48 protein-coding genes and 2 pseudogenes (2 of these 50 cut by a window edge) are annotated in these 57,671 nt (G+C 41.3%); 13 read left to right on the top strand and 37 right to left on the bottom strand.

Annotation, left to right across the window (positions count from 1 at the left end; translation table 11 throughout):
- Together AC1D7X_RS08845 and AC1D7X_RS08850 are read left to right on the top strand one after the other, a co-directional pair.
- Positions 1-381, top strand: the final stretch of a protein-coding gene (locus AC1D7X_RS08845; RefSeq protein WP_495456433.1) for a DHHW family protein. Its footprint begins 906 nt before the window's first position; the window shows 381 of its 1,287 coding nt (coding positions 907-1,287); the start codon falls outside the window, past its left edge; its stop codon occupies positions 379-381.
- 480 nt (positions 382-861) lie between these two features.
- On the top strand, positions 862-1,068 hold the full coding sequence (locus tag AC1D7X_RS08850; RefSeq protein WP_495456434.1) for a hypothetical protein: 207 nt from the start codon (positions 862-864) through the stop codon (positions 1,066-1,068).
- A 172-nt stretch (positions 1,069-1,240) separates the two neighbouring features.
- Here AC1D7X_RS08850 and AC1D7X_RS08855 read toward each other — a convergent pair whose 3' ends face one another.
- Positions 1,241-1,801: a guanylate kinase gene (locus tag AC1D7X_RS08855; RefSeq protein WP_495456435.1), complete on the bottom strand. Its 561-nt coding sequence runs from the start codon at positions 1,799-1,801 to the stop codon at positions 1,241-1,243.
- A 220-nt stretch (positions 1,802-2,021) separates the two neighbouring features.
- Here AC1D7X_RS08855 and AC1D7X_RS08860 point away from each other — a divergent pair, with 220 nt between their 5' ends.
- Positions 2,022-5,138 carry a GNAT family N-acetyltransferase gene (locus AC1D7X_RS08860; protein WP_495475043.1) on the top strand — a complete coding sequence of 1,039 codons (3,117 nt, stop codon included), beginning with the start codon at positions 2,022-2,024 and terminating at the stop codon, positions 5,136-5,138.
- Between the two features lie 13 nt (positions 5,139-5,151).
- Positions 5,152-6,027, top strand: a complete 876-nt coding sequence (locus AC1D7X_RS08865) for an amidohydrolase family protein (protein ID WP_495456437.1) — start codon at positions 5,152-5,154, stop codon at positions 6,025-6,027.
- Positions 6,028-6,092: 65 nt separating this feature from the next.
- Here AC1D7X_RS08865 and greA read toward each other — a convergent pair whose 3' ends face one another.
- The 6 genes and pseudogenes from greA to AC1D7X_RS08895 all read right to left on the bottom strand — a co-directional run bounded on the left by greA (position 6,093) and on the right by AC1D7X_RS08895 (position 10,918).
- Complete coding sequence (gene greA / locus AC1D7X_RS08870) at positions 6,093-6,572, bottom strand: transcription elongation factor GreA (RefSeq protein WP_495456438.1); 480 nt, start codon at positions 6,570-6,572, stop codon at positions 6,093-6,095.
- 507 nt (positions 6,573-7,079) lie between these two features.
- Positions 7,080-8,258 carry an NAD(P)/FAD-dependent oxidoreductase gene (locus AC1D7X_RS08875; protein ID WP_495456439.1) on the bottom strand — a complete coding sequence of 393 codons (1,179 nt, stop codon included), beginning with the start codon at positions 8,256-8,258 and terminating at the stop codon, positions 7,080-7,082.
- A gap of 38 nt (positions 8,259-8,296) precedes the next feature.
- On the bottom strand, positions 8,297-8,734 hold the full coding sequence (locus tag AC1D7X_RS08880; protein WP_495456440.1) for a helical membrane plugin domain-containing protein: 438 nt from the start codon (positions 8,732-8,734) through the stop codon (positions 8,297-8,299).
- A gap of 433 nt (positions 8,735-9,167) precedes the next feature.
- The gene (locus tag AC1D7X_RS08885) at positions 9,168-9,920 is read right to left on the bottom strand and encodes an SDR family NAD(P)-dependent oxidoreductase (RefSeq protein ID WP_495456441.1); all 753 of its coding nucleotides are present in this window, start codon (positions 9,918-9,920) and stop codon (positions 9,168-9,170) included.
- Positions 9,921-10,119: 199 nt separating this feature from the next.
- Positions 10,120-10,335 (bottom strand): annotated as a pseudogene (locus AC1D7X_RS08890) (carbohydrate ABC transporter permease); the annotation flags it as partial.
- Positions 10,325-10,918: an ABC transporter substrate-binding protein gene (locus tag AC1D7X_RS08895; RefSeq protein WP_495475044.1), complete on the bottom strand. Its 594-nt coding sequence runs from the start codon at positions 10,916-10,918 to the stop codon at positions 10,325-10,327. The pseudogene AC1D7X_RS08890 and the gene AC1D7X_RS08895, both read right to left, overlap by 11 nt.
- 383 nt (positions 10,919-11,301) lie before the next feature.
- Here AC1D7X_RS08895 and AC1D7X_RS08900 point away from each other — a divergent pair, with 383 nt between their 5' ends.
- Positions 11,302-12,798 carry a peptide MFS transporter gene (locus AC1D7X_RS08900; protein ID WP_495475045.1) on the top strand — a complete coding sequence of 499 codons (1,497 nt, stop codon included), beginning with the start codon at positions 11,302-11,304 and terminating at the stop codon, positions 12,796-12,798.
- A 245-nt stretch (positions 12,799-13,043) separates the two neighbouring features.
- Here the strand turns inward: AC1D7X_RS08900 and rlmN are convergent, their stop codons facing one another.
- From rlmN to AC1D7X_RS08960, 12 genes and pseudogenes are all read right to left on the bottom strand, one after another.
- A complete protein-coding gene (gene rlmN / locus AC1D7X_RS08905) occupies positions 13,044-14,141 on the bottom strand; it encodes a dual-specificity RNA methyltransferase RlmN (protein ID WP_495475046.1) in 1,098 nt (365 codons plus the stop codon).
- Between the two features lie 219 nt (positions 14,142-14,360).
- Positions 14,361-15,713 carry a GGDEF domain-containing protein gene (locus AC1D7X_RS08910; RefSeq protein ID WP_495456444.1) on the bottom strand — a complete coding sequence of 451 codons (1,353 nt, stop codon included), beginning with the start codon at positions 15,711-15,713 and terminating at the stop codon, positions 14,361-14,363.
- Positions 15,714-15,918: 205 nt separating this feature from the next.
- Complete coding sequence (locus AC1D7X_RS08915; RefSeq protein WP_495456645.1) at positions 15,919-16,992, bottom strand: dihydrodipicolinate synthase family protein; 1,074 nt, start codon at positions 16,990-16,992, stop codon at positions 15,919-15,921.
- Positions 16,992-18,008, bottom strand: a complete 1,017-nt coding sequence (locus AC1D7X_RS08920) for an NAD-dependent epimerase/dehydratase family protein (protein ID WP_495456646.1) — start codon at positions 18,006-18,008, stop codon at positions 16,992-16,994. The genes AC1D7X_RS08915 and AC1D7X_RS08920 overlap by 1 nt, the downstream gene beginning before the upstream one ends.
- A 111-nt stretch (positions 18,009-18,119) precedes the next feature.
- Positions 18,120-19,025, bottom strand: a complete 906-nt coding sequence (locus tag AC1D7X_RS08925; protein WP_495456445.1) for a Gfo/Idh/MocA family protein — start codon at positions 19,023-19,025, stop codon at positions 18,120-18,122.
- A 126-nt stretch (positions 19,026-19,151) separates the two neighbouring features.
- Entirely contained in the window at positions 19,152-20,162 is a 1,011-nt protein-coding gene (locus AC1D7X_RS08930; protein WP_495475047.1) for a zinc-dependent alcohol dehydrogenase, read from the bottom strand.
- 116 nt (positions 20,163-20,278) lie between these two features.
- Positions 20,279-20,503 (bottom strand): annotated as a pseudogene (locus AC1D7X_RS08935) (sugar phosphate isomerase/epimerase); the annotation flags it as partial.
- Positions 20,504-20,554: 51 nt separating this feature from the next.
- Positions 20,555-21,652 carry a hypothetical protein gene (locus AC1D7X_RS08940; protein ID WP_495456447.1) on the bottom strand — a complete coding sequence of 366 codons (1,098 nt, stop codon included), beginning with the start codon at positions 21,650-21,652 and terminating at the stop codon, positions 20,555-20,557.
- Positions 21,653-21,687: 35 nt separating this feature from the next.
- On the bottom strand, positions 21,688-22,572 hold the full coding sequence (locus AC1D7X_RS08945; RefSeq protein ID WP_495475048.1) for a carbohydrate ABC transporter permease: 885 nt from the start codon (positions 22,570-22,572) through the stop codon (positions 21,688-21,690).
- The gene (locus AC1D7X_RS08950) at positions 22,572-23,501 is read right to left on the bottom strand and encodes a carbohydrate ABC transporter permease (protein WP_495456449.1); all 930 of its coding nucleotides are present in this window, start codon (positions 23,499-23,501) and stop codon (positions 22,572-22,574) included. The genes AC1D7X_RS08945 and AC1D7X_RS08950 overlap by 1 nt, the downstream gene beginning before the upstream one ends.
- Before the next feature lie 61 nt (positions 23,502-23,562).
- Positions 23,563-24,885, bottom strand: coding sequence for an ABC transporter substrate-binding protein (locus AC1D7X_RS08955; RefSeq protein ID WP_495456450.1), 1,323 nt, complete (start codon positions 24,883-24,885; stop codon positions 23,563-23,565).
- Between the two features lie 100 nt (positions 24,886-24,985).
- Entirely contained in the window at positions 24,986-26,071 is a 1,086-nt protein-coding gene (locus AC1D7X_RS08960) for a mandelate racemase/muconate lactonizing enzyme family protein (RefSeq protein WP_495475049.1), read from the bottom strand.
- A gap of 386 nt (positions 26,072-26,457) precedes the next feature.
- On the opposite strand from AC1D7X_RS08960, the gene AC1D7X_RS08965 reads away from it, so the two are divergent.
- From AC1D7X_RS08965 to nagA, 3 genes are read left to right on the top strand one after another with little or no spacing between them, the layout of a single operon-like run.
- Complete coding sequence (locus AC1D7X_RS08965) at positions 26,458-27,330, top strand: MurR/RpiR family transcriptional regulator (RefSeq protein ID WP_495475050.1); 873 nt, start codon at positions 26,458-26,460, stop codon at positions 27,328-27,330.
- Positions 27,331-28,056 (top strand): glucosamine-6-phosphate deaminase, encoded by a 726-nt coding sequence (gene nagB, locus AC1D7X_RS08970; protein ID WP_495456453.1) that lies wholly within the window; start codon positions 27,331-27,333, stop codon positions 28,054-28,056.
- Positions 28,056-29,228, top strand: coding sequence for an N-acetylglucosamine-6-phosphate deacetylase (nagA, locus tag AC1D7X_RS08975; RefSeq protein WP_495475051.1), 1,173 nt, complete (start codon positions 28,056-28,058; stop codon positions 29,226-29,228). The genes nagB and nagA overlap by 1 nt, the downstream gene beginning before the upstream one ends.
- 154 nt (positions 29,229-29,382) lie before the next feature.
- Here the strand turns inward: nagA and AC1D7X_RS08980 are convergent, their stop codons facing one another.
- Complete coding sequence (locus tag AC1D7X_RS08980; protein ID WP_495475052.1) at positions 29,383-30,411, bottom strand: Gfo/Idh/MocA family protein; 1,029 nt, start codon at positions 30,409-30,411, stop codon at positions 29,383-29,385.
- Positions 30,412-30,438: 27 nt separating this feature from the next.
- Positions 30,439-31,326, bottom strand: coding sequence for a sugar phosphate isomerase/epimerase family protein (locus AC1D7X_RS08985; protein ID WP_495456456.1), 888 nt, complete (start codon positions 31,324-31,326; stop codon positions 30,439-30,441).
- Positions 31,327-31,450: 124 nt separating this feature from the next.
- Between AC1D7X_RS08985 and AC1D7X_RS08990 the strand changes: the two genes are divergently transcribed.
- The 3 genes from AC1D7X_RS08990 (at position 31,451) to AC1D7X_RS09000 (ending at position 35,108) form a co-directional block, all read left to right on the top strand.
- Positions 31,451-32,338: a helix-turn-helix transcriptional regulator gene (locus tag AC1D7X_RS08990; RefSeq protein ID WP_495456457.1), complete on the top strand. Its 888-nt coding sequence runs from the start codon at positions 31,451-31,453 to the stop codon at positions 32,336-32,338.
- A gap of 165 nt (positions 32,339-32,503) precedes the next feature.
- The gene (locus tag AC1D7X_RS08995) at positions 32,504-34,417 is read left to right on the top strand and encodes an FUSC family protein (protein ID WP_495456458.1); all 1,914 of its coding nucleotides are present in this window, start codon (positions 32,504-32,506) and stop codon (positions 34,415-34,417) included.
- A 76-nt stretch (positions 34,418-34,493) separates the two neighbouring features.
- Complete coding sequence (locus tag AC1D7X_RS09000; protein ID WP_495456459.1) at positions 34,494-35,108, top strand: NAD(P)-dependent oxidoreductase; 615 nt, start codon at positions 34,494-34,496, stop codon at positions 35,106-35,108.
- 62 nt (positions 35,109-35,170) lie between these two features.
- Here the strand turns inward: AC1D7X_RS09000 and AC1D7X_RS09005 are convergent, their stop codons facing one another.
- The 4 genes from AC1D7X_RS09005 to AC1D7X_RS09020 form a co-directional block, all read right to left on the bottom strand.
- The gene (locus AC1D7X_RS09005; RefSeq protein WP_495475053.1) at positions 35,171-36,568 is read right to left on the bottom strand and encodes a sugar phosphate nucleotidyltransferase; all 1,398 of its coding nucleotides are present in this window, start codon (positions 36,566-36,568) and stop codon (positions 35,171-35,173) included.
- Between the two features lie 43 nt (positions 36,569-36,611).
- Positions 36,612-37,742, bottom strand: coding sequence for a glycosyltransferase (locus AC1D7X_RS09010; RefSeq protein ID WP_495475054.1), 1,131 nt, complete (start codon positions 37,740-37,742; stop codon positions 36,612-36,614).
- Positions 37,739-38,563, bottom strand: a complete 825-nt coding sequence (locus AC1D7X_RS09015; protein WP_495456462.1) for a DUF6492 family protein — start codon at positions 38,561-38,563, stop codon at positions 37,739-37,741. Before AC1D7X_RS09015 ends, AC1D7X_RS09010 begins: the two co-directional genes overlap by 4 nt.
- 285 nt (positions 38,564-38,848) lie before the next feature.
- A complete protein-coding gene (locus AC1D7X_RS09020; RefSeq protein ID WP_495456463.1) occupies positions 38,849-39,523 on the bottom strand; it encodes a glycosyltransferase in 675 nt (224 codons plus the stop codon).
- 220 nt (positions 39,524-39,743) lie between these two features.
- On the opposite strand from AC1D7X_RS09020, the gene AC1D7X_RS09025 reads away from it, so the two are divergent.
- Positions 39,744-40,076 carry a heme oxygenase gene (locus tag AC1D7X_RS09025; protein WP_495456464.1) on the top strand — a complete coding sequence of 111 codons (333 nt, stop codon included), beginning with the start codon at positions 39,744-39,746 and terminating at the stop codon, positions 40,074-40,076.
- 692 nt (positions 40,077-40,768) lie between these two features.
- On the opposite strand, the gene AC1D7X_RS09030 is transcribed toward AC1D7X_RS09025, so the two are convergent.
- The 10 genes from AC1D7X_RS09030 to AC1D7X_RS09075 form a co-directional block, all read right to left on the bottom strand.
- Complete coding sequence (locus AC1D7X_RS09030; RefSeq protein WP_495456465.1) at positions 40,769-41,872, bottom strand: protein-glutamate methylesterase/protein-glutamine glutaminase; 1,104 nt, start codon at positions 41,870-41,872, stop codon at positions 40,769-40,771.
- 35 nt (positions 41,873-41,907) lie between these two features.
- Positions 41,908-43,506, bottom strand: coding sequence for a methyl-accepting chemotaxis protein (locus AC1D7X_RS09035; protein WP_495475055.1), 1,599 nt, complete (start codon positions 43,504-43,506; stop codon positions 41,908-41,910).
- Positions 43,507-43,954: 448 nt separating this feature from the next.
- On the bottom strand, positions 43,955-44,614 hold the full coding sequence (locus AC1D7X_RS09040; RefSeq protein WP_495475056.1) for a response regulator transcription factor: 660 nt from the start codon (positions 44,612-44,614) through the stop codon (positions 43,955-43,957).
- A gap of 47 nt (positions 44,615-44,661) precedes the next feature.
- Positions 44,662-48,336, bottom strand: coding sequence for a PAS domain S-box protein (locus AC1D7X_RS09045; RefSeq protein ID WP_495475057.1), 3,675 nt, complete (start codon positions 48,334-48,336; stop codon positions 44,662-44,664).
- Between the two features lie 112 nt (positions 48,337-48,448).
- Complete coding sequence (locus tag AC1D7X_RS09050) at positions 48,449-49,864, bottom strand: hypothetical protein (protein WP_495475126.1); 1,416 nt, start codon at positions 49,862-49,864, stop codon at positions 48,449-48,451.
- A gap of 136 nt (positions 49,865-50,000) precedes the next feature.
- Positions 50,001-50,702, bottom strand: a complete 702-nt coding sequence (locus tag AC1D7X_RS09055) for a histidine phosphatase family protein (RefSeq protein ID WP_495475058.1) — start codon at positions 50,700-50,702, stop codon at positions 50,001-50,003.
- Positions 50,703-50,825: 123 nt separating this feature from the next.
- Positions 50,826-52,280 carry a PTS transporter subunit EIIC gene (locus AC1D7X_RS09060; protein WP_495475059.1) on the bottom strand — a complete coding sequence of 485 codons (1,455 nt, stop codon included), beginning with the start codon at positions 52,278-52,280 and terminating at the stop codon, positions 50,826-50,828.
- A 150-nt stretch (positions 52,281-52,430) separates the two neighbouring features.
- Positions 52,431-53,306: a PRD domain-containing protein gene (locus tag AC1D7X_RS09065; RefSeq protein ID WP_495456471.1), complete on the bottom strand. Its 876-nt coding sequence runs from the start codon at positions 53,304-53,306 to the stop codon at positions 52,431-52,433.
- 260 nt (positions 53,307-53,566) lie between these two features.
- The gene (locus tag AC1D7X_RS09070) at positions 53,567-54,070 is read right to left on the bottom strand and encodes a PTS sugar transporter subunit IIA (RefSeq protein WP_495456472.1); all 504 of its coding nucleotides are present in this window, start codon (positions 54,068-54,070) and stop codon (positions 53,567-53,569) included.
- 303 nt (positions 54,071-54,373) lie between these two features.
- The gene (locus tag AC1D7X_RS09075) at positions 54,374-54,730 is read right to left on the bottom strand and encodes a nucleotide excision repair endonuclease (protein WP_495456473.1); all 357 of its coding nucleotides are present in this window, start codon (positions 54,728-54,730) and stop codon (positions 54,374-54,376) included.
- Positions 54,731-54,955: 225 nt separating this feature from the next.
- Between AC1D7X_RS09075 and AC1D7X_RS09080 the strand changes: the two genes are divergently transcribed.
- A complete protein-coding gene (locus AC1D7X_RS09080) occupies positions 54,956-56,158 on the top strand; it encodes an MFS transporter (protein WP_495456474.1) in 1,203 nt (400 codons plus the stop codon).
- Between the two features lie 78 nt (positions 56,159-56,236).
- Here the strand turns inward: AC1D7X_RS09080 and AC1D7X_RS09085 are convergent, their stop codons facing one another.
- Together AC1D7X_RS09085 and AC1D7X_RS09090 are read right to left on the bottom strand one after the other, a co-directional pair.
- Positions 56,237-57,217 carry a zinc-binding dehydrogenase gene (locus AC1D7X_RS09085; RefSeq protein ID WP_495456475.1) on the bottom strand — a complete coding sequence of 327 codons (981 nt, stop codon included), beginning with the start codon at positions 57,215-57,217 and terminating at the stop codon, positions 56,237-56,239.
- Positions 57,218-57,371: 154 nt separating this feature from the next.
- On the bottom strand, positions 57,372-57,671 hold the 3' portion of the coding sequence (locus AC1D7X_RS09090) for a GyrI-like domain-containing protein (protein WP_495456476.1). Its footprint extends 180 nt past the window's final position; only the last 300 of its 480 coding nucleotides appear in the window; its start codon lies off the right edge, out of view — the gene reads right to left on this strand; its stop codon occupies positions 57,372-57,374.

The following is a 57,671-nucleotide window of genomic DNA, read 5'->3' on the forward strand; positions in this document are numbered from 1 at the left end:
TTCGAAAAATTCGAAGTTATTGACAAGGATGGATCACAAATGATCAAAAAATTCAACGATTTCTATGGTTACAAAAAAGGGCGAAGCACTTATACTTATGGCACCATATATGGCGGCGATAGACGGAAAATCACCTATGAAAATATAAAAGCGAATAATACATTAAACGTCCTATTGCTTAAAGATTCCTTCATGAATCCCATTACACCGTATTTAGCTCAAAACTTTAACAAACTAACCGTTTACGATAATCGTTATTATTCGGAATTTAGCTTGAAAGAGATTTTAACGAGCGAGCATTATGATGTCCTAATCATCGCATTCCACGACGACAATCTTTTCAGTGGTAACTATGATTTTGAAAAAATAACGGAAAATTAAGTCTGTACTAATAAGCCACCATAGGCAAGCGGACAATGTTCTTACCTTAGATCAGGAATCGGATCAAGTTCTTGTCTTCCAACATTAGTGTCATACACCTTATAGCTATATCAATATACATACATAGTTTATAAGTTTGTCTGCCAATCACTTACTACAATTCTTGTTCTTGGACACATACCTTTTGTAGCTGCAAGAACGATAGCCCTTTATAAGACTTCATAAGCTTAATCTAATACTAATCCAATAAATGAAACAGCGGCGAACTAGGATGTAATGTCTTAGACCTGCCGCTGCTTTTTATTATGACCTACCGGTAGCAATAGGTAAGCCTTTGATGCGATCTCCAGCTTTTCCCCTGCTCCACACGGAGCGTGCTAGTGCAAACGGAAATTTAACTTGTCCAACATAGCAATGCCGTCTTAAACGTACTCCATCGTTTCTTAATTTACCATTTTTTGCAATCTATTAACTCATAGTATGGAAGTTGCACAAATTGCTAGAGGATTGGCTATGTATCTTATGCTTGATACCACATTTGTTGTTGAAGCGTGTTATCTCGCACATGATTTGGGGAATCCACCTATAGGCCATTATAACTTGTCCATGATATTGTTATCTATTCTAAGAAGTTGCATTTTACCTTGTAGTCTCCGAAAGGATGCTGACTATAGCACTCGTGCATAATCGCGGGAATAGTCCCCTCTTCCTCTCTCATCATCCCCCATAAGGGCTTAAATCTCACATTTAGGTCTCTATTAGGGGTTATGAAATATTTTAAAGAGTACAACAACGGAGCGAATAGGCTTTGAGGGGAATGCCCAAACACTTAGAATTTTAATGAAATTAGAGAAGATGATTATAAAAACTCACTGTTCTCCACCAACCCTCGCTTAAGATAACTTATCATTCTTTCAGCCTCTTCCCTGTTATCCTCTGAGTTGTATATCACGATGTCACACTGAGAAAGCGCGCTAATTTCCTCTTCAAAACTTGCAAGTCGATGTCTAATGTCCTTCTCGTCAGCATTTCTGGACAACAAGCGTAATTTACATTGCTCTTTATCAGCAGTAACCCCTATAGCTAGAACCTTATTGAGGAATCGCTCTTTAAGCAATTTTACACCTTTAGCATCCATAACAATTGAATATCTTTGCGTTCCATTCATGATTTGGTTAATGGATAACATGGACGTCCCATAATAATTCCCTTGGTACTCCGTCATTTCCAACATGTTTCCTTTTTCAAACATTTCGCACATCATTTCCTTAGTTACAAAATGATAGTCTACGCCTTCCTTTTCTCCTTCTCTAGGCTTGCGTGATGTCCATGTGACTACTTTAGGTAAGTCTAGTAGTGCTTGCAGTGTACTTTTCCCTGAGGCACTTGGTCCTTGAAATACAACGAGCATGATCGACATGTTAACCTCCACAATATATAAAGAATCATTAGTGCTATTTTAACCTTTAAATAAGTAAAGACACCATCTATTTAAAAGAAATACAATCGATCATTTCTCTCAGCATTAAATAATTATAATTAAACTTTCCGCTCGTATCATGAGATAAGTCCTAGGTTTCGCCTTCTTTTTGGCCTAATATTCAGTTAGAATTAAATTATCAAATATTAGGAGGACTGAAATGACACTACCTTACACGGATCATGTTACCATTGTTGAGTATGAACCAAAGTATGCAGCCTCCGTAGCTGATATGTGGAATCGTAGCCGGGAAAGCTGGGGAGGAGATGATTCTGTCCGCACAGAACAACTCATCATCGCCGAGCATGAACATAGTTCCCACCTTCATGTTTTTCTAGCCTTAGCAGGCAATGTGGTCATTGGTTATTGTAGCTTCTCCCACTATAAAGACGATGAGGGTGCTCTGTATATTCCATTATTAAACGTTCGACCCGATTACCATGGGCGTAAGGTGGGGAAAACGCTCGTTCTTCGCGCACTACAGGAGACGATGCATTTAGGTTGGAATAGACTCGATCTTCATACGTGGCCCGGCAATACAAAGGCGGTTCCGACATATAAGAAATGCGGCTTCTTCTGGGAGAAGCGCGATGACATGACGCATCTTATGAATTTCATCCCTTCCGTTCTGCAAACAGAGGCTGTTCGTGCTTATTTTGAAGACATTGACTGGTACACTGCTAGTACTCGTGTTCTGTCCGTTGAACCCGATGGACGTAAAGAGAATGGCTTCGATTACTTCACATATGAGTGGAATAAGGATGGACGATATTTAAGAATGGAGTATGAACGTTCAGGTCGTGGTCTTCGACTCATAGAGACGGATGATTACCTCATTAGCGCGACTGTAGTCGATCATAAACTCCCTTTTGGCAAAGACTACGAAATTGGTTATGACATCATTAGTAAAAATAACGCTCCTCTAACCGTTGAAGTCCATGGCATAAGCAACAAACAGATTCAATACAATCTTCATGAATCCCGAACCGTTATCGACAAAGATGTGATTAAAGGCCTCTTTCATGTCCATCCTATTGAAGAGGAACAGAGTCCTTGGCACACCCATCCGCATGTCGAAGCAGAACTGAGTATTAACGGTCTTAAAGCTGTGTTTAAGATCGGTATTGCTCCTACGTATCCAGTCACATTTACGCTAGAATCTACACAACATGAATTTTACGTTGGACAAGAAGCGGAGCTATTCCTAACTGTCGCGAATGGATTTAACGAAGAGACGACCTTTTCATTCGAGCTACCTTCGCTACCCATGATCACCTTCGGACAACGTAATATCGAGATAAGTATCCCGGCCAGAGGCCGCAGAACCGTACCCATTACGGCTCAACTGCATGAATATGGCGTCCTACATTGTTCTATTGAGCTACTAGCTATCATTGGCAACGAGAGAATCGTTGTTCACAGAGAGTTAAGTGCGCTCTTTCAAGGGCATACGGCTATGTTCGGGGGTGAAACAGATAAAGAATGGATCATTTGCAATGACGGTTACTCCGTACGTTTAAACAAATTAACCAATCGGACTTCTGTTGCTCAGGGAAACAACGTTATAAATACAACACTCTTGTTCCCTAAACTCGGTCTACCCTTTTCGAATGCATTCGTTAAGAATCGCCCCACCCTTGTGGAGCAATATTCCCAACAAAAACTCATGGTCATGGAGGCACACTATGTCATACCTCGGTATGAGGATGTGCTTCTTATAGGGGTTACGAAATTATATGGGAACGGCATCATCGAGCATTATTACCGTGTGCAAAATATATCGGATGTGGCTAGAATAGAGGATTTGGTGCTGCAGGAGGGCATAATACACGATCTACAGAATAGTATCATGCCCTACGATGGAGATTACATGGATTTACGTCAAGGCGTAGATGCTTCCAATCTTGATTACTGGGATACTAGCTTATTGATGGAGAATTGGTTATTTAAATATAGTGAGCTCTCAACCGTAGGTATCCATTGGCCCTCAAGCCGTAAATTGCGGAAAGAAGGATGGTATTTCTGCCTTGAGCATCCGCTAGATAAACTTCGGGCTGGGCAAGTAATCGAAACTGAACCTTTACAAATAATAGTGGGAACTTTCGCAGATTGGCGAGATTTCCGTGCTTTTGCTATGCAGAATCACAATAGTAAGGACTTGCAAACTTCTGAGCATCTCACTTGCTCTCTTAACGATGGTAATCCATTTGTAAACCATGAATTTCAAGTGACGCTTAAGGAGCATTCCACGGTTGTTCTAGATGGTGAAGTCGCCGTTACATCCGATGGGAATAGTATCCACCCGGCTAGTATCACTATCACAAGTGAGCAACAATTATCCCTTGTGTCGATCCCACTCACGATTCAGGGTAAGAATAAATTAGATATAGCCGATATAAGATTCGATTCTCAACCCTTTGAGGTTCAGCAAAGAAAGATAATATTCCCTATATCGCTTACAGATATCCAACTAGAGACTTCTATCCAACACGGCCTAGAGGTATTCACAGCAGACAATGGGACCCTTCGAATTCAAGCTAGTTCAGCATTTGCGCCTTCTCTATTCTCGATCACTCATCAAGGACGAGAATGGTTAGATTCCTCCTTCCCACAAGTTGGACCGAAGTCTTGGTGGAATCCATGGTTAGGTGGCATAGCAAGTAACCTAAGTGGGATCTCCTTTCTGAGTCTGATGGAAGAGCCACGTACCGTTTCCTTTGCTCAGTTAATTGATAATAAAGGAAACCAATGGTCGGGTATTCGGATGAGTATATCCATTACCCATAATGAGAAATACAAAGGACTCATTATCCATCAATATTTCATGTTATTGCCTGGCGTTCCCGTTGTGTGCCAAGTCATCATGTTCGAACAGCTAACCGGTGTGTATCTACCTCCTTTGCGTGTGATTACTTCAAGCTTCTATAGAGCTGGCGATGAGTTGAATAATAGCCGAGTACATCTGAACGACAAGCAGGGTGAACCGCTTGTATATAAAGCGGGTAGAGTCCAATATGGTATCAAGACGACCGGCATCATACGTTATGGATCCTCAGAACATACAGAACAACTGACGTTGGTCACACATCCTGAATTACCTTACTGTGAGGCGCTTGTAAATACACATGCCATGGCCTCAACCGTTATTGAAGAGCTACTAGTTAAAAGCGAAGAAATTGAATTTACTAAACCGCAGTTCTACGTTATAGGCAATCATACGGTCAGTGACTCGATTTACAACGATTTATTCACCATTCATTTCACAATGCAATCATGAGAGGAGTTTACCCATGAAAATCATCGATGCACATATCCATTATTCCAACATAGAGTCCTTCCATGACACCGCCCGAACGATGTCATTTATCGATTATTCTGCCGTTGGTTTACAGGAGGAATTCAAACGATCCGGTGTTATTGCAGGAGTTGGAATGGGCGTAACTGAGACGGTAGCAGGCGCCTTTCCTGATTCTGCTGCGACAAATCCGATGATGCTTGACCTGACGGAAGAACCATTACCCTCTAATCTATTTACATGTGTTGGTATTAACCCATTAACTCTGCAAGATAGTAATCAGTTAGAGGTATTAGAACACGTCCTTCAACAGGAACATGTGGTAGGCATCAAATTATATGCTGGTTATTATCACTTCAATGTTGGCGATCCAATTTATGACCCCATCTATAAACTGGCCTCAGCCTATAACTTACCTATCGTCATTCATGGAGGGCTTACTTATTCCGACAAGGGCTTACTGAAATACTCTCACCCACTCGCTATGGAAGAAACCCTCCTACAGCATCGAGACATCACTTTCATGATCTGTCATCTAGGTGATCCGTGGGTCATGGATGCAGCAGCCTTGCTGGAGAAGAATCCGAACCTATACACAGATTTATCCGGCTGGATTGTGGGAGATGATGATAAAGTAGAACGTTTGATGCAGGAGCAGACCTATACAGATCATTTCCGCCGTGCTCTCGTATTCGCTGAACGTTACGATCGACTGGTCTTTGGTACGGATTGGCCGCTCGCTCCCCTTGATTCTTACATTCGCTTCGTGAAGAATCTAATTCCCGAAGCGTATTGGGAGCAAGTGTTCTATGGAAATGCCCTTCGTGTATTTCCTAAGCTAGAGCAAGCTTTGAGTCGACTTAATACTTAACATTAAATAAACGTAGAACACAAAAAAGCCGCCCCTCAGGGACGGTTTTACATTGCCTTTTAAAGTTACATTGCCTTTATTTCAAGCAACTCATATTTAATAATGCCCATAGGTGCCGTTACGTTAATAACACTGCCTACTTTTTTACCTAAGAGTTCTTTACCTAAAGGACTCTCATACGATATTTTATTATCCAATACATCCGCCTCAGCTGGTCCTACAATTTGATACTTAATTTGCTCTTTGAATTCAATATCATTCAGAATGACAATGGAACCCACGCTAACAACGGAGAGATCTAAACTCACAGTATCGATAACCGTTGCTTTCGTGATCATCTTTTCCAATATCTTTATTCTAGTCTCCATGAAGGATTGATCATCCTTAGCTGAGTGGTATTCACTATTTTCTTTCAAATCGCCGTAACTAATAGCTAACTTAAGACGTTCTGCTAATTCTTTGCGTTTGACCGTCTTTAAATCTCTTAGTTCATCCTCTAACTTGGTCAACCCTTCTCTTGTTACAATCACTTCTTCTTTAGCCATGTTTACAACTCCTAATTTACTTTCTTATTCAATTCTAACCTAAATTCAATTAAAATGTTATTAAACTCAATGAAAAAGGTTTCAGGACACCGTAAAAGAGGGTGTTTTATCCAACGACAGACGATAAGTATGTATATTCTCACATTATCTTCTACATTTGCGTATCTTTCTATTCTGCTTTCTACACGTACCTCATTTTTATTATCTATTTACGAAAGTAGGTCTTCCTATCCATACAAATGCAATCAAGAAATGGATTGTTGCAGCTCTCGTTTTTTGGGGATCATTTAAAATTTTACTTTTCATAGTGAAGGATATTATTTTTCAATATACTTCCTTCCCAGATCCCTATGACAAAGCTTTACAATTAATTAGCTCTGGATTGATCATCCTATTGTCACTTATTTCTACATCACTTCTAATTCATGAAAAAAACAGTAAGCCAAATGATTAAACAAATAATCACTTCACTTACTGTTTTGCAAGTCAGTTTAAATATTTATCCTCTTAGTATGCCAAAGTGTACAATGCTTTAATATGAGACAAGTAACGAATATTACTTGCTTCCTTCATAAGAGAAGCTGGCAATCCTCTAAGTGGTGTTCCATTAGCTCCGACTGTTGCAACAGCGTCTTTACGACCCAAGCTTGCAAGTGTTCCGGAGTCAATTGGTGAGAAGGATTCCATCGCTTTATTATTCAACTTAGCGTATAGGTTGTAACCAACAAGTTCTCCCATTTGCCAAGCAATCTGTGCTGTTGGTGGATATGGGCGTCCTTCTGGACCGAAGAATACGGCACTATCTCCTACAACGAATACGTCAGGGTGTGAAATGGATTGAAGATGTTCATTAACGCTCGCACGTCCACGGTTCACTTCAAGTCCTGATTCACCAACTAGTGGACTTCCTTGTACTCCACCTGTCCATACAAATGTGTTAGCAATCACTTTCGAACCATCTTTAAGGTCTATTGTGTTTCCTTCAACATTCGTTACAGGAAGGCCTGTTAGGAATTGTACCCCACGAGATTCTAAACTCTTCGTTGCACGTTCGATCAAATGATCTGGCAATACAGGAAGAATCTTAGGACCTGCTTCAACAAGCATCAATTTAATGGTTTTAGGATCTACACCGTATTTTTTAGCAAGTGCAGGCATTCCATCAGCAATTTCGCCGACTAGCTCAACGCCTGATAGTCCGCCACCACCGATAACAATCGTACCGTCAGCTTCGTTATTTGTTTTACTAAATTCACGAATACAACCTTCAATATGCTTATGAATGTTGTTCGCATCCACTGCAGATTTCAAGACCATACTATTCTGTTCAAGTCCCGGAATACCGAAGAATGCCGTTTGGCTTCCCAAACCGACAACAAGAGCATCATAAGTTAATGTAGTACCATCTGAAAGTTTAACTTCTTTGTTATCTACGGAGAATGATTTAACCTTACTAATCTTAAGATCAATATCCTTCCCTTTGAATAGCTTCTGTAATGGCATAGCAATTGCCTCTTGAGCTACATTTCCAGCTGCAAGACGGTGTAATTCTGTAATGATTTGGTGTGTTGGAGTCTGGTTAATAACAGTGACTTTCGCTTCAGCTTTGCTCATGAATTTACGAAGACTCAACGCTGTTAGAAGTCCACCATAACCTGCACCTAATATAACAATATGTTTTGACATCGTGTATCCTCCGCTCTTACTAAGTTATTATTAATGAATTACTTCTTACTTTTTTCTTCACTAACTTGAAGATAAGCATTAACGAAACGGAATACCTTTTGAGCCTGTGGATCTTTTACCATCTTTAACAGACCAAATAGACCGATCACTTCGTTACTTTCCTCAGCGCGATCTTTTGCTTCGATAACCGTTGCCGCAATATTCTTCACGGAGTCTTTCACGGGTCCTACGATTTCAGTTATTGCTCCAACCGTATCGCTCTTCAATGTATCATCTGTAGCAACGGAATGAGCAAAATCATATGATTTTGTCATAGCATTAACAATTTCAGTCAATTTCGGTAATTGCTCAATTAAAGCAGATAGAGATTCCTGAACCTCAGGTTTTAATAGCTGATCCAACACATCATTATTTCTAGTTGCAGTCAATGATTGTGGTTCTTGTTCAGACGTAGTCTGAGTGATTGATTCTGACATATCTAATTCTCCTTTACGATAAGCAAATTCGCTTCAGCTTTATATTTGATGGATTGTCAATAGATTAGATCATTGATCATCCGTCATTTCACGGGAATTACATAAGAATGCGTCTTAATAACCATAATTTAGTTCTTTAATATAAGAATCACGATTTAAATTCCCTATTAATAATACGACTAACCTGCGATATTATCAAATAACTTTTTATTGTCATACTTATTCATACAGGCCTATCCGTACAAAATCAAGAGCTCCTGTTCCATTAACTTTCACGAGTGCAAGTGATATTATGCACCACAGTCGCAATTTAAATCCTCATAACCAAGTAACATTGACAAAGCTGCTGTCCTTTTTCAAAGATGACGTCTCTATTTAAAAATCTGGACGTACAAATGAATTTGTACGTCCAGATGAAATTCTGTCATTCACATTATTTTGCTGTAACGCCACCATCGACAGGAAGTTCAATGCCTGTAATGTAAGCAGAAGCATCGGAAGCAAGGAATAATACGGCACTAGCCACTTCAGATGCTTTCCCAACTCTTGGTAGTGCTGTTTGAGATAAGAACCATGCTAGCATTTTCTCATTATCAACCATATCTTGAGACATTGGAGTCTCAATAAATCCTGGGTGAACAGAGTTTACGCGAACATTGAATTTACCATAATCGACTGCCGCTGCTTTGGAAAGCATACGAACTGCACCTTTGGAAGCTGTATAAGCGCCCGCACCGCTACTACCCGTTAAACCAGCGATAGAAGAAATATTAACAACCGATCCACCGTTAATCTCTTTCATGTGAGGAATAACATACTTCATTCCTAAGAAAACACTAGTAACGTTGATATTCATAACACGGTTCCATTGATCCATAGTCGTATCAAGCATGTTAACTGCTAATGAAATACCTGCATTGTTAACTAATACGTCGATTTTGCTATATTTCTGAATCGTACCATCTACAACCTTGATCCATTCTTCTTCTGAAGCAACATTATGTGCAACAGCGGTAGCTTCTCCACCATTTGAAGTGATTTCTTGAGCAACCGCTTGTACTGCTGCTTCATTGATATCAGTTAATACAACGATAGCTCCCTCTTTAGCAAGCAAGATCGCTTCTTCACGTCCCATACCACTACCAGCACCTGTAACAATGGCTACTTTACCATTCATAACTCCCATTATATAGTCCTCCTCATATATATCTTACATTTCAATGATATAAATTTTGATGCCATAACATTTAATGCTAAACTATTTAACGCTATAACATTTAGCACTATAATAGCATATATTAAGACAGTTTATAAAGTAGTTGTTACAATATTGAAAAGTCAAGGAAATAGCACCCTGTTTTGGGTGCTGAATTCATGATTATTTCCTATTTTACAGCCCCTTGGGTTACCCCATCAATAATCCATTTCTGTGCAAATAAGTAAATAATAATCATTGGTAACATGGCCATCAAGTAAGATGCGAATGCTAGGTTGAAATCTGTATTAAATTGCCCCTGAAAAATATACTGAACCAGTGGCAAGGTATACATACTCTGATCACTGATAATGATGAGTGGAAGCAAGAAATCATTATACATTAAACGGCAAGCTTGTCTGCCAATCATCTTTATATGTAAAATAAAATGCTGTTTTCCCACTTTTCTTCAACTTCTCAGCCGTTGCGATTAGTTCATCCCATGTTTTTGGAATGGTGAGTCCCATCTCTTTAAAAATATCCTTGTTATAGATAATGCCGTTAGCATTAGTCGCATATGGAACGCCTGTTATCTTGGTCATACCCGTAATATCTTGGAGCATTGTAATATAACTCGTATCGATTGAATCTAACAATTCACTCTGAGACAGGTCTGTAAAAATATCACTCTGTGCAAGAACCGAATATGTATCTGTTGCACCAAGTCCAATGATATCTGGAATATCATTCTTCACGACTCGTGTCTTGAGTACAGTCTCCGCATCCGGTGGATTCACCTGTCTGACCTTCATGCCAGGATGAGATTCATTAAATTTGAGTATTAGCTTATCAAAAGATTCCTTTGCTTCAGGTTTATTTTGAAAAAATTCAAGTTGTACCTTACCTGCCTCTTTCTCACGTTGTCCTCCGCACCCAGACAGAAGAGATACCAATAGCAGACTTGCCACTAGACTCCTTCCAATCTTCATACCAAACCCTCCCTTATCAATCTCTTGCCGTTACATAGATTACCCATTATGGCTCCGTGAGAAACGGCTTACACCCCGTTCGCATGCTAGGTAAATTGTGGATATGATTAAAAGAACTCTACCCATCCGCACATTAGCGATGATTGAATCTCTGCGACGTGAAATGAATCGAATTTAAAAATGGACATACTTCAATAATTTTCAATTATATATATTTCTGTAATCGTCATATAATATTTAGAAAGAAATTTCGTCACGATTCGTCTTCATAGTGATTAAGATCTCTTCTTTTGACGTAAAGTAATGTTAGTATGGTTTTTTCGACTATTTTTACCAAGGAAATATTTAAGATTAGTAAGGTTACATAACAAGGAGGTCGTCCTATGACAGATTCAAACAGGCAAAAAATAGTGGACAGCGTCCCGCAAAAGGGATTTTTCGGTCATCCGAAGGGGTTATTTACTCTATTCTTCACAGAGTTTTGGGAGCGTTTTTCTTATTATGGAATGAGAGCCATACTTGTCTACTATATGTACTATGAGGTATCACAAGGTGGACTTGGTTTCGATGAGCCTACAGCGCTTGCCATCATGTCGATCTACGGATCTTTAGTGTATATGTCAGGTATTATTGGAGGATGGCTGGCCGACAGAATATTCGGAACTTCAAAGGCCATATTTTATGGCGGTATATTAATTATGTTGGGGCATATTATCTTATCTATCCCTGGAAGCACAGCCATGTTCTTTATTTCGATGGTACTCATCGTCCTAGGTACAGGGTTACTGAAACCAAACGTATCCAGTGTCGTAGGTGAGATCTACAGCCCCGATGATCTTCGTCGAGATTCCGGGTTCAGTATATTCTATATGGGAATTAACCTTGGTGGATTCATTTCTCCATTAATTGTAGGAACCATAGGTATGAAAAATAACAATTTCCACTTAGGATTCTCCTTTGCCGCTATTGGTATGTTTGTTGGATTAATTATGTTTGTCTTAACCAAGAAGAAAAATTTAGGTATTGCAGGCACCATTATAGCTAATCCACTTTCCCCATCTGAAAAGAAAAAAGTCTATACGATCATTGGGGTCAGTGTAGTTATCATCGCAATTTTGATTGCTATCAGCATCCCATTAGGTCTGTTAACATTTAGTAGCTTTATTGCTCTTATAGGGATATTAGGGATTCTTATACCTACTACATACTTCGTTGTGATGTACCGCAGTCCTAAAACAAGTATAGTTGAACGTTCCCGACTTATTGCCTACATTCCGCTGTTTATTGCTTCCGTTATGTTCTGGGCAATTCAAGAACAAGGATCAACGATCCTTGCCTCCTATGCGGACAAGCGTACGCAGTTGAATTTTGCAGGAATTGAACTTTCGCCAGCTTGGTTTCAATCGTTGAATCCAATGTTTATTATCATCTTGGCTCCCGTATTTGCATGGTTCTGGATGAAACTAGGCGTTCGTCAACCCTCAGTTCCTAAGAAATTCTCCTTAGGCTTATTATTTGCTGGGTTCTCCTTTCTAGTGATTCTCCTACCCGCTTACTTTGGCGGTAGCCAATCCCTAGTTAACCCATTATGGCTTGTTCTTAGTTATTTCCTTGTCGTTATCGGCGAATTATGTTTGTCACCTGTAGGACTATCCGTAACTACGAAACTAGCACCAGCTGCTTTCTCAGCACAAACCATGAGTTTATGGTTCTTATCCAGCGCTGCTGCCCAAGCTATTAACGCTCAGATTGTTAAGTTCTACACTCCTGCGACTGAGATGATCTACTTCGGTGTCATTGGAGGAGCAGCAATTGTACTTAGTATTATCCTCTTCGCCCTTTCCCCTAAAATTCAGGGATTTATGAAGGGTATACGGTAACCAATCACTGTTAAATATAAAACCTCCCCTTTAATCAAGGGGAGGTTTTGTGATATTTCTGTACAAAAGATGGATTGAAGTTACGGAGTATGACGCATAGAAGGTAGCAATAAATCAGATATTATTTGGACCCAACGCCTAAATGGGATGCTTGGTGTGTTTATACGTAGTATCCTAACCGCAGTATATCGAAATGAGAACCTCTAAGCAGGTAAATTACGGACTTAGAATCCGCTATTATAATTTCAACCCAATGCAAATCGATCTTGATCAGAGATATCATCTTCCGATTGTTTCATTTGTTTGCTTCTTAGCTGTCCACAAGCAGCATCAATATCTGCCCCGTGTTCAAGACGAACGGTACAGTTGATATCATGCTTTTTCAAAGTGTCATAGAAAGCTAGGATAGCTTCCTGATCACTTCTCTGGTATTGACTATGTTCATCTACCGGATTGTATGGAATAAGATTAACACTTGCAAGGTGTTTCTTGTCTTTAATGAGTTCCGCCAGCTCCAAGGCATGCTCTTTGCGATCATTTACATCCTTAAGAAGGATATATTCGAACATAATTCTCCGATTCGTTTTCTCCAAGTAATACTCCACAGCGTTCATTAACTTTGCTATTGGAAAAGCACGATTGATAACCATAATCTTCGTCCGTAGTTCGTCATTTGGCGCGTGTAGGGAAATTGCCAAATTCACTTGTAAATCTGCATCGGTAAACTTAATGATCTTATCAGGCAGACCACTGGTCGAGACGGTAATACGCTTAGCACCAATCGCTAGTCCCTTATGATCCTTAATCACTTGCAAGAAGTCCACCAGGTTATCGAAATTATCAAATGGCTCGCCAATTCCCATGACAACCACATGGCTTACTCTTTCCTCTTGCTCTCTTTGATCTAGATGATGCTGAACATTCATAATCTGTTCCACAATTTCGCCTGCGGTCAGGTCACGACTTTTCTTAATAAGACCACTCGCACAGAAACTACAGCCAATGTTACATCCCACTTGAGTAGTGACACATACGGCTATTCCGTATTTTTGTCTCATCATGACCGTTTCAATGAGATTACCATCCTGTAATTTGAACAGAAGTTTAATCGTTCCATCCGTCGATTCCTGCTTCACATGTTCCGTTAAGGTCTGAATAACAAAGTGATCGGAAAGTAATTGAATACAATCTTCATTCACATCAATCATGTCTGAGAAGTCCGTTACACGTTTGCGATATAACCAATCCCAGACCTGTGTTGCTCGAAATTTTTTATGACCGGATTCCAAAAGCCATGCTGTTAATTGTTCTAATGTTAATCCATAAATGGATTGTTTATTCATGTCGTTTCCTCTTTTCAAAGCTTTAAGGTTCAGTCATATGATTGTCTCAAATTTTTATTATTAACACAAGCGAGACAAACTGTCATTTCTATGAAATATTTTTATTATTCAGCATCGTCTGTAGCTATAACAAGACTACAATAATGAAAAGGAGATCATTCACAAATAAACGTAGCACTCCCCCATAAAAGGGAATGGCTACGTTACTATGTGTTCATATTAACGAATCAAGTCTTTCAAGAAGCTCATTCGGTATTGTTGTCTAGGTCGCCCGCGCGATGCCCCTTTTTCTTCACCTATGATCTCTATAAGTCCAGCATCCATCCAAGCTAGTAGGAACCGGTGCGCACTCCGAGTCGTTACACCTAATACTGCGGCCATATCCTGCGCATAATAGTCGAGTTTCCCAAAACGTGTCGTATGTGCGATTAACTTGCTTAAATAGACAGAGGTTAACCCGGCTGCTTCCGCCTTTTTCAATAAAGCGGCATCAACGAGTGATAGATCAATCTCCATTGGCTCCGTCATTTCAAGAGGTCCTATCACGCTTTTATCTTCCCTGACAATAAAGCAATGATCGCCACCACCGCCCTTCGCTAATCGAAGGGCTTGTCTTGCATGCATTCCGGCTTGTCCAGCAGAATACCCAAATCCCACACCTATGCTTAATAACACGCCAAAAGCCCTCTGGGCTTTCTTAGCCAATGGAATTGTTTTATATCCACCTGTCTCGCGCTCAAAAATTCCCCGCGACGTTACGAACAAATATTCATTCCCCGCCAATTGCGTGAGATGCCCATCCAAATATTCAGCAAAATTTAATACCATATGATGAATATCCAGCTTAAGGCGCTGTACTTCATGCTCAGAAGGCTGCGCCTCAGCAAGCTTGGAGAAGTTGTCGACATGAATCAATCCCATGACAATTTGAGCTTCCTTATTCCTACGCCATTCTGATGATAATAAAGCACGTTCTAGTGTTACAATGATATCCTGTTCCGTAGGTACGACCCATTCACAGGGAATACCCTCTTCGGTTAATTTTATAGCCACACTACTAATTGTAGTCAGTGCACAACTCGAACGACCAGAGTTATATTGGTCTCGATGAAACGTTAACAATTCCTGCTCGGTTGGAATGGTATCTTTCTTATAAACAAATAACTCGACCTTTGGCCCGCCAAGCTCTGTAAATGCCCTTTCGATCATCTTCTCTGTTAACGTATCCACAGATAAAGATGATATACCATAAGTCCGTTCCAAGTGGAACAGACTTCTGTAAAGTCCCGATCCATTTAAGGGGACGAATAATGCAGGCACTTCGAAACGATTATTTTCTTTAGCAAGCAGATAAGGGACCTCACCGGTGAATAGAATCACATCTGCTTCCTCAGCTGCGATTCTTGTGAGCTCAGGAGCCTCGGACACTAGACGATATCCTTTCAACACAGGGTGAAAGGAGGGAAACCCTTTGAGGCAATCTGACATTTTGTCCATTAAAATTTGGGGTCCAATAATGGCTATTCTTATCCCTGAACATTCTGGGTCTTGCATTCTATCTTCCATCCACATGATGCGCCTCCAGCTATTCATATTTATCTTTCTATTCATAATGACTATATTATGAATATTCTAGAGTGGAGACGCCAACCCTTTTCATGTACGAAAATCATTTAATAAAGACAAGCCTTTCATTCGCATATGGACCGACCATGGAGCCGGGGAAAAAAATGAAAAATTATTTCTTAAGTATCAATACAGCAGTAACAGCGCATAATCAGGAATGTAACCACTGGCTCAAATGAGCAGTAACAAATTCATCATCATTCAAATGGGGATAACTACGATGCACACGATCAATCTCCTCCAATTGTCCTGGTGACAGCGTTTCATCTGGATTTAGACACCAACAACCCTCCAACAGCCCTTGACGCCGAAGCACCTCATGAATGCCAGGAATACACCCGTGAAATGAATGCGCAGGATCAAAAAATGCTGCATTGCTATCCGTTACCTCAGCACCTAGTGTTAACCAATTCCGATCTAGAAAACGGTCATCCCTTACTTTCTTAATATCATCCAGTAGCTTAACGGCCTTCTCTGTCCATACTGCCCAATGTCCGAGAAGCCCTCCAACAATTCGCTTCTCAACGATGTTGTCATTGACAGGATAACGGAAGGTCGTCAGCAAATCATGGACGATATTATCGTCATTCCCCGTATATAATGCAATATCATCACAACGGCTTGATTCCATAACCGCACGAACGACATCCCATGATTGATAGCGATTAAAGGGTGCCATCTTAATAGCAACAACCCCTTCGATCTCAGAAAATGCCCGCCAGAAATCATAGCTAAGTGTTCTTCCTCCTACCGAAGGCTGAAGATAGAAACCAAATACAGGAATGATATTTGCAACTTCCCTTGTTCTCATGAGCAACGCTTCTTCGCTCCAATTCTGAAGTCCACCCATACTTAGCAAGCCCACGTCATACCCAATCTCAGCAGCGACCTCCGCTTCGGCCACAGCTTGGTTTGTTGGACCGCAAATACCGGCAACCTTCATAAAAGGACGATCTAGATTCGCTCGTTCCACTTCCTCCGCTGCAAGCCTTAACACGGGTTCAAATAAGTCAATCCCTTTATCCCGAATTTCAAATTGAGTGGAGTGAACGGCTACCGCGATACCTCCAGCACCAGAGGCAATATAGTATCTCGTTAGTGCCCGTTGCCTAGCTTCATCGAGCTGTCGTGACGAATTAAGCGCAAGCGGATGTGCTGGAATAGCTAATCCATCGTGTAGCGCAGCATGTAACCCTGGTGCTAATGGTTTGCTCTGAGCCACCATCAATAGTTCCCCTCCCGATCTTGAAAGTGAGTATCTTTATTCCACGTCTCTCCATCTTGCTGCACCCAATTAGCTATCCATTCTATCATTTCATTCAGGGTAACCTTAGGATATCCAAATGTTCGCATGGCTTCAGCAGAATTACTTAACAGTGCTGTCGAAGCCTCTTCTCCCGTAATGACTGGCGTAATTCCCAATAACTGACCGAAGCGATTGGCTACCCAACGAAGAGACATCGTCTCTGGGCCTGTCACATTCATGAGCTTAGGTGGACTACTACACACATTCAGAGCACGAAGTGCGATCTCATTAGCATCTCCTTGCCAAATGACATTAGCATGTCCCATCGTTACGTCGATTGCCTTGCCCTCCTTCACAGACTTAGCGATCTCGAGCAATACACCATAACGAAGATCGATCGCATAGTTGAGCCGATAAATGAACATCGGAATGTCGTACTTATGGGAGAAATGTTCAAATACTCTCTCACGACCTAGACAGGATTGGCCGTATTCACCATTCGCAGAAGGTGGACATTGCTCGGTTGCTCCTCCGTCCTTGATCGGAGTTAGCGGATATACATTACCTGATGAAAATATAATCATACGAGAATTTCGAAATTTCTCCGCTACCCGTCCTGGCAAGTAGGCGTTCATGGCCCAGGTGAAATGCTCATTCCCAGTCGTACCAAATTTATTACCCGCCATATAAATCACATTTTTCACATCAGGAAGTGCCTGCAGTTCATTATCGTTCAGAATATCCGCAGCTATGGTCTCCACCCCAATATCCTCTAAATCCTGTCTTAACCCACCAGAGGTAAACCGTGATACACCAATCACTTTTTTCTTCAAGCCTGCCTGCTTAATCGCATTCATCGCCAGCCTCGCCATACTTGGTCCCATTTTGCCACCTATGCCAAGCAGCATTATGTCACCATCTATCGCCTCCATGTCACTCACTAGCTCTGCGGATGGCTTCGCCAACCTGCTTTCTAACTCCATAATACTATTGATCATCGTAAATCCCTCCAGTTACTTATCTTAGTAATTCATTTTAAAGACAAGTCTTTAAAATGTCTCAAATTATGTGAAAACCGACTATTTCATCGATCCTGTTCCGTGATTTTATAACTTAACTTCCTTACCCGTTTCTCGACTCTCGTTGGCTGCTTCAATAAACCGAATGACTTGTAGCGTCATAGCCATATCAACCGCTGGCTCACCTGTCTTGAACATATCCATCACTTTTTCAAGTAAGCTTGCATAGAAAGGCTTCTTATCTGAACCAATATCAACGAGTGAGGAGCTATGTTCTCTATTAATGACTGCCATAAATGGAAGACCACCCGATAGACTACCACGAACGGTACCGATTCTTCCATCACTCCACACCCCAGTAATCGTATCTTGGTCCCCTGATGTAGAAACCATAACATGATCACAAGTACCACCCATCACGGTAAATAACATCTCCACGGAATGAATGCCATACCAGAAATATCCCTTCTGGGTAGGTTCCATGTACATTGGTCCATAACAATCGACCCTTAGGATGCTATAGTTAGTGTTACTTTCGAGTTGCCTCGTTAACGCATCTGCATAACGAAGAGCTGATGTGCTTAAGATCGGAATGGACCATTGTTCAGCCAACTTAAAAATCGCTTTAGCCTCTTCTATACTATTTGCAAGTGGTTTGTCTATGAATACTGGCTTACCGTAGGGAGCAATCATCTCAAACAATTCTCGATGAACACGCCCGTCTGCAGACAGCAACAATATGGCATCACACTCAGCTGCTACTTGCTTCGGATGCTCGACCAACCGAACGCCAAACCGAAGGTTCATTTCCTCTGCAAAAGTTGCAACTCTTGAAATGCTAAGTTGGAAATCTGGTGACCCACCCGGAAAAGCGACAATGACCTCTCCTCCCTCTACATGATAAGGATGCTCCCTATCGTTCAGTAGTTCTGTAAAAGCAATTGAGTGAGAGGTATCTGTTCCAATGATTCCTATTCTCATATTTTTCTCCATCAGATCACATCCCCGATACCTAATATAATTTCTGTAGAGCCGACTATTCTGTCAGCCCTATCGATTTATATATCTTATCTTTCTCTATTATCACAAACGCTGGGCAGCCGCAAGAATATTAAGTAATTAATAGCGAATTAGTACACCCAGCGTGTTGCTTATATCTTCTTTCATCGCAATGTAAGCCTCGGGTGCTTCATCAATAGAATATTCCTTTGAAATAAGCGATTCCACTTGAATGATTCCCTCTTCAAGCTGCCGTATGAATTCCGCCATATTCCGGCCTTCTGTCCAACGAACATACGATTTGGGATAGTCAATATTCAGCTCCTCATACTGTTCATCGTATCGACCTGGTCCAGCTGCACGAGCAATTACGAAATCAGCTTCCTTCTGGAAAAAGAGCTCCCGCGGGAATTCAATAGGAACGTTACCAACCAACACATATTTTCCGCGGAACGCCAATTTTTCCATACTTGTAGCGATAATATTGGGTTTCAATGAATGGGCCACCAGAGCAATGCTGTCAAACCCATGACCTTCTGTAAACCGTTCTATATGCTCAGCAAGATGTTCATCATTGGCTAAATAAGCGTCGACTCCAAATTCTTTAGCAGCTGCTACTCGTGCAGGGTCCATATCGGTCGCAAACACACGGTAGTTAGCTTGTTTACTAAATTGTGCCATTAGCTGACCCAGTAGCCCTAAGCCAATAATCCAGACGGTCTCGCCAAATTCTATAGACAACCTTCTTACACTATGAATCGCAACAGAGCTCAATCCAACTAGTGCAGCTTCACGTAACCATTTATCCGACGATAATCGGACACATAACTGTCTAGGCACTGATAATTGCTCCGCATGATAAACGTATGGGCCACCATAACAGGCGACTAAATCACCGGGCACCAAATCATCCACCTTTTCACCTACCGCTATAACTTCTCCTGACACACTATAACCAAGCTTGAATCCATCTGTAACATCCATATTGTGTATCAGGTTCAGCTCTGTACCCGGACTGATAGAAGAGTATTTGACTTTGACGAGCACACGATATGGGTGATCAACCGTTAATACGGGAGCATCCGCTTCTTCAAGAAGTGCAACATGCTGTTTCACGATGATTTGCTTCATTTGTAATTAGTCTCCTTTTGTCCATATAATGGGCTGATCCAATAATTAAGAAAATAATATGACTGACGAAATGCTTCATTATGACCTTAGCTCTAGCACTACCGATATCTCTTGACTACACTTCCTTCTCCAAGTGGCACCTCTTCAAATAGCTTGCCTTCTCGCAGAAGTTTGGCAATCGCCCCATGCTCCATCGGCTCGAATCCTACCGCCCCATACAGGATACGTGGATCGAACACTTGATGTCTGATCCCATCCTTCACATGAGTATGCACGATATAATCCTTCAATAAGTGAACTCCCTTCCCAGGATCATCACCCGTCACCATAACCATATTGGCAGCGCTTGTAAGTGGGCACCTGATATCGAACCTGTTCCGATCACCGCTATTTTAAGCTTTGCCATTCATATATTCATCCTCTTCGTCAAGAACCCAATCATCTAGAATGATATTAGCTGTAATTCCAGCAAATCCCGTAGCTTTACGAAAGGTTGTCGTAACAGGTGAACGATCTGGTAGGTCATTCTGAATATTAGGAGTAAATAGTGAATGACCTCGTTCTGCTATACTCGCAGATACCTCTGCGAAACGGTCTTTCCCAAGCATACAAATATCTGATGATTGGCTTCTCCAGAAGGATAAATAAAGCTCCCAGCCATTAGACCAATCCCTCGTCCACCATGTCGCTTCGCTTTCTTCCGAAGGAGGCTGCTTAATTGCTTCTAGCATAGTATCTACTGCAGCAGCAGATACCTTTGACCAACGTTCATACAATTGACCCTCTAGTAAGGGTAAAGCAGTATACGCAAAAGCAACAATTGTCGCTTGGTAGAGTACACTATTTCCCATATGCACAGAGCCATCCCAGTTCTCGATGTAAGGCCACCAACCCGGTTCATTTTTTCCGAATCGATCCGCTAAATGGTTAAATATTTGATGAACCTTCTCCAAATAGATTAAATCACCAGATAGTTCGTAGGCCCTGCCAAATGTGTGTGCAGCGTACATATCCCCGTTCAGCACGTCAAAATCTGAGCTAGGACGTTTCAGTACAACCGCTGGGTTCTCTACAGCAACCTGAGTCAGTAAATATTGTGCAGCACGAAGTAAACTTTCTTTGGCTGCATCACTTCCCGTCGCTTTGTGTACATGATATAAGCTATTAGCAACGGCACCAATCTCTGCAATATCAACTACTAGAGGTTCACCTTTCTTCACATAGAAGGGCTGTGAAAAGCCACCATTTGGTAGCTGACGTCTTCTCACTTCCTCCACTAGACATTTAGCAATTTCCAACCCCTCAGAATTTCTGTTTAATTTACCGTCCAACACATACAAGGACGCCGCTAACCCTGTCGTACAGCAACTTGCCTTTTCGCCCAACTCGTCATCGAATATATACAGAAATCCAGTCTTTGGATCCTTTCTTAGTAAACTATTGAAATAAGGCTTCATCCCGTTGATGATCTGAGAAGCAAGATCTATCATATTCTCTCATCTCCTGTTGCATACTTATTAATGGATTATTTAGAACCTGTCATCGTAATTCCTTCAATAAATACTTTCTGTACGAAGAAATACAATATGATCATTGGAAACGTAAATAACGCTGCAGCTGACATCAACATACCCCATTCGATGTTGTACTCTCCGATGAAGGCTTTCAGCCCTACGGACAAGGTCCATTTCTCCGGATCGTTTAAATAGACAAGTGGTAGTTGATAGTCCTTCCAAGAACTTAAGAATACGAGCAAACCAACGGTAAATAGTGCTGGACGAGATAGTGGCAACATGATTTGAGCGTATATCCGAAATTCTGAGGCTCCATCAATCCTGGCGGATTCCGATACTTCCTGAGGAATACCCATGAAGAACTGTCGAAGTAAGAAGATATAATACGCTGCTCCAAAAAAAGCAGGAAGGATCAAGGGCCAATACGTATTGATCAGGTTCATTTTGTTAAACAAAACGTATAGAGGTATCATCGTAGCCTGAGTTGGTAACATGATTGTCGCCATGATGATCATAAATAAAAAGTTTCGCCCCTTAAAAGGGATTCTTGCGAGTCCGTAAGCCGTTAATGGCGCTGCAATTAACTCCCCCAGTACGCATAAAAGAGCAACGAATAACGTATTTAAGGTATATTTAAAAAATGGAATAAAGTTGACTGCGTTTGAATAATTGGTCCAATAGAATTCTTTTGGCCACCATACAAAGGGTATAGCGAAAATTTCTTCAATTGATTTAACTGATGTAAGTAACAAATAAGCAAATGGTCCAAGGAAAAACACGCCAGCTAAACAAAGAATAAAATGCCTGAGTATAGATTTCACCTTTTTCTTTGATTCCTTTTTTCTTTTGGCCGCTGGTAAACCTAAGTCATTCGATGAAACAGCTAGATTTGACATTACTTATCACCTCCATAGTAAACCCACTTAGCCGATGTCTTGAGGATAAGAAGCGTAATTAACATGACTACTAGGAACATGATCCAGGCCATAGCAGAAGCATAACCCATATTCAAGAATGAGAAGGCCTGCTGATAGAGATAAATGGAGTAGAATAGCAAGGAATTCTCAGGTCCCCCTGTCGACTGCGTCGCTTCGGCAAACACCATTCCCTCAGTGAAATATTGAAAGGAAGAGATTAGCATCATAAGTAACTGAAATATTGTCATAGGTGAGATAAAAGGGAATGTTATCGTCCAAAATTGTCTCCATTTGCTCGCTCCATCGATACTAGCTGCCTCGTAATACATTCTTGGTACATCTTGGAGGGCCGCCAAATACATCACCGTGATGGTCCCCGTTCCCCAGAAACCCATTAATACAAGTGATGGCTTCGTCCAATCTGGATCTATCAGCCAGTTCGGGCCAGTAATACCAACATAGCTAAGTGCGATATTAATAAATCCATATTGAGAGTTTAGCAACCACATCCATAATAGCGATCCTGCAACGGCAGGGACGAGCGTGGGTAAGAAATAAATTGTTCTATATATACTTTGACCTTTTACTTTCTTATTAAGAAGTAGCGCCATCACTAAAGCGTATGCCAAATGAGGCACGACGCCTACGACTGTAATGTATATAGTGTTATACATGGATAAGAAAAACTTGTCATCTATAAGTAAATTCTTATAATTATCTAGCCCCACCCATTCAGGTGCTTTAAATAAATTATATTCAGTCATACTGTAATAAAAAGAAGTTACGATGGGATATAGTTGAAAAACCAAGAAACCGATAATCCATGGGCTGGTAAATAAAAGTCCTGTGATTAGCACTTTCCGCTCTCTTTTACGAATTCCTTTGAAGTTGATACTCTTTGCTCCCATTATATCTTCTCCTCCCTTTAAGGTAGAAGCGGACCGATAGGCGGCCCGCTGCTCTACCTTCTTATTTCTTATCTGCTAAAGGTTGAATCTTCTCCTCAACCTTGTCCATAGCTTCTTGTGCTGTCAGCGTTCCCTTAAGTGCTTTCTCTGTCTCCTCAGATAAAGATTGCAAGTACTCATTGATGTATGCACTGTTTGGGAATCCGTTCAAATTACTACTTTTTGCTCTTTCATAGAATGACCACATCGTCTTATTATCTTCATCTAATAAACGGCTGTCTTCCAAAGCAGACGTTATCGTTGGAATAACATGTGCATCAAGAGAGAACTGAATCTGTGCATCTGTAGTCATCATGTATTTCATGAATTCCCATGCTTCCGCTGAATGCTTTGCTTTTAAAGGAATAAACGCAGCACGTGGACTAACCATCCCAGCACCTTTTAACTCAGGTTGATCCTCTGGATATGGGAAATCAGCAACGCCAATGGGTCCCTCTTCTGTTCTATCTGGCATAAAATTATATTCCCAACCAACATACATAGCTAGTTGTCCAGTCAAGAGCGGATCTTGAGGAGTACCCCGCTTGCCCATTCCTGATTTAAATTTATCTATTTTACTCTGACCGAATTGTTCATAAAATGAGCGTTGGTAAGCAATTGCTTTAACATTGGCTTCTGCGTTTGGTGTGACTTTACCTGTGCCTGCGTCATACCAAGAGCCTCCAAACACAACGGGCCAGAACACATTATCAATCCAAGGGTAATCGGGGATAAATCCCATTCGTGTTATATCTCCAGAATCATTTTCCTTTATCAGTTGTTTAGCATAATCGAATAGCTGCTCTAACGTTTCAGGAGGACTGGTTAACCCAGCTTCCTTAAAAGCTGCCTTATTGTACATAATTGAGCTAGCCATACTCATCGTGAATGGCATTGCGTAAAACTTATCGTTGACTTTCATTCGTTCTAAAGATGCCGGAATTAATGAATTCATATCAAAGCTGTCTTTTGCAATATTATCAGTTAGATCAAGAACAGCACCTGCATCTGCCCATGGACCGATGTTATTCCAATACGTCAATACTATATCCGGTGCCGCACCTCCAGATATTGCTGTTAATTGCTTCGTAGCGTCCTGATTTCCGAGTATTTTGACCGAAATACGATCTTGACTCTTATTGAAATTGTCTACCAATGTGTTAATCGGTTTTGCATCCGCATCCGTATACGTATGCCAGAATGATATTTCTACTTTCTCTTTAGAATCTGCTACCGAGTTTCCTGCACTATTATTGGCATTATTAGACCCACATCCAGCTAAAAGAGTAGTACTAAGAACAATAGAAGCTATTATCGAAAATGACTTTTTCTTGAATATTGACAATGTATATGCCCCCTTAATATATAATCAGATAAACTTCAGTAACGATTATTACTCTATAATGATAAGTCCTCCGAATTTGAGTATTCAATTCTTAATTATTTTAAATTCGAAATTTATTTAGTTTCTCGATTGAAATCTCACAGCCTATCCCTGGTTTATCAGGTAACGTAACCTGCCCTCCACTAATGAGAGGTCCCTGAAGAATCGGGTCGTCTTCCAAGAACATAGGTCCATTCAAATCTACGGGATCGGTAATCTGTAAGTAATTGAATAAATGTGCGCTAGCCGTCAGTCCTAATCTGGATTCAGTCAATCCACCGCCAAGAAGTCCTAATCCTGCTTCCCTCGCGATTTCACCGCATAGTTTTGCAGGAGATAATCCCCCCATTTTGGTAAGCTTGATCACAACGGAATCACAAGCCTCAGCACGAATAGCTTGTAGGAGATCTCCTGCCGTCCAAATACTCTCATCAAGAGCAATAGGTAAGGATGTCTTGCGCCTAAGTTCTGCATGTCCGAATAAATCGTTTGCTCGGAGTGGTTGCTCGAACACATCTACGCCTATATGCTCCATACGTTTGGCAAGCTTGACTGCTTGCTGTAAATTGTATGCCTGATTTGCATCGACGCGTAAAAACAAGTTCGGCGCTGCTCCCTTTACTGCATCTAGAATATCGATATCGATATCTGGATTGAGTCCAATTTTTACATCCAAACCTTTGTACCCATTTAATTGCGCGTATTGCGCTTTCTGCTCGGCTTCTACTGGATTCGAAGTACTGATTAGATATGAGATTTCCAATGTTTGACGATAAGTAGAGAACCACATATCAGCTAACCGTTTATCACTCGCTGAACCAATCAGATCGTGCAAAGCCATGTCAATCGCAGCTTTTGCAATTGGCTGTCCACTACTAGTACCCTTCTTGATCTCCCTATTCATTAAATAATGGATAGCATGAAGATCAGTTGCACTAGTTCCCAGTAACACAGGTCTTAAATAGTTATATATCGTGCTCGTTACTGTTTCTAACGTCTCATAGCTCCATCTATGACTGGGTCTTGCCTCTCCCCATCCCTCGACACCGTTATCTGCCGTCACTTTCACATATACATGCGGCGCTCCTTGGTTGATGTTTCCAACCGAACCGCTTGAAATTGTGAAGTTTTGTTTCATCGGAAGCATTAATGCAAAGACCTCAATGTTAGATATGTTTACGTCATCACCCCCACGATAATTAGCTTGCTGTTGCTTGTTTTATTGTAGCTTATAAACGATATAAAATGTCTCATTTAGCTTTTAAAGACATTTTTTTCTCCACCAATTACTAAATAACTGAGAAATTATTTTTATGATGTCATTAATAATAACACAAAATATGTAAGCGCTTTAATTTACAAGGAGATTACATCTTCAAGATTCAAAAAATTTACTTAAATTATACAATTCATGTTGCTTCCACAGAAGAATTATATTATATTAGTTATGAAAATAATTTTCTTAATAAACGATATATTTATAGAAATAATTTTACAAAGTGTTTACAATCCAAGTGTAAGTGAGGTGTATACATGGCCGCAATCCTTCACACCCTACAACAACAATTGTCTAAGTTGTCTCCGTTAGAACGCAAACTTGCAGAGCACATTTTAGCCTTTCCCAGTGAAATTGTTCATATTGGTATTACGGAGTTGTCAGAGCAATGTGCTCTCAGCCCCGCTACCATAACAAGGTTCTGCAAGGTTTTCCATTTCAAAGGATTTCCTGACTTCAAAGTCCATCTCGCATCTGAAATAGCCGGTGGAACGGACGATTCGTCACACTCATCTGCTTATCAAGATATCGTAGCAGGGAATCCTTTATCCCATATCGTGGAGGCCATGCAAGCTAATCATCTAGCATCCATTAGAGATACAACCTCTCTTTTAGATCTAACCAAACTTACCAAAGTTGTTGATCTGCTATGCGGAGCAAGAAGGATTGATCTGTATGGGATGGCAACATCCTCTATTGTAGCCCAAGATTTCTACCAAAAATTAATTCGGATCGGGGTAAACTGCACTGCTTTTGCTGACTCCCATATGCAAATCACGTCAGCATCCACCCTCGGCCCTAACGATGTCGCTTTTGCCGTATCCTATTCCGGGGAAACTCCTGAAACGATTGATGCTTTAACGTGCGCTTCCCGTCGGGGAGCTTCAACCATTTCACTAACTTCTTTTGGAAGTAATACACTTGCATCACTCGCTGAACTCCCTCTCTTCTCATCTTCTCTTGAACATGGTATGAGACGTGGAGATATGGCATCACGTATTGCGCAACTACACATTATAGATATCCTGTTTACTGGGATGCTTAGTCAACAATTTGGAGACTTTATTCCTAAGCTGGAACAATCTTATAACGACGTTCAATATTACCGTAATCATCGAGGAGGACAATAAATGAATATACTTACATTTAATCAAGAAGAAGATTTCGTACAAACCGGTGCCAATCTGATTGTTAGTCTATTACAAAGCAATCCAAGGGCTGTTCTTGGCCTTGCAACAGGTAGTTCTCCCATAGGTATCTATGCACGATTAGCAGAAATGTATGAGAAAGGCCTCGTTAGTTTTGCCGATGCTTCTTCTTATAATCTTGATGAGTATGTAGGGCTCTCCGAGGATCATCCACAGAGCTATCACAACTTTATGAATTACAATCTGTTCCAACACATCGATTTAGATCCAAGTCGGATTCATATACCTAACGGAAATGCAGAAGATCTGACAGCAGAGTGTCAATCGTACGACAAGCTCCTTGAGGAGAACGGACCAATTGATCTACAGCTTCTAGGAATCGGTCATAATGGGCATATTGGATTTAATGAACCGAGTGACCATCTTAATGGTAGCACCCATGTGGTCGATTTGTTAGAAGAGACACTTGCTGCGAACGCTCGATTCTTCACATCCATGGAGGAAGTACCTAAACAGGCCGTGACGATGAGTGTAGGAAGCATCCTGAAAGCTCGACAAATTGTGTTACTTGCGCGTGGTGCTGAGAAGGCAGAGGCGATCAAAGCCGCTGTTCATGGTCCGATCACAACACAATGTCCTGCTTCCTTGCTACAATGTCACCCTAACGTCATTCTTCTACTAGATCAAGCTGCTGGGAGACTACTCTAATGACAACTATTACAGAACAACTTTTATTCGGAAAAGTACTGACACCACAGGGATTGATTGAAGACGGAGTTATCGCCATATCCGAAGGAACGATTTGTTATGCTGGTGAGAAGAAGGACCTGCCTTCCACTTATACAGATTGGAAGAGCCTATCGAACGAAGGCGGACTACTCATTCCTGGATTCGTGGATGTACACGTTCACGGTGGAGCAGGACATGACTTCATGGACAGCGACCGTGAGACCTTAGATGCCATTAGCCGCTTCCATAGTTCTCAAGGAACAACAACGATGCTAGCCACAACGATGACTGCTCCTAAACATGCCATTGAGAATGTGCTTCGTGAAGTCAATGCTTACCGCTCAGAGGACATGCCATATGCTCAAATCGCGGGCGTTCATCTAGAGGGACCATTTATTAGCCCACAATGGCCTGGGGCACAGAACCCTGAACATATCGTCCCCCCTACTGTAAGTTGGCTAGAGGAATGGGAACAACAATATCCTGACCTTATTCATCAAGTTACGCTCGCTCCTGAGCGTGAGGGGGCTCTTGAAGTTATCTCATGGTTACGAGATAACGGCATAACAGCGGCTCTAGGTCATACGGATGCTACTTACGAACAGATCATTGTTGCTGTTCATGCTGGCCTTAATCAAGCTGTCCATGCCTTTAACGCCATGACGCCACTTCATCATCGTAAGCCTGGTACTGCAGGTGCCGTTCTAAGTGATGATCGAATTGCAGCAGAAGTAATTGCTGATGGGATCCACGTGCATCCAGCGGTGATGTCGATCCTAGCACGTATGAAACCTTCTAATAAACTGATCCTCATCACAGATGCGATGTCAGCAGCTGGACTTGGGGATGGTGAGTATATGCTTGGTGATCAACCCGTGAAAGTGTCCGGAGGAGTAGCGACACTTAAGGACAATGATGGAGCACTTGCTGGAAGCACATTAACAATGATTCGTGGCTTCCGAAATCTGATATCGGACGTGGGCTTATCCCTTGAAGAAGCCTCCAGAGCTGCAAGTCTAAATCCTGCGATATCGCTCGGAATGGACCAACAGATCGGAACTCTTGAAGCTGGTAAACAAGCTGATATTCTTCTATTAGACGATGAATTGAACCTTCGCAACGTATATGTCCAAGGTAGACAAATCGTATAATCAACTATTTATCGTATACATGAAAATAACGCAGCTATCCTTATCAATCAGTAGAAGGATGGCTGCGTTTTTGTTTAGCCCAAAATATCGGGAGGAGCTGCAGAGTATTAATTGTCACCAATGAAAACCTTATGAGGTTCCTTAGCACTTCACTTTACAATATGATCGGCACCTTACGGCCACTCTTCGCACTTTCAAGAGCAGCAAACACCATCGCCATGCTGTATATATTGTCGCTACAGTCCGTTTCTGGTATACGATCCTCAGCAATTGAAGCGAACATCTCATTTAGGCAACCTTGATGGAACGTGTGTTTCATTTCGACAGGCTTTCCCTCCACTCGTTCAACATCAAGAATAAATTTTCCGGTCTGACCTTCCGCAACAACCTCCGCGTACGGCTCTCCTTTTCCATCCCAGATTGCTGTACCATATTCACCCGTCACTCTCCATGAAGACTCCCATGATGTAGATGCCCCCTCAGCACACCACGATCCACGATAATTAAATACTGAACCATCGGACATTTCATAGATACAGATCGCCATTGCATGTCCTTGATACCATGAGCCAGGAGGATTAAACTCCTGGCAGTAGACAGATATCGGATTGGATCCTAGAATGAAACGCGCTTGATCAAATGTATGAATGGCCATGTCAAGCAATAGAGGACTTTCCATCACATCCCGGAAGCCACCAAAATGTGCCCCGATAAAAAAGTCCGCCCCCACATAACCAGGCTTGCCAATCGTTCCTTCAGCAATAAGATTGCGATATGCGCGTATACGAGGATCAAACCGTCGGTTCTGCATAACGGCATGCGTCTTGCCAGTGAAATTCGACAGACGAACAATATCTTTGCATTCACTCATCGACTCTGCTAAAGGCTTCTCAGCAAACACATGACACCCATACTCCAATGCAATCTTACTAACAGCATAATGGCTAGATGGTATCGTAACATCAAAAACCATATTAGCCCCTGTAGCCATGATCGCTTTTTGAATTTCTGTAAATGTCGGGCAGGTCAGACCTTTGCGTTCCGCCATCGCTTTCGCGAACTCTTCTTTAATATCAACTAATCCAACAATTTCGATATCAGCTCTATCCATAGCATAGTCTACCCATGTATTAGCCATTCCGCCACAACCTGCTACGACCACTCGATGCTTAATTTCCTCCATCGCCGAACCTCTCTCTCCTTGGGTTTCTTATATAGGATTTGGAACAGGATTGCCTCCACGACAATATTTCAAATAATTCAATGCATGCACCTGTCCCGTCATTTCCAGCTCATCTTTATAGACGGGATCATGCCATCCCTCAATATCAATCGTTCCTTGATAGCCATTCTGTCTCAAGATTGTAATAATATCCGACCAGTTACTATCACCAAAACCAGGAGTCCGATGCCACACGAACGGATCCTTACCATGTACGCCCTGTTCCTTCACAATATCCCACGCAATCGTTGCATCTTTACCATGCACATGAAACACCTTATCAGCCCATTTACGTAGTTGAGGAATTGGATCGATCAAACTCACCATTTGATGACATGGCTCCCACTCCAGTCCAATGTTATCTTCTGGTACCGCATTAAACATAAGTTCCCAAGCTGCAGGGTTATGTGCAATATTCCAATCGCCCGTTGCCCAAGTACCGCCCATATCACAGTTCTCAAAGGCAATCCGAACGCCTTTATCCGCTGCTCTACGCGTCAACTCTCCGAATACTTCCTTAAATTTAGGGATGGATTCATCAATGGACTGTCCTGTCAGACGACCGGTGAAACCGGATACAATGTTTGTGCCAAATAAATGCGCATGGTCAATAAGACGTTCCCAACTAGCAATCGTATCCGCATTATTACCTTCACCTGTTAAAGGATTCCCGAACACACTAATCGCAGATATCACAAAATCATGCTCGTCTCCGAGCTCGCGAACCTTCTTTGCCATGTCTACAAGATCCGTATCTCCTGTAGTCTGCCAGAAGGTCGGGTTGAATGATTCAAATCCATGGAACACGATTTGTGGAATAACCTCAACCGCGGTGCCACCAGCTACTAATGTTCCAATGCGTAATTTATTTTCCATCCTTGTATCTCACTCCAATGTTGGCTTATAGTATTCGTAACATCTCCATTATAGCTAGGAGATTTGCTTATTACTCTAGTCTATCTTGTTCAATACTAGTCTAATCTTGTGGTGGTGATGAAGATTGACCTATCCGAAGGATCTCTGGGAAAACACCCATATTGAGCATAAAGCATATCCGTTTCAACTCTTTCCAAATCATTACCATAACATCAAACCTAATGACTGCATTCTTTATTTACATTGGCATGAACATTTCGAAATTATTATCATGCGGAAGGGTACCGCACTATTTCACATCGATAGCCAACCCTATCATGTCAAAGCCGGCGAGGTTATTATCATTCCAGGTGGTGGGCTACATGTCGGTTATGCGCTAAGCTATGATGACGTGTACTATGATTCTATTGTCTTCAATTCTTCACTGTTCATTGACTGGGTGAATGATCCACTACACGTGCAATTTGTTGCCCCATATCTCGAAGGACGTATGCGATTCCCAGTTAAACCGACTAACCATGACGAGACATGTATTCGCCACTATTTATTACTGGATGAGGTAATAGAGGAACTTGAAGCTAAACGTCCTGCCTATCAGCTTGTCGTTAAGTCAAAGCTACATACCTTATTTACGCTGCTATCTCGTACTTTTATGCCACATCATCTTGCTGATAAACCTGTGGGGTCTTACTTACCGAACCGCGAACGGTTTAAGCAACTTATTCAACGTATTGAGTCTGACTTTATCAATAAAATAACGATTGAACAGGCTGCCAAGCAGGTTAGTCTTAATCCTTACTATTTCTGCAAGTTGTTCAAACGGCTAACAGGACGTACCTTCATTGAATATGTTAACGTCTGTAGAATGATTGAAGCCGAACGCCTACTCCGTGAGAGCAATGATACGATAACAGAAATTGCTGCCAAGGTTGGATGCGAGAATCCAAATTATTTCACCAAACTATTTAAGCAATACAAGGGGATGACCCCCTCCCAAACGAGAAAGAATTAAAAATCAAGAATTAAAGACGTTCCTCTGGATTTCCCCACAGATCTGACTTCATATCTTATTTACGCCACTACGTCGTGATGCGATAAACAGATTTCGTATAAAATAAGGAGTTCTGCGCAACTATACATAGATAGGTATAGGTGTGTTTAAAAGGAGCTTTTATTTATGACAACGATCAAACAGGCCTTTAAGGTGAATAAGATTCCTCTGCCATGGAACAAGGCCATTCGTGCTGGGATATGTTCTGGCATACCACCCCTCATCGGATTAATATTAGGAAATTTACATTATGGCTTATTAGCAGGCTTAGGTGGACTCACCTACCTATATGTATTTAATATTCCGTATGCTCAAAGAGCCAAAAAGATCTTCTTCGCACTCCTTGGAATGACAATCTCTGTGGCATTAGGGAGTATTCTGGCCCCCTTCTGGCTCGCCTCGGCTATAACTGTCGGTATTATTGGAGCTGTCGGTACATTTATCTTTGGATCTTTAAGAATTGCAGGACCCGCTGCTATATTCTTTGTTCTGACTTTTACCATGTCATCAGGGATGGATATTGATCCTTCACTTGCTCCCTTACGTGCTGGTCTAGTCTTCTTAGGTGGGGCTTTATCGTGGATCATCGGAATGATAGGCTGGCCATTTAACCCTTACGGACCCGAGACTTCTTCTGTACAAAAGAGTTACAACAACCTTGCAGATTACGTAGAGTCCATAGGGACAGACTTATCTAACGAAGCCAGACAGCGACTCGTATTATCGTTGAAGTCAGCCAAAGATACTCTTGTGGCAGGGTATATATCTTGGCGAACACCTGACCCGTATATACGCCTTTTTTTATTAAATGATCAAGCAAATCAACTGTTTATGTACGTTCTTGAGTATGGTGAGGAGAAGAATGTTAAGCTTCCTTCCGAGATTGGTGCTTCCATTCGCCTTATTGCTAATTCAATTGGAACAAGAAGTGGACCCCTTGATGTAGAGCTTCTCCAACCCAAAGAAATGAGTGAAGATATATATCGTTTGTTTCTAAAAATAGGGGATGCCATGGATCTCATACACAAACCTTTGAACGCAACACAGCGTGATTTGAACATTGCTAGGCCCTCCCTTAAATCCGTATTCGGGGGTTCCTTTGATAAAAATTCGATCGTATTCCTTACGGCGTTAAGATACGGAATTGTCCTTATTATTGCTGCGATTATTGCCTATTCCTTTGACTTTAACCGCTCTTATTGGATTACCCTATCCTGTGCGGCTGTCATGTCGGGACCAACCATCCTTTCTACGTTCCATCGCGCTATTCAGCGCTCCATCGGAACGATCATTGGCATTCTGATCGCAACGTTAATTCTCTCTATTCACCCCGAGGGGATCATCATTGTCATCGCTATTGTGATCTTAACCGCCCTAACAGAGCTTGCCATTGTGCTTAATTATGCGATTGCAACACTGTTCATAACGCCGAACGCCTTACTTCTTGCTGAAAGTACAACACAATTACATAATGCTACCTATTTCACTACGGCTAGAGTAACAGACGTCCTAATCGGTTCTCTTATTGGCCTTATAGGAACATTATTGTTCAGCAAAAGACAGGCCTCGAGTCTACTTCCTCATTTAATGGCCAAGACCATTCGAAGTGAGCAACAATTTCTTATGATGTTGTTCTCAGAACATCGTAGCAACGATGAATTAGAAGAATCTATAGAACAACGTAAAATGCGTATTAACCTGACCAATCTAACCATTGTTTACACGACAGCTCTAGGAGAAATGCCTAGTAATAAAATATCCTTACAAAAACTCAGTCCCGCTATTTTTTATATTGAACAGTTAGGTTATCTACTGGAATCCACTCAAAAATACGCCTATCGACCTGTATTATCCGACGAGAGTCTTTCTCAACTGCTTTTTGTTTTTGAAACCATGGCCATTGCCATGGAACAAGAACGTCCATTAACTAAGAAGAAACTTATCCCTGAAATCCAAGGATTCTCCCAAATCCAAAAAGACATCCATGATCTACAGGATGCCCTTCAGCTTGCACCTATTCAAGAAACCCAGATGCAATAATGCATATGACCTTTGGTCTTCATAGACAAACGCTAGCTGTTTACACTATGATGAGGGAAAACAAGGGGGATTTAACATGAAGATTATTGTTTTTGGAGCTTCAGGAGGCGTAGGACAAGAGGTCGTCCGACAAGCGCTGGATGCCAACCATGAAGTAACGGCATTCGTCCGTGACCAAGCTAAGTTATCCGTGCAACACCCTCATCTGACAATGGTACAAGGGGACGGATTGGATGAAAAGGCCGTCAGCCTTGCGATCCAGGGACATGATGCTGTCGTATGTTGTGTAGGAAATAAAGGCATGGGTGCCACAACGTTAATGTCCGATATCGTGCGCAATATCATCGCTGGCATGACCCAACATGGCGTAAATCGAATTGCATATGTTGCCTCTGCTGGTATCCATAAGGAATTGAAGGGCCTCATTGGTTCCTTTGTTGGTTTCCTTCTTCGAAATCCGCTTGCGGATCACCGTAGATCTTATGAACTTCTTCAGAAAACTCACCTTCAATGGACCCTTGCTCGCCCAATGCAATTAACAAACGGGGAACAGACGAGCGTCTATCGTGAGACAGAGACAGGTGTCGCACATGGTGGGCAGAAAATTTCTAGAGCGGATGTCGCTCATTTCCTTCTAAAAGCTCTCGCAGATGATACCTATGTGAACAAGTCAATAGGATTAGTCTACTAAGCCATATCTAAATTCAACACTTTCCTCTACATGGTAAGAGGTATGATCTACTTTGCTACAACTCATACCTCGGTATCTTTTACATGAACAATTTCACACAACTTCATCGCATCCTCCCATGTCATCGCCATACGTAGGATATCTTCCTCATCCAGTTCTGTTCCTATCTGAATTTCAATGAATTCAAGAGGTGTTATCGCTTTGATTGCATGCTTCATCCCACAAGGAATTTGCAATACATCCCCTGCGACAATAGGATTTAGCTTGCCATCCAGGATATACTCTCCTGATCCAGAAATAATAGTCCATATTTCAGTTCTCTTCTGATGCATATGATAGCTTATATTTTTTCCAGGTAATAGATTCACTTTAATAGTCACAGCTTCCATGCCCTCATCAACTAACTTGGTATGATCAAGAACCAGGTAAGTCCCCCATCTTTTCTCATCGTATCTAGGCTTTTGTTTGACCTCATGAAGCTGTTTTTTTATTAGATTAGCATTCCGTTTACTTGCAACCAGAATCCCATCGGGACTTGCAGCTACAATGATATTGGAAACATCAATGACTTGAATGGGATACGCTAGTTCATTTACTAAATGTGTATTGATAGAATCACTAGAGATTTGTCCTGTGCCTATGACACTACTCTCGATATGGCTCGTCAATGCATCCCAACTACCAAGATCCTTCCATGTGCCATCATAAGGAATAACCACGGAATGATTTATTTGCTCCACAACCTCCTGGTCAAAACTAAGCTCAGGGAGATACTCATACTGTAGGAGATATTCATCATAATCTATCGGTAGACCCTTGTTCTTCATATAGGTAAGCATGAACTTTTGAGAAAATGCAAAAACACCACAGTTCCACAATGCCCCACTGTTGATTAGGCGGACGGCATCCTGTTCTTCAGGCTTCTCAACGAAATGAGTAACAGGCAAATACGTGCTCTCCTGGATACGACCGATATTAGGTACAATATAGCCAAATTGACTGGAGGGATATTTAGGTACCGTTCCAAGAAGCGCTAGATCAGCCTGGGATTTCGTAAGAACATCAGGGAATGTGTGAAGGAGTTGGAAGAATGCTGTCTCTGCAAATGAATCTACGGGAAGAACACATATCGTTTCGTCCGGATCTATCTGCATCTTGGAATGAAAATAGCTTGTAGCTAGCGCAATAGCTGTGAACGTCCCCTTTTTATAAGGCTCGCCTAGAATGGGAACCACATCACCCACATAAGTCTGTGTAATCTCAACTTGGCTGCGATGTGTAACAATAGAGGTCGATTGAAGTAAGTCTACGGAATCCAATTGCCTACATATTCTTTCAATCATCGATTCCTTACCGCCTTCATCCGATCTCAACAATCTAAGAAATACCTTAGATCTAATCTCATTGGAGAGCGGCCATAGTCTCTTTCCCGAACCTCCAGATAATAGAACGATTCTCACGATATCTCTCCCCCTTTCGAAAAGATGACTAGATTTTCCACTCCTACCTTCGGCGTTGTGTCCGCGCGACTGTATCGATGACTTGCTTCAAAGAGAATCCCGCTCGATCCCAAGACAACCTAAGCACATCGTGTCTACCTCGGCGTCCCTTGGTTTGACATAACTGAGGATTCTGATAGGCTAATCTCATTTTGTGCCGTAAGCTACGAACATCCACTTCTGCCCATAGTTGTCCCCTTTGTGCGAACAATGCCCCGAATTTACGAGAGATCGCATGTCTACTCTTCATTCTTATCGCAGGATTTCTTAATTTATAAGGCACTAAGAATGAGTTGTTTCTATTCAAGAAATCCATATGCCCACCCCACCCCGTAGTAATCACAGGGGTTCCGCTTGCCAATGATTCAAGAAAAGGTAACCCCACGCCTTCACCACGGGTAGGTAGCACGAAGGCTTGACCACGCGTATAGATTCCCTTCAGTTGTTGTGAATTGAGATGTCGGGCTGTAAGTATAATTGGAGCTGTTTGATTGCGAATGCCAAGTCTTTGTTTATAATTCCGAATTCGGTTCTTAATCCATTGTTCATTCTCATGTGCAGCATATCCGTTCGTCTTGATCATCAGAACAACATGATCTGCAGCAGAGAACTCCTCCCAGTAAGCTCTTAATAAAGCTTCCGGATTCTTACGATGTTGAAATCCAAACACAGAGATAAATGCAAATCGTCTATTATAATTTTGTAACGATATTTTCCTATTACTAGGTGTATATTTGCGAGTGTTCACCCCATGAGGAACGATGTATATCGGAACACGAACACCGCTATTTAGCATAGCTTTTTTATTATGAATCGAGGGCACACAAACAGCATCAAACCTATTCATATAAGGTATCCATCGTTTAGGTATTCGGCTTGTCTCCCAGACAGTATTCAGAATAATATGGTCGTAATATGCTCTTTCTCTCCTAAAATTAATCGTATGTGGCGAATGATGATAGATTAGAATTTTCTTACCCCTACCACTACCGTTTGTGCGTGATGTATTTGATGTATTTCCAAGCTTGACGTTCACACCTTGTCGTCTCAATGCCTGAACATAAGCCCTACTGGCTATGCCAAGACCAGAGGCTTTGTGTACAGGTCCCTTCCATACTACTTGGTAATTGCTCATTTCCTCTTCACCGTCGATTTTCTTGAATAGTCTTTGCGTTTGTGAAAAGAAATAGATCTGTATTGTTTAGACAGGCGATTCACCCGTGCCTCTGATGCTTGAGTAACACTCATATTTAGACCTTTATTCAAGGATTTCTTAAGAATTAGTCCCTCTGGATGCGTTGAATACACATAATTCGCGTATGTCTCAAATTCGGAAAAGGCGAACTGTTTCGTCTTATCCATACTCCGTATAATGGCGGAATACCATCTTCTATGATGCTTCGCTTCAATAACCCTTTTCATCTCTGCGAGTCTTGATTTCTCAAATAACATATAATGTGTGACAAACGATGTGGATGTGGAGCGTTTCCTTCCAAGAAGTTTACGATACGTTGTGAAGTATTCATTTCTACTCCAATTCCTCGTGTAAAATACCGTCTTGTTCCCCGTTCTAAAGACATGCGGACGAATCATCACCGTATCAGCGTCAATCGCCAGAAAGAAGTTCGAAGAGCCAAGGGTATCCCCATTCAGTTTCAATAGTTGTTGAAATAGCCATCCTGAACGTTCCCATGTTCTCGAACGATAGTTAATATCTTTTTTAGTTATTGGAAGCACTGTATTCTCATTAATGAACTTACATCCTTTTCTAACACATAAATCCATGATTCTTTTCTTTCTCGGCGCAACAATCATGATCTGACCGATGGGGTGCTTCACATATTTCCTTACGGAATCAATAACAAAAGGGAGTGTCCCTAAATCCTTTTCAATCGCAGGGATCAAGATATCTATCTTTGTCTTACTGCTTAATGGACTCTTCTGAGGGATTGGCATTATTTCAACTCCATCTATCAAGGTTTTGCTATATGATATGCATACCAGAACAGATGGATTGGGCATTCAGAAGTGGTATAAAGTCTAAAAATCCCCCGTAATTCCGCCTTTGCAAGGCTAATTCTTGATTTGCTATCCGTTATAACTTAGCTGGAACATACGAGATTGTTTCTATGAATCTATAACGTTCTTGGAGCCATTCTCGATGGGACGAATCATGATCTAATGTAACGAAAGAAGCCATAAGCACGAATAGCACTTATAGCTTCTTTGTTATCAAATTCTTTATTTAAACTTATCTGGAAACTGCTTAACTATTCCGTCAGTAAGGATATCTGCGAATTCGATCATATGATCCAAACCTTTATCAAAAGCGATGGTCTCAGCATCCCAATCCTTTTTAAGTCTTGCTGTGACATCGTCTGTTATCAGTTGTAAATGCACATAATACATGTCCCTTAGTACCTTTTCCGACCAATGAGGATTAATACTGCTGAGGAATTTAGTGAGGTCATCCGTATTTCTGTACCATTCTTTATTGAGTTTATCGAAATTAGCCTGATCTCCACTTTTCGCTGCACCTACTACTTTTCCCGCGATTAAGATGTGCTCCCGTAATAGTTCTGTTAGCTTATTACCCGCTTCTTCCCCATAATACGGTTTGAACGCATTCCCAATATCCTGTTGATTCTGTAGTAATCTCTCCAATACCTTCTGTTGATCCTCTAGCCCAGAAATGGCACTAACGATATAGTTCCTAGTCCATACCACGTGGTCGATCCATAACTTTCTTAAATCCTCTTTCAGTTTCACTTTTGATGGGCTTAGACATTCCTTATGTGCTGTAGTAAGGGCTTGTTCATTATTCTTATCATTGTGCATGGCCTCGGCCTTTAATGGAGTCACCGTTGCTAATAGAATCACGATTAGCATCGCTAACTTCAAACTCCGGATCTTCATAAAGTAATTTCTCCTTTTTAAGCATAAATTGGGATGGAATAGCATCCCATTTATTGTGTACACTTTGATCTATCTCATGCATGGAACTTCAATCTAATGCAGATCCATCGTGACCGCAAAAGTAGCTAATATTTGCTTTTGATATTTAAAGGATTAGAATAATATGAAAGTCTCCATTTAAATATAGGTTTCAAAAATACTATAAAAGGAGTAATGTCGCATGATCATTGTAACGAACAGAATGAAAGTCAAAAAGGGAATGGGTGCTGCCATGGCACCAAGATTTACAGCGTCAGGTTCATTGGACTCTTCTAAAGGTATGATCAAAGTAGAAGTATTACTGACTCAAAACTTATCCGATTATGACGAGTTAAGTGTAAATACGTACTGGGAAACACAAGAGGATTTCACGACTTGGAGAAATAGCGATGCGTTCAGAGCTTCCCACAAACGCCCAGAACCAAGTCCAGATGCACCAAAACAAGAATCACCTATCATTAGTAATGAGATTATTACGTATGAAGTGGCGGCCGTGAAGGAAATCTCTAAATAATAACTATACTCCTGGGGAGATGGTACCTTTATAGTGCGAAGCGTCACCTGATTCATTCACGGTCAAGATTGTCTGCCGGCCTGATCTGGCGTTTGCTGTCTCTACTCCGTCTGCCTGTTTCCCCTCAGAATTGAGGGAATATAGTGTGAAACCAGTATAGTACATTACCTTTATAGGGTGTCGTCTCTTTTATACAGAGGAGTATTAACCAACCGCTGTTTTGTTGTTTCGAACAATGAAACGGCGGCCTTTTTGTCTTTTGTGATTGAGGTGATTTGAGGCGAACAATATCATAGGTGTGATTTCATCGGCTAACTTCTAGAATTAATAGATGAAGACACGTAAACGAAGAGAGATTACCCGAGAACAGAATATACTGATATGAATTGCTCAAAATGCTTCACTCCCTCCCCTATTACCTTACATCAGACTTAATAGCATGAAATTATCCTTCTAATTTCTTCATATGGCCCCTTAATGTTGTACTAGCTGGAAATTCTCCCGTTAATTCCTGTGAGATGGCATTTATCTTGCTGTTTCAGCCTACATTAGCGGGAATTTCTCCAGTTAGGATGAGTATTAACCGACATATGCAGCACATTACCTGTAAATTCTCGATCTAATTCATTCATTTATCCTTAATTCTGTAATATAATCTACCGCTCATACGAGTTAAGATGATGAGTATAGACTTAGCGTTTCAACACTCCGGTAACTTCTAACATCTTAGAAGTAATTAGATGTAGGGGAACCGTATGATCGACACAGCCCATTTCAATTGCGGCTCTAGGCATGCCATATACAATGCACGTCTCATTTGATTCAGCAATCGTTGAATGTGCTCCTGATTGCTTGGCGGACATCATCCCTCTTACACCATCGCTCCCCATACCGGTCATAAGAATAAAATGCCGCTTCAGGCTCTTACATAATGAAATAGAATCAAATAACACATCAATGGATGGTCGGTGTCCCTGAACCTCCAACTCCTGATGAAGACTGATTCTAAATTCCCCATTCGTCTGGACAGCGGTCATATGGTAATCTCCAGGTGCAATATATACGGTACCACCCAATATAGGTTGGTTATGCTTTGCCTCAACCACCTGCACACGGGATAAGCAATTCAATCGTTCTGCCAATGGCTTTGTGAACTCAGGTGGTATGTGCTGTACTACTAGTATGGGGTAGGGGAAATCGGCGGGCAATGCTGTAATAACCGTATCCAGTGCCTTCGGCCCCCCCGTTGAAGTCCCCATTGCAATGATCTGATCGAATTGTTTTGACAGTCGAGCTTGAGGAATCTTGTTCTGTCCTTCCTCTACTTTTGAAATGAAAATATTATTAAGAATAAGGCTGATCAGAGAGATTTGTGCAGCTTGTTTGATTTTAAATACCAACTCTTCCTTCACCTTGAATAAATCAAATGAATTGGAACCTGATGGTATGGTTATGAAATCCACTGCTCCTGTTTGTAATGCGGTAATCGTTGCTAATGCTCCTGCTGGCGTCATCGAGCTTAGCACAAGTATGGGCGTTGGACGTTGTTCCATTATTTTGGTCAGAGCATCCATACCGTTTATTTCCGGCATTTCAATATCTAACGTTACAACATCCGGCTTCAGCTGTTTCACCATGGTAACAGCCTCCAATCCACTTCGAGCTATTCCAATAACTTCGAGTTCAGCATCTTCTACAATGAGTAGAGAGATCAAATTCCGCATAAATACAGAATTATCTATTACCAGCACCCTTATTTTTTGCACAATATCTACATCTCTTCCTCTGTCCCACATTAATAATCCCCCGCTATGCTTCTTCCTGATGATGATTAATTGATTTTGAACATAGATACTGACAAGTTCAGTTCTTCTGCGAGTTGGGCCAAAGAATGTGCAGTTGATGCTGTTTCTTCGCTACTTGCAGCTGACTCTTCGGTTGCTGCATATATACTTTCAATGGAATACATGACTTCAGTCGATTGAGCAGCCTGCTCCTCACTTGCAGCCGCAATCTCAGATACTTTGCTTGCTGTGTCACTAACTATTGTGGTGATATACCCCAAGGCTTCACCTGTTTTCTGTGAGGAAGTGACCCCTTCTTCTACAGCAATCACACTTTGCTGGGTATTACGTTGTATCTCATTAATAATATTTGTAATTTGCTTTGTTGCCTCACTGCTTCGTTCAGCTAACTTCCTCACTTCATTCGCTACAACGGCAAATCCTCTACCTTGGTCTCCTGCACGAGCCGCCTCAATTGCCGCGTTCAGTGCCAAGAGATTCGTCTGTTTGGCTATATCGTCAATCACTCCAATGATCTCGCTAATTTTATTAGAGTCCTCTTCTAATCGAGACATTTCTTCATTCACTTTAATCATCCCTTTAATAGAACTATCGACCACCTTAGCCCCTTCTAGTGCAATATTCATGGCTGAATCGGATAGTTCAGAGGCTTGCTCTGCACTTTGCGCAACGGAATTAATTGCTTGAGATAATTGACGAAATAATTCATTTACGGTTTGAACGGAGCTAGCTTGGCTCATACTCCCATTAGCCACCTCTTCCGTACTTGCAGAAATTTGTTGAGCAGCCGCAGAGACGCTATCTGCTGAGAGCAGAATCTCACCTACCGTGTGTCTTAAATTCAGAATCATTTCATTGACCGAATTAGCTAATACTCCGATCTCATCTTTGGTATCTATGTCCGAAGTTTCACTTAAGTCCCCTTTGGCTACTTTACTAAGCAGGTTCATCACCCGACGTAATGGCCGTGCTATAATCTGAGAGATTACATAACCCAACGTTACACTGATCAGAAGTGAAATAATAATAATGATGATTGTAATAATCCGAGAAGATACATATAGCTTATTGGCGTAGCCTATGGCCCCGTTAGCCTGCTTCATTTTGATATCGATTAGACCTTGCACGAGATCTGTCATTTCAGTTGTTGCTGTTTGTAACCCCCCTGTGAGTAGATAATTTGTATATTTCTCCGTACTTAGGTCACTGTTATTAACTTTAATAGCATCATCTACGCTTACTTTGTAACGTTGCCATGTTGAAGAATAGTTTTCCATCTTCTCCAGTTCATCTGGTCTCAAAGCAGTATTCGTATATTTTTTCATGATCTCTTCAATTTCATAGACATTGTCATGGATAAGATCCTTGTATTCATCCTTATCCTCCTGCGTCTTAGCCATTGTATTTATATCTCGAATATTCACTCTATTTTGGAGAAATAATTCATTCACTTCACCAAGATAAACAATCGGAGTTAATCGATCCTCATACATATCCACGATAGACTCATCCAGCTTGTTCAAATTGTTTATTCCAGAATAGCCGACAAAACACAATATCAAACTGACCAAAACAAACGCGGATATTAATTTTACAGCTGTTTTCAAGTTATATAACCACTTCATATGTATACCCCTTTATAATTGTTATTGTTACTTGCTTTCTAGTCCCCTTACGTAAAATACAAAACCAAGCTCGCTAGCAAATTGATCCTTATTCCCTACCCCTTCGCACGAAATGAATCTAAAGAACTAGGACTATCATAATCTATCGTTATATTTTGGTAACCGAAAAAGGTTGGCGTGACCCCGCAAAATGATTGCGCTCCTTTACAGTAGAACAACCAGAATCACCCGCTCTATTAGTAAAAATGGGATACCAACCACCCCCTCCCTATTTCGACGAAATGATAAGGAATACCAAATCAAGAATCAATTACATCATTGCGCAAATCGATTGAAATGCATCGGCGATGATGGCACTGTCCAAGCGAACCTGGTCCTTTCTTATAATTCAAAAAAAAGATCCCTAATCACGAAATGTGATGGGACCTTTATAAATGATATTAGCAACTCACGAATGATTCATATCCGAATTCATTAATATACCTAACTGTTTCGCCTTCAGAGCCGCTTCTATTCGCGACTTAACTTTTAACTTATAGAATAAATCGGTTAGCCTATACTCTAACGATCGTTGCCCCATATGTAGAGTCTCAGCAATTTCCTTGTTACTTTTCCCTTGAGCGATCTCCCTTAACATCTCATATTCCATGTTGCTAATCGTAGAGCCCAGCTCTTCATCGTTCGTCTCCGATCCTGAATGTGTCGTTCTTCTTAATTGCTTAACTAAGGAGAATGGAAGAATGACTTCTCCCCTGAGGGCGCAACGAACGGAAGTGACAAGCTGTTCTCTACTTGTGGTTTTGGGAATAAAGCCAAATATACCTGTCTCAATCATGACGTTAAAATGGTTATTAATTTCAAAGCCTGTATAGATTAATATGATGGCATCCGAATCCATTTGTAACACTTGCTTAGCCAACTCAATTCCATTGACATTGGGAATATGAAGATCGAATAACATAACGTCAAATGTCTGCGTGCCTACCATTCCAAGAACTTCCTCAGCTGAATTTGCTAAATCTACTACCATATCTCCCTCTTGCTCCAGAATCATCTTCGTTCCCTCCATAACAGCTGGATGGTCGTCTACGATTAGTATGCGAATCATATTGCTTCACCTCCAAATGAATAATCCATTCCCGCCTTATGACTATATCAATGTCCGGGTAGAGATATAAAAACAGCTAACCCATTATTCTCAGATGAACGGAACTGGATGGTGCCATCCATGCTACGAACCCGTTCCTTCATACTATATATTCCCATACTCTTAAGCGAATCCTCAGTCAATGCTACATCCATACCAATCCCATTGTCTTGATATTCCATTCGAACGCCTTCACCCTCATCCGAAAGGGCAATACGAACCTTCGTTGCCGATGAATGTTTCGAAGCATTAGCCAAAAGCTCCTGTACAACACGATATAATCCGATAAGTATGTCGTCTTGTAATGTATGTGTTAAATGTTCCACTTCAAATTGAATGCTATAGTCGGCACGTAATTGAGTGAAATCAAACAATGCCTCAAGCGACGAAGTTAGTCCATCACTGATTAACATTGGTGGCCTTAGTTCATTACATGTTATTCTTAATTGATAAATGACATCTAGCAAACCTTCTGTAATCTGTCCTAGCTGCTCTCGCAGTGTTCCGGTAATTGATGGATCGGCCAAAAGTAAATCCAGCTTACGATACCAAATAATCTGCTCCTGAAGTGCAGAATCATGAAGATCCTGAGACAGCCGTTTTCTCTCATTCTCGGACAAATGGAACATAAACCGAAGAAACCAGGTTGGGCTAACTTGCCCTAAGGTTGCCTGCTCTAGCTCTTTAGTTAAGTCTTCAATCAACAAAAAATGATCGAAGAGAACACTGACATATCGAGTGATTGTCTTAAGCCATACTCGAATGGATGTAATATTGAGGATGCTCGGTTTTTCGTCAATACAAAGCAAATAACTTCTCGCTTTAGCATTACCGATCTTAAGCAAGTATCCTTTCTCCGTTTCAATTATTTCGCATAACTTGTCATGATTCTGATCAACTTGAATGATACTCACATTTGAAATTTGTAATAAATCACGTACTTCCTTCAATAAGCGCTGTTCCATTTGGCTAATTTTCATGACGCCGAACAGATCATGTGAGAACCGATCCAGGCTTGTTTGTAAGCGGAAATATCGTTCTTCACTTACACGAATGACTTGCTCCGTGCGCCTTCTTTCCTCTTCGGCCCTTTTCCGATCACTTATATTATGAAAGATCGAAATGGCTGCGAATCCCTCTTTATAAGGAATCGAATTAGCTGTCACTTCGACATCGATTATTTCACCATCTGATCGTATGACCTTTTGTTCAACAGGAGTGGAACATATCATTTGTTGCCTATATATTTCATCCATGCGTTCCTTTATCAACCACCAATAGTCAGGATGGGCCCAGCCCAATATGGACTTACCAATCAATTCTTGTGCGCTTGATACTCCAAACAATTCAAGACCTGCATGGTTTACATATATAAACTTATAATCACTATGAACAACGATCGCTTCAGGTGACATTCTAATAAGCAGACTATTTAACTCCACGCTTTCCAATAGAGCCTGTTCTACCTGTTTCTTCTCTGTAATATCTTCGAACATAAGCTGGATCGATGAAGAATGAGCGTCGTATATGGAGAGCATAGATACAATAATGACATGACCATCCGAATGGACGACTTGATATTCGGCAGGGAGTGAATATCCATTCAATAACGTGTGATCCATCGTCTCTTGTACATACTTTCGATAATCTGGATGAATCCAATCTAGCAACATGTAGGTTACACCCTTGTCCCCTTTAACCTCTACACCGAGCATCTTAGCTCCGGCTGGATTAATATAACTGATCTCACCGTCTTTATATACAGCAATCGCTACCGGAGATAATTCCACCAATCTTCGGTACCGTTCTTCACTCTCTTGAAGGGCTCTCTCCATCTTAAGACGTTCCGTAACATCCTTAATGATAATGATGATTGTCTTTGTTATCTCGTCATATATTCCGATTACTTCTGTTTCAATAAGCTGCCCATCGATACGAATGATCTTATATTCCGTAGATCCTAGATACTTCTTATCCATGAGTTGAAGCATCCTATTCGTACCCTCTACCCAATAATCGGAATGAATATAATCATACATCCAATCCCCATGAATATCATCGGCGTGGTTCGCTCCAAGCATGTCTAGTCCAGCAGGATTCATGTAGGAAACTTTACTATCACGAATGAGAACCATCGGTTGAGGTGACAACTCTATTAGTCTTCGGTAACGTTCTTCACTTTCTCTAAGTTCATTCTCGATTCCGATTCTTTGGGTGATGTCTCTCGACACGATCACAATGTTCTTCATTTCTCCATCTTCGCCGAATACAGGTGTACCCATGGTTTCAAGATGAATAATATAGCCATTATCTTGAACAAAACGGAACCGTAACAATTCACTTCCTCTTGTATGAAACATAGTTAAGACTCGATCGATTAAATATTGCCTATCTTCCGGATGAATATGTTCCAATATCGTATTATCATTAATAATTTGTTCTATAGGCATCCCCATGATATTCACACAAGAAGGTGAAGCCATAATTAATTTGCCGCTGGAATCTAGAACAACCATCAAATCTTTCATATTGTCGGTAATTAACCGATATTCTGCTTCACAATTCGCTAATCTTTGCTCGGCTTCTCTTCGTAGAGTGACATCTTTGGCAATTGCAAATACGCCCACTATTCGGCCATTCACTTGAATGGGGATATTCTTCATTTCCCAATGAACAATACCTCCATCCTTATGACATGATGTTACTGTGTAATGTGAGGAGTCTCCTGCTATGGCCTTCTCTAAATAATCACTCATGAGCCCAGTATACTCAGAACCAAAGATATTCATGATGGAAAGACTGTCTTCGGTGACATTTAAACGTTCTCCTGTAATCTTCTCGGCAACCCGATTAATAGCTAAAATATTACCATGCAGATCTAATTCGCACACGACATCTGAGTTATATTCAAATAAAGACTTGTAACGTTGCTCATTTCTGTATAGATCTTCTTCCATAACCTTTCTTGAAGTAATATCAGATACAATACCATCAAGACGAACTACAGCTTGGCAACGATTTAGACTAGGTATCAACCTAACTTGTACCCATTTCATATCACCATTAGCATCGATAATCCGATATTCGCATACAGCAGAAATTCCTTGTCTTGCAGATGTAATGATGTGATCGATAACGTGACGGTCATCTGGATGTGCAATATCTGACCATAAATGAATTCCGCTTGCCTCCTCGATTGAATACCCGGTAATTTTTGCGATGGCATCTGAAATGAAAGATACTTTCTTTGAGGCAATATCAAATGACCAAATGGCCACATCAATGGTATCTAATATCTCCTGATATAAAGATAACGTGTTTTCTAACCGTTCCTGAGTAGCCTTCTTCTCTGTAATATCGAGAATAACTCCATCTATCCTATAGACTTGATTATCCTGGTCTAGAACAGGTATACCTATACTTTGCACCCATCTCAACTCATTTGATTCTAAAAGAATGCGATATTCAATGGAGCTGGTCTGACCAGAACATAGGATATCCATGTGTTCATTAAAGAGGTAAACATCCTCGCTATAAACCATTTCTTGCAAGAGATCAGGTCTGTTGTATATTTCCTCTTCAGAACGGTCCATCCATTTCTTGAATCCGTCCGACATGGTCAGAAGATTTCTCTTCTTATCGATAGACCACGTAGTTGTATCTCTCTTGCAGAATGAACTCATGTTGTTATCACTTCCGTCTTGGATATTTAATTCGTTTCCTATTCAAATAGAATAGACGACCTAAGTCGCCTATTTCCAGTATTATTTTCTTTCATAGTAAGGACGCCTCAGCTTATACGAGAAACATTGCCACAACAGTCGTTACAGCAAGCCCAATCAGTACTGGCTTTAAATTACGTCTAGCAAGCTCAAATGGGCTTACGCCACAGATGGCTGCTGCGGGAATTAGAGCCCATGGAATTAACGTACCCCCGCCGACCCATATCGCAGAGATCTGCCCAAGTGCCGTTAAGGTAGCTGCGCTTGATTGAGTAGCGACCGCGAATAGCTGTGCGATGGATCCCGCCAGAGAGATACCTGAGAACCCTGATCCATCCAGACCTGTAATCGCTCCCGTGACGGTTGAAGTCATGGCACCCACTGCGCCATTTAGGGGTACATTACCCGCAAGAGCAACACCCAGATCATTCACGATACCATGCGAAGCATCCGGTAACACTTTACCGAACAACTCCACGAATGCAGAGTCACCTAGATAGAAGAAGGCTGCGATCGGAATAACTGGACCGAATACTTTGAATCCAAAAACAAATCCATCAATAAGATAAGAAGTCACCTTCTCTAAACCTTGATCACGATGCGTGAGTAAAGTAATTACAATCAGAATGACTATTGCGGTGCCACCCACCAAGGCTGTTGCATCTCCTCCCTGCAAATTCAGCAGGAACATGGCTGCTACATCCCCTAGGAATAATAGTGGAATAATAATAGCTAACCATTGCTTTACTCTTGGATGGATCACGATCTTGTCATCATCATCTTTGTCATCAGTAGATAGCGCATTGACTCCGCTTTTCCCAGCTACAAGTCCATCTCTCCAATTGCCATTCTTCATATCTCTACGCATCATCCAGAAGGCTGTTATGGTCGTCACTAGTCCCATGACAATGACCAGAGGAACACTGGCTTCCATGACACTACTTACCGGAATGCCTGCAGCATCGGCTGTTAATTTCGGTGCACCTTGAATAATATAGTCACCCGATAGGGCAATTCCATGGCCGAATAAGTTCATCGCCATGGCCGCACCAAGAGCAGGCAGTCCAACACGGATGGCCACGGGTAGGAGCACCGCTCCGATCAAGGCTACTGCTGGCGATGGCCAGAAGAACCATGAAGTCACCATCATAATGATTCCAATTCCCCAAAAGGCTATTCCTGGTGTACGCAGAAAACGGGTGAGGGGCGCCACCATGGTTTCATTAATCCCTGTACGAATGAGCACACGACTCATCGCCACGATAATCGATATAATCATAATTGTACCCATCAACTCTTTAGTGGCATAGATAAATGAGTTGAACACACCTGATATGGAGCCGCTAAGACTTTCTGTGGCCAATAATCCAAGAACGAAAATTCCTACTACACATATCATTGTCGTATCCCGCCGCTTGATCAAGAACCCCATAATTAACACAATAAAGGCTAGATATACATAGTGAATCGCTGTTAATTCAATGCCTATCACTAGCCACACACCCCTTCTCCTACTACCAAATGTGCTATATGGTATGCACGGGTATAGGCTAGTGTTCTTGAGCCCAAACGCAAAGAAAAAGCCTTTTCCATGTTTGTATGGAAAAGGCTTCAATTAAACGTTGCTACATATGGTTTCCAAGCAATCCACGCGGGCGATAGTTCATGCCACTAGCGTATAAATGAGAGACATCCCCAAGTGCAATACATCTAGGAACCGCGAAGTGTTTACTTCGTTCTTCCATTAGAAGGGTTGTCACCGAGCTAGGAGCAATCCAGAAAGAAGACCAAGCCAACGATAAAGGAATCTGTAGCAGATGAGCTAACCATGCGAGACCAAATCCACCGTGGCATACCATACCAATCTTTTTCGTTGAAGGCTCCATCATACGATATAGACCATTCTCTCGTTTATAATGCTGCCGAAGCATAAATTCATCGGAGGATGCCTGCAACTCGTTAAATTTAGTTCTATATTCATCTTGTTTTAACCAATGATCCGTTTTATCATCCCAAATTCTCTTTCCACTGGATATCTCAGAAATGTGCTCTCCAGCATAATCCCATATCGGACCCATTTGGTCCTCCACCATAGTACCTGTCCAATCCAGTTCACGAGTCCATGCTTCCGTCTGAATCGTAAGCCCTGTCTCCTTCGCAATATAACTTGCTGTAGTCTGAGCTCTACCGAGTGGTGAAGCATATAGTTCATCAAGTCCTATAGAAGCCATCCGTTTTCCCAATGCTGCTGCTTCCTGATGCCCGAACTCCGTCAAGTCATCTATAGCATAGTCAGGATCGGCATGGCGAATAAGAAATATCTGCATATATTCATTCCTCCAAGTTCATCATAATTGAATAAATCAGCGATAAGATCATGTCTTATTACATCATAACACTTGTCACTCGTTACTCAAAAATGGATGGACTCATCAGGAATAGTACGCCGATTATTTCATCAATTTGTTGATCTCATCCTTGATCGCGTCGGATTGTGGTCCGAATATGACTTGGACAGCGCCTTTTCCGAGTCTCATAACGCCTGAAGCACCAAGTTTCTTCAGACCAGCATCGTTAACAGCTTTCTCATCTTTAACGATGAGACGAAGACGTGTAATACAAGCATCAACTGAATTAATATTGCTAGGTCCACCTAGTTGAGCTAGAATCTTAACGGCTCTACTGTCGGAAGCACCAGCGACAGAAGTGTTAGTTACAACAGTATCTTCTTTCTCGATGTCTTCTTCACGGCCCGGTGTTTTGAGTTTGAAAACTTTGATTAGGAATCTGAACAAGATGTAGTACACTACAAAGAATACAATACCAATAGGGATCAACCAAAGCTGATTTGTCTCCAACTTCCAGTTCAGGAGATAGTCTATCAAACCTGCTGAGAAACTGAATCCGAGTTTAATATCAAGTGCGTACATAATCCAACCAGCAACACCCGTAAGAATCGCATGCACACCATAAAGCAATGGAGCAACAAACATAAAGGAGAATTCCAATGGTTCAGTAATACCAGTAAGAATTGAAGCAACAGCCGAACTGATAAAGATCGAAGCAACAATCTTACGTTGAGTAGGCTTCGCAGAATGAATGATAGCTAATGCCGCACCTGGAAGAGCGAACATCATGATCGGGAAGAAGCCCGACATAAACTGGCCTGCTGTTTTATCTCCTGCCAAGAAGCGGCCTACATCACCTTTGACTACATCGCCCGCAGCATTCGTATATTCTCCAATTTGGAACCAAGGGAAGTTGTTCAGTACATGATGTAGACCGAATGGTACTAACAAACGGTTACCGACACCGAACAAGAAAGCTCCTAATCCACCCAGACCAACAAGCCATTCACCTGTAGCGTCAAGCCCTTGTTGGATAGGCGCCCAAATTATACCGAACACGATACCCAAAATAAGAACAATGAGTGCTGTCGCCATAGGGACAAAACGTTTCCCGGCGAAGAAGCCAAGCCAATCTGGTAGTTTAATTTTATGGAACTTATTATAACAATAAGCTGCAATCATACCACACATAATACCGCCGAGTACTCCCATGTTTAATGCCTTACCTTCACCTAGGAATGTGAAGGATTTAGGGATTTGAATGAGAACTTGAAGCAATATCACATGTGCCAGCGCTGCTGATAACGCTGCAACAGCATCACCTGCTAGCCCAATAGCCACACCGATAGCGAATAAAAGCGCGATATTCCCCAGAATGGCACCCGCTCCTGCACTCAAGAACGGAGCAAAATATTGATTTAGAAAGGCTCCAAAACCGCCAAGATGTAAATCTTTTTCATAGTTAATTAATGCAAAACCTTGCAGGATACCTGCGGCTGGTAGTGTCGCCACTGGAAGCATTAGCGACTTACCGATTTTCTGTAGAAAAGCCAACATAATTATTACACCCCTTCGTTTCATATTAGTAAGACTCTATATAATCAATGAGTTGAAGCCATTGAAAAAACACACTACCCTTGCCTGTAGTTACCTAACGATAGGTTGTTTCGAATGATTGATATTTATTTGGTAAACCTATCATTCCTTTCAAGTGCTATTTGTTTTGTTCTCTAACGTTTGAAATAAGCGGTGCAGATGCATGGCTAAGAAACAAAGCTCCTCTTCCGGGATATCGATTTCTAGCGTGTTCTCCATCACTTTCCCCAGCTTCTGGGCTAATTTATATTCCGATTTATACTCTTTCTTAATATGTTTTACAAAAGGATTATCTATTAGTGATCCTTTCAGTATTCTCTCTAGTGAAAACCTCAGGTGAACCGTCAATCTAACGTGATTCATACTGCCTTGTTCAAAAATGATATCTCGTTCTTTACGGATCATATCAAGCAGTTCATTTACAATATTAGAGACTTTCACCACCTGTCCTACCGGAACATTGCTAACAGCCGAGTATACGTGATAGGTTAGAAATCCAATCTCGTCTTCAGGGATCTGGACTTTAAACTCAGCATTAATTTTATCAGCAGCTTTGGAAGCGATTTCAAATTCCTTCGGAAAGCTTATTTTGGTTTCTTCTAAAAAAGGATTCACAATATCCATTCCATTTCGTAATCGATAAATCGTAAATTGAATGTGGCTTGGTAGGGCCAGATATATTTTGTCATTTAATTTATAAGTAAACTCACTTTCTATATCTGAGATAATCTCATCGGTTATTCTCATAACCTCGGGATCAATATCCTCCAACAAAATCTGATACTGACGCCACTCTTCACGGTCCTCCAGACGAAATAATTTCTCAATTCGCGGATCGTCACCTTCAATTATGTCTGACGCTTTGCCTGCAAAACCAATGCCCTTGCCGATGATGACATACTCTCTTCTATTCGTAACTCCTTGAACCATCACAAAATTGCTTCCGATGACTCGCTGTATTTGATATTGCTTGATTTCACGCGCCAAATTTTTCCCTCCCGGTCATCATCATATTTGTAAAAAAAACAAAAGAGCCAAGAACGAGCTCATCTATTCTGAGTTCTATTCTTGGCTCATGCCCTTTACGGTAACACGCCACATATGAATAAATCATTTATGACAACATCATAAATCATAGCCTGTGACGCGTCAATGGCTTTTTTTAAGAAAGTCAAGTTCACTCTCCTACTGTACAAATTGGCGTTCAAGATTAGCTTATTTATAGGATTATTTATCCTAGCTCTATGTTATTCTGTTAAAGCCACGGTTAGAACACTATCCTTACCTGCAGTTACCTGACCATAGTGACAGTCCACATTCCAAGTGATTTCATCCTCACCCGTCGTCACAATAACTGGAATGATGGTGCTATAGCCCGCTGCGCGAATGATGTCTAGATCGAATTCTATCATCGTTTGCCCTGCCTTCACTGTGTCTCCAATTGCAATATGGCTAGTAAATCCTTCACCTTTTAATTTAACTGTATTGACACCAATGTGGAATAACATTTGCAATCCGGAAGCATGTTCTAGCATAACAGCGTGATTCGATTTGACTACATGAACCACCTTCCCATCAAAAGGAGCAATCAGTTTTCCATCTACAGGTTCAATAGCAATCCCCTTGCCCATATGCCCTCCTGCAAAAGTTTCATCTGGCACCTCTGTTAACGATACGGACTTGCCACTTACAGGGGACATAATCTCCATAGGTTGGTTAGTTTGTTTTTTTGATTTCCATTTTGAAAACATATTCTTCATTCCTCTCTGCTACTATTAGCTTTGTTCTCTAAAGGTTAAAATATACGGGCGGTGCAAATTCATGGCTAGGAAACATAAATCCTATAAAAAAACGAAAGAGCCAAGAATGAACTCAAATAAACGTAAGTTCAATTCCTGGCTCATGCCCTTTACGGTAACACGCCACCAACATATGAATAAATCATTTATGACATTATAAATCATAGTCTGTATCGCGTCAATGGATTTTTCAGTTAAAAAAGCAATAAACGTGGTCTTGTTAACTACGCCTATTGCAAATTTATTATCAATCGTTTACTTGTATAATACTTTGTCCACATTGTATTTCGCTTTGTATTCATTAATAATATACGTTTCATAAATTTCTCTATGAACAGGGTCCCCAATGAGGCAAACATCAATTCGAGTGACTTCATCTCTATTCATCTTGATGACGGATACCGTATCTTCGAAATGTTTCTTTATTCTTGGTCTAAGCTTTCTTGCTTTACCCACGAACAATAATTCATCGTTGTCGTTGTAAAACATAAAGATTCCACCCATATCTCGAGGAATCAGGTGAAAATCAGTAAAACCGTAAATGTTACTTAGCTCAGGATTAACCTGTTTAGTAATCGAAATATGTGGATCTGGAACCGTTATATTTATCATTATAGCTCACTTCCTCATTCTATATAGGTGTAAATACTATCACAAATCTTCATGTAAAACCATGAAATATCTAGCCCACCACCTCAGTATCTCCAATGTTCGAGTCATACCGATCATCTGCGCATCATAATTTCCATTACTTTTCCGAAAAAATTATTCTTGAATAAACTTTCAGAAAACTAAATAATAAGAACTACATACAGAGGAAAGGTTGAACATTACAACATGAATGCTATACAAGGTGTCACTAGGGAACAAGCAATCAAGAAAGAACCGCTTCCCATCTCCATCCTCTCCCTTACCGTTGGCGCTTTTGCGATTGGAATGACTGAATTTGTCATTATGGGGCTGTTACCTAATGTAGCTGAGGACTTAGATGTCAGTATTTCCACAGCAGGACAACTCATTACAATGTACGCCCTAGGGGTAGCTATCGGTGCTCCAGTATTAACGATCCTCACCCAACGAATCCCACAAAAGATGTTATTATGTCTGCTTATGGTTCTATTTATTGTTGGTAATGGCATCTCGGTATTTGCACCAAGCTATGAAGTATTGATGATTGCTCGAATGATTACCGCGTTAACTCATGGAACGTTCTTTGGGGTTGGTGCAGTTATTGCTTCCAATCTGGTTGCACCCAACAAACGAGCCGGAGCTGTCTCTATTATGATGGCAGGCTTAACCATCGCCAATATTGTTGGCGTACCACTAGGCACATTCATCGGACAACACATGGGTTGGCGAGCATCATTTGGTGCCATTGCGATCATGGGTGTTATTGCACTTATCGGTATACTTATCTTTATTCCCAAATTGCGACAGGACAAGCCTGCTAGTGTTCTAAAACAAGTTAAAGCTCTTGCCCAACGCAAGCTACTGTTATTCTTGTTAATTGGTGCACTAGGCAACGCCAGCTTGTTCACGGTCTTCACGTATATTACACCTCTACTGGAAGATGTGACTGGATTCGCTGAGCATAGTGTAACATGGATTCTAGTCTTATTCGGCTGTGGTGTCACTATAGGTAATATCGTTGGTGGAAAGCTTGCAGACTGGAAGCTCCTGCCCTCTTTATTGGGACTCTATTTCGCTACATGCATCATCCTTACGATCCTCACTTTTACTATTCATAGTCCAATTGCTGCTGTAGCAACGATCTTCCTGTGGGGTGTTGCTTCTTTCGCGGTCATGCCAGGACTACAAGTACGAATTATGAGTCTAGCACAAGATGCACCTGCACTTGCGTCTACCTCCAATCACTCTGCCGGTAATTTAGGTAATGCATCTGGTGCTTTTATTGGAGGTTGGGTCATTTCGCATCTAGCCATCACATCTCTTCCTTGGGTTGGCGCAATACTTGTCGGACTTGGTCTAATTCTTGGTATAGCTTGTTACCTGGTCGAACGCAAACAAACCACGGTGTAAATCTACTTAAAGCATTTAACCACATACAGCCCCAGCTACGTTATTCGAAGCTAGGGCTGTTTTTTATTATAAAATTATTTATTTCAACTTAACGACTATCTTCCCTTTAACATGACGTTCTGATAACTGTACTAAAGCTTGAGGAACCTCTTCTAATGTGATGATTTCTTTTAGCATAGAGGTGATCTGGTTCTGTTCCATTAATGCTAACATAGCATCACCTATCACACTTAAATCTCTTTCAGCCTTTACGTCACCGGATTGATGAGCTGCTCCAAGAGCAATCTCGTGATAGGATATGGACTTCGTAAATAGCGGGACCTTCATAAAGTCTGGTGCGCCTGCAATAAACACGATATGTCCCATAAAAGCCAGCATGTCCAAAGAACTCGTCGCACTTGCTCTACTCACCGCATCAATAACTGCATCTACACCACGGCCATTCGTAATCTCCATAACCCTAGCCATCACGTCTTCCTCGCGATAATCAATCACGTAATCAGCACCAAGAGATCGTACATATTCATGATTAACCGGAGAAGCTGTCGTAATCACTGTTTTTCCCGCTTGTTTCGCTAGTTGAATACCAAATCCGCCTACGCCGCCTGCACCACCATGAATCAGAATCGTATTCACTTGGTCCAGCGGAATCTTCCGAAACAACGATTGGTAAGCTGTATACCCTGCTGTAGGAATGGCTGCGGCATCTTCAAATGAGATAGAATCCGGAATTCGGGACACAGTATGCGCTGTCGTTACAGCATATTCAGCATAACCGCCCTTCTTAGTGAGGTCTCCATGATATACAACCCGGTCTCCCAAGCTCAACTCTGTAACGCCCTCCCCTAATTCTGCTACAACACCTGCCACATCTAACCCCATAATATGAGGATAAGACCAATTAGGATTGCCCCCGGTAGCTGATTTATAATCCACGGGATTAAGACCTACCGCGTAGACCTCAACGAGAACCTCACCCTTTTGCGGTTTCGGTGTCTCCACTTCCCCTATCTTCATTTCCATCCATTTATTTTTGCCCAGTAACATTAATGCCTTCATCTATATCATCTCCTGATTAACCTTATTTACATTAGTGTTGCCTCGTAGGGTTTACCAGATTCATTTTAGCATAAAAAAAGAAACCGTCCTAAGCATCACTTCTGCTCTTAAACAGTTTCCCTCTTCTAGTATGATGTTATAATCTGCCTACGAATTATTGGATCGCAATATAAATTTTCACCTCAGCATGGGTAGGATCGAAATGTGCAGCATCATAAAGTTCAAAATCCCCAGTAAAGGTTCTTACCTCCTCTGACTCTTGGAAATATGTCCAAATGTCCCCCCATGCTTGTGCGACAACTTCATACACTCGACCCTTTTTAGTCGTAAATACGAGATACTTACTCGCTGGGGCAACCGCATGAGCATAGTTACAATCGGTAAGAACAGCGTCACTAGCCGTTTCATGTCCAATCAGAACCGTATACGCACCTGATGCGTCAGTCTCATAATC

This window comes from Paenibacillus sp. Y568 (assembly GCF_059445545.1).

Excerpts from the sequence above, each read along its gene's own strand:
- AC1D7X_RS08850 (WP_495456434.1), top strand. The coding sequence starts at position 862 with ATGGAAGTTGCACAAATTGCTAGAGGATTGGCTATGTATCTTATGCTT.
- AC1D7X_RS08855 (WP_495456435.1), bottom strand. The coding sequence starts at position 1,801 with ATGTCGATCATGCTCGTTGTATTTCAAGGACCAAGTGCCTCAGGGAAA.
- AC1D7X_RS08860 (WP_495475043.1), top strand. The coding sequence starts at position 2,022 with ATGACACTACCTTACACGGATCATGTTACCATTGTTGAGTATGAACCA.
- AC1D7X_RS08865 (WP_495456437.1), top strand. The coding sequence starts at position 5,152 with ATGAAAATCATCGATGCACATATCCATTATTCCAACATAGAGTCCTTC.
- greA (WP_495456438.1), bottom strand. The coding sequence starts at position 6,572 with ATGGCTAAAGAAGAAGTGATTGTAACAAGAGAAGGGTTGACCAAGTTA.
- AC1D7X_RS08875 (WP_495456439.1), bottom strand. The coding sequence starts at position 8,258 with ATGTCAAAACATATTGTTATATTAGGTGCAGGTTATGGTGGACTTCTA.
- AC1D7X_RS08880 (WP_495456440.1), bottom strand. The coding sequence starts at position 8,734 with ATGTCAGAATCAATCACTCAGACTACGTCTGAACAAGAACCACAATCA.
- AC1D7X_RS08885 (WP_495456441.1), bottom strand. The coding sequence starts at position 9,920 with ATGGGAGTTATGAATGGTAAAGTAGCCATTGTTACAGGTGCTGGTAGT.
- AC1D7X_RS08895 (WP_495475044.1), bottom strand. The coding sequence starts at position 10,918 with ATGAAGATTGGAAGGAGTCTAGTGGCAAGTCTGCTATTGGTATCTCTT.
- AC1D7X_RS08900 (WP_495475045.1), top strand. The coding sequence starts at position 11,302 with ATGACAGATTCAAACAGGCAAAAAATAGTGGACAGCGTCCCGCAAAAG.
- rlmN (WP_495475046.1), bottom strand. The coding sequence starts at position 14,141 with ATGAATAAACAATCCATTTATGGATTAACATTAGAACAATTAACAGCA.
- AC1D7X_RS08910 (WP_495456444.1), bottom strand. The coding sequence starts at position 15,713 with ATGTGGATGGAAGATAGAATGCAAGACCCAGAATGTTCAGGGATAAGA.
- AC1D7X_RS08915 (WP_495456645.1), bottom strand. The coding sequence starts at position 16,992 with ATGGTGGCTCAGAGCAAACCATTAGCACCAGGGTTACATGCTGCGCTA.
- AC1D7X_RS08925 (WP_495456445.1), bottom strand. The coding sequence starts at position 19,025 with ATGGAGAAAAATATGAGAATAGGAATCATTGGAACAGATACCTCTCAC.
- AC1D7X_RS08930 (WP_495475047.1), bottom strand. The coding sequence starts at position 20,162 with ATGAAGCAAATCATCGTGAAACAGCATGTTGCACTTCTTGAAGAAGCG.
- AC1D7X_RS08940 (WP_495456447.1), bottom strand. The coding sequence starts at position 21,652 with ATGATAGATCTTGCTTCTCAGATCATCAACGGGATGAAGCCTTATTTC.
- AC1D7X_RS08945 (WP_495475048.1), bottom strand. The coding sequence starts at position 22,572 with ATGTCAAATCTAGCTGTTTCATCGAATGACTTAGGTTTACCAGCGGCC.
- AC1D7X_RS08950 (WP_495456449.1), bottom strand. The coding sequence starts at position 23,501 with ATGGGAGCAAAGAGTATCAACTTCAAAGGAATTCGTAAAAGAGAGCGG.
- AC1D7X_RS08960 (WP_495475049.1), bottom strand. The coding sequence starts at position 26,071 with ATGCTTCCGATGAAACAAAACTTCACAATTTCAAGCGGTTCGGTTGGA.
- AC1D7X_RS08965 (WP_495475050.1), top strand. The coding sequence starts at position 26,458 with ATGGCCGCAATCCTTCACACCCTACAACAACAATTGTCTAAGTTGTCT.
- nagB (WP_495456453.1), top strand. The coding sequence starts at position 27,331 with ATGAATATACTTACATTTAATCAAGAAGAAGATTTCGTACAAACCGGT.
- nagA (WP_495475051.1), top strand. The coding sequence starts at position 28,056 with ATGACAACTATTACAGAACAACTTTTATTCGGAAAAGTACTGACACCA.
- AC1D7X_RS08980 (WP_495475052.1), bottom strand. The coding sequence starts at position 30,411 with ATGGAGGAAATTAAGCATCGAGTGGTCGTAGCAGGTTGTGGCGGAATG.
- AC1D7X_RS08985 (WP_495456456.1), bottom strand. The coding sequence starts at position 31,326 with ATGGAAAATAAATTACGCATTGGAACATTAGTAGCTGGTGGCACCGCG.
- AC1D7X_RS08995 (WP_495456458.1), top strand. The coding sequence starts at position 32,504 with ATGACAACGATCAAACAGGCCTTTAAGGTGAATAAGATTCCTCTGCCA.
- AC1D7X_RS09000 (WP_495456459.1), top strand. The coding sequence starts at position 34,494 with ATGAAGATTATTGTTTTTGGAGCTTCAGGAGGCGTAGGACAAGAGGTC.
- AC1D7X_RS09010 (WP_495475054.1), bottom strand. The coding sequence starts at position 37,742 with ATGAGCAATTACCAAGTAGTATGGAAGGGACCTGTACACAAAGCCTCT.
- AC1D7X_RS09015 (WP_495456462.1), bottom strand. The coding sequence starts at position 38,563 with ATGCCAATCCCTCAGAAGAGTCCATTAAGCAGTAAGACAAAGATAGAT.
- AC1D7X_RS09020 (WP_495456463.1), bottom strand. The coding sequence starts at position 39,523 with ATGAAGATCCGGAGTTTGAAGTTAGCGATGCTAATCGTGATTCTATTA.
- AC1D7X_RS09025 (WP_495456464.1), top strand. The coding sequence starts at position 39,744 with ATGATCATTGTAACGAACAGAATGAAAGTCAAAAAGGGAATGGGTGCT.
- AC1D7X_RS09030 (WP_495456465.1), bottom strand. The coding sequence starts at position 41,872 with ATGTGGGACAGAGGAAGAGATGTAGATATTGTGCAAAAAATAAGGGTG.
- AC1D7X_RS09035 (WP_495475055.1), bottom strand. The coding sequence starts at position 43,506 with ATGAAGTGGTTATATAACTTGAAAACAGCTGTAAAATTAATATCCGCG.
- AC1D7X_RS09040 (WP_495475056.1), bottom strand. The coding sequence starts at position 44,614 with ATGATTCGCATACTAATCGTAGACGACCATCCAGCTGTTATGGAGGGA.
- AC1D7X_RS09045 (WP_495475057.1), bottom strand. The coding sequence starts at position 48,336 with ATGAGTTCATTCTGCAAGAGAGATACAACTACGTGGTCTATCGATAAG.
- AC1D7X_RS09055 (WP_495475058.1), bottom strand. The coding sequence starts at position 50,702 with ATGCAGATATTTCTTATTCGCCATGCCGATCCTGACTATGCTATAGAT.
- AC1D7X_RS09060 (WP_495475059.1), bottom strand. The coding sequence starts at position 52,280 with ATGTTGGCTTTTCTACAGAAAATCGGTAAGTCGCTAATGCTTCCAGTG.
- AC1D7X_RS09070 (WP_495456472.1), bottom strand. The coding sequence starts at position 54,070 with ATGTTTTCAAAATGGAAATCAAAAAAACAAACTAACCAACCTATGGAG.
- AC1D7X_RS09075 (WP_495456473.1), bottom strand. The coding sequence starts at position 54,730 with ATGATAAATATAACGGTTCCAGATCCACATATTTCGATTACTAAACAG.
- AC1D7X_RS09080 (WP_495456474.1), top strand. The coding sequence starts at position 54,956 with ATGAATGCTATACAAGGTGTCACTAGGGAACAAGCAATCAAGAAAGAA.
- AC1D7X_RS09085 (WP_495456475.1), bottom strand. The coding sequence starts at position 57,217 with ATGAAGGCATTAATGTTACTGGGCAAAAATAAATGGATGGAAATGAAG.